Annotated in this window: 55 protein-coding genes, 1 tRNA gene and 1 pseudogene (2 of these 57 cut by a window edge); 24 read left to right on the plus strand and 33 right to left on the minus strand. The window is 60.1% G+C overall.

The window, feature by feature from the left end:
• The 4 genes from FFS64_RS09545 to FFS64_RS09560 all read left to right on the plus strand — a co-directional run.
• On the plus strand, positions 1-2,220 hold the 3' portion of the coding sequence (locus tag FFS64_RS09545; protein ID WP_137805161.1) for a bifunctional nitrate reductase/sulfite reductase flavoprotein subunit alpha. It extends 1,878 nt beyond the left edge of the window; 2,220 of the gene's 4,098 nt are visible here — the last part of the coding sequence; its start codon lies off the left edge, out of view; the stop codon is at positions 2,218-2,220.
• Between the two features lie 234 nt (positions 2,221-2,454).
• Entirely contained in the window at positions 2,455-3,084 is a 630-nt protein-coding gene (locus tag FFS64_RS09550; protein ID WP_137805162.1) for a hypothetical protein, read from the plus strand.
• A 19-nt stretch (positions 3,085-3,103) separates the two neighbouring features.
• Entirely contained in the window at positions 3,104-3,748 is a 645-nt protein-coding gene (locus FFS64_RS09555) for a metalloregulator ArsR/SmtB family transcription factor (RefSeq protein ID WP_137805163.1), read from the plus strand.
• Between the two features lie 155 nt (positions 3,749-3,903).
• A complete protein-coding gene (locus tag FFS64_RS09560; RefSeq protein WP_137805164.1) occupies positions 3,904-4,764 on the plus strand; it encodes a CAP domain-containing protein in 861 nt (286 codons plus the stop codon).
• A gap of 136 nt (positions 4,765-4,900) precedes the next feature.
• Here the strand turns inward: FFS64_RS09560 and FFS64_RS09565 are convergent, their stop codons facing one another.
• The 11 genes from FFS64_RS09565 to FFS64_RS09615 all read right to left on the minus strand — a co-directional run bounded on the left by FFS64_RS09565 (position 4,901) and on the right by FFS64_RS09615 (position 17,063).
• On the minus strand, positions 4,901-6,397 hold the full coding sequence (locus FFS64_RS09565) for an aldehyde dehydrogenase (RefSeq protein ID WP_137805165.1): 1,497 nt from the start codon (positions 6,395-6,397) through the stop codon (positions 4,901-4,903).
• The gene (locus FFS64_RS09570) at positions 6,390-7,301 is read right to left on the minus strand and encodes a dihydrodipicolinate synthase family protein (protein ID WP_137805166.1); all 912 of its coding nucleotides are present in this window, start codon (positions 7,299-7,301) and stop codon (positions 6,390-6,392) included. Before FFS64_RS09570 ends, FFS64_RS09565 begins: the two co-directional genes overlap by 8 nt.
• 29 nt (positions 7,302-7,330) lie before the next feature.
• Positions 7,331-8,659 carry an MFS transporter gene (locus FFS64_RS09575; protein ID WP_137805167.1) on the minus strand — a complete coding sequence of 443 codons (1,329 nt, stop codon included), beginning with the start codon at positions 8,657-8,659 and terminating at the stop codon, positions 7,331-7,333.
• A gap of 170 nt (positions 8,660-8,829) precedes the next feature.
• Positions 8,830-10,149 carry an FAD-binding oxidoreductase gene (locus FFS64_RS09580; RefSeq protein WP_137805168.1) on the minus strand — a complete coding sequence of 440 codons (1,320 nt, stop codon included), beginning with the start codon at positions 10,147-10,149 and terminating at the stop codon, positions 8,830-8,832.
• Between the two features lie 107 nt (positions 10,150-10,256).
• Positions 10,257-10,979 (minus strand): GntR family transcriptional regulator, encoded by a 723-nt coding sequence (locus tag FFS64_RS09585; RefSeq protein WP_095195229.1) that lies wholly within the window; start codon positions 10,977-10,979, stop codon positions 10,257-10,259.
• A gap of 300 nt (positions 10,980-11,279) precedes the next feature.
• A complete protein-coding gene (locus FFS64_RS09590; RefSeq protein WP_171017073.1) occupies positions 11,280-12,290 on the minus strand; it encodes a GlxA family transcriptional regulator in 1,011 nt (336 codons plus the stop codon).
• A gap of 165 nt (positions 12,291-12,455) precedes the next feature.
• The gene (locus FFS64_RS09595; protein WP_095195227.1) at positions 12,456-13,307 is read right to left on the minus strand and encodes a proline/glycine betaine ABC transporter permease; all 852 of its coding nucleotides are present in this window, start codon (positions 13,305-13,307) and stop codon (positions 12,456-12,458) included.
• Positions 13,304-14,152, minus strand: a complete 849-nt coding sequence (locus FFS64_RS09600) for a proline/glycine betaine ABC transporter permease (protein ID WP_137805169.1) — start codon at positions 14,150-14,152, stop codon at positions 13,304-13,306. The genes FFS64_RS09595 and FFS64_RS09600 overlap by 4 nt, the downstream gene beginning before the upstream one ends.
• A complete protein-coding gene (locus FFS64_RS09605) occupies positions 14,149-15,267 on the minus strand; it encodes a glycine betaine/L-proline ABC transporter ATP-binding protein (protein WP_137805170.1) in 1,119 nt (372 codons plus the stop codon). The genes FFS64_RS09600 and FFS64_RS09605 overlap by 4 nt, the downstream gene beginning before the upstream one ends.
• 73 nt (positions 15,268-15,340) lie before the next feature.
• The gene (locus FFS64_RS09610) at positions 15,341-16,192 is read right to left on the minus strand and encodes a glycine betaine ABC transporter substrate-binding protein (protein WP_095195224.1); all 852 of its coding nucleotides are present in this window, start codon (positions 16,190-16,192) and stop codon (positions 15,341-15,343) included.
• Positions 16,193-16,376: 184 nt separating this feature from the next.
• Positions 16,377-17,063 (minus strand): GntR family transcriptional regulator, encoded by a 687-nt coding sequence (locus FFS64_RS09615; RefSeq protein ID WP_137805171.1) that lies wholly within the window; start codon positions 17,061-17,063, stop codon positions 16,377-16,379.
• 448 nt (positions 17,064-17,511) lie between these two features.
• Between FFS64_RS09615 and leuC the strand changes: the two genes are divergently transcribed.
• Positions 17,512-18,933, plus strand: a complete 1,422-nt coding sequence (gene leuC, locus FFS64_RS09620; protein WP_137805172.1) for a 3-isopropylmalate dehydratase large subunit — start codon at positions 17,512-17,514, stop codon at positions 18,931-18,933.
• A 3-nt stretch (positions 18,934-18,936) separates the two neighbouring features.
• Positions 18,937-19,545, plus strand: a complete 609-nt coding sequence (gene leuD, locus FFS64_RS09625) for a 3-isopropylmalate dehydratase small subunit (protein WP_137805173.1) — start codon at positions 18,937-18,939, stop codon at positions 19,543-19,545.
• A 116-nt stretch (positions 19,546-19,661) separates the two neighbouring features.
• On the opposite strand, the gene FFS64_RS09635 is transcribed toward leuD, so the two are convergent.
• A complete protein-coding gene (locus tag FFS64_RS09635) occupies positions 19,662-20,579 on the minus strand; it encodes a LysR substrate-binding domain-containing protein (protein ID WP_137805175.1) in 918 nt (305 codons plus the stop codon).
• A 121-nt stretch (positions 20,580-20,700) separates the two neighbouring features.
• Here FFS64_RS09635 and FFS64_RS09640 point away from each other — a divergent pair, with 121 nt between their 5' ends.
• Positions 20,701-22,047 carry a 2-hydroxycarboxylate transporter family protein gene (locus FFS64_RS09640; protein ID WP_137805176.1) on the plus strand — a complete coding sequence of 449 codons (1,347 nt, stop codon included), beginning with the start codon at positions 20,701-20,703 and terminating at the stop codon, positions 22,045-22,047.
• An 85-nt stretch (positions 22,048-22,132) separates the two neighbouring features.
• Here the strand turns inward: FFS64_RS09640 and FFS64_RS09645 are convergent, their stop codons facing one another.
• The 3 genes from FFS64_RS09645 to FFS64_RS09655 form a co-directional block, all read right to left on the minus strand.
• The gene (locus tag FFS64_RS09645) at positions 22,133-22,765 is read right to left on the minus strand and encodes a PQQ-binding-like beta-propeller repeat protein (RefSeq protein WP_137805177.1); all 633 of its coding nucleotides are present in this window, start codon (positions 22,763-22,765) and stop codon (positions 22,133-22,135) included.
• 36 nt (positions 22,766-22,801) lie between these two features.
• Positions 22,802-24,022, minus strand: coding sequence for a helix-turn-helix domain-containing protein (locus FFS64_RS09650; RefSeq protein WP_137805178.1), 1,221 nt, complete (start codon positions 24,020-24,022; stop codon positions 22,802-22,804).
• A 118-nt stretch (positions 24,023-24,140) separates the two neighbouring features.
• On the minus strand, positions 24,141-24,695 hold the full coding sequence (locus FFS64_RS09655; RefSeq protein ID WP_137805179.1) for a MarR family winged helix-turn-helix transcriptional regulator: 555 nt from the start codon (positions 24,693-24,695) through the stop codon (positions 24,141-24,143).
• A gap of 134 nt (positions 24,696-24,829) precedes the next feature.
• On the opposite strand from FFS64_RS09655, the gene FFS64_RS09660 reads away from it, so the two are divergent.
• The 3 genes from FFS64_RS09660 to FFS64_RS09670 are packed head-to-tail and all read left to right on the plus strand — an operon-like array spanning position 24,830 to position 26,113.
• Positions 24,830-25,570: a hypothetical protein gene (locus FFS64_RS09660; protein WP_137805180.1), complete on the plus strand. Its 741-nt coding sequence runs from the start codon at positions 24,830-24,832 to the stop codon at positions 25,568-25,570.
• Positions 25,570-25,830: a DUF2024 family protein gene (locus FFS64_RS09665; protein ID WP_137805294.1), complete on the plus strand. Its 261-nt coding sequence runs from the start codon at positions 25,570-25,572 to the stop codon at positions 25,828-25,830. Before FFS64_RS09660 ends, FFS64_RS09665 begins: the two co-directional genes overlap by 1 nt.
• Before the next feature lie 4 nt (positions 25,831-25,834).
• Positions 25,835-26,113 (plus strand): Rho-binding antiterminator, encoded by a 279-nt coding sequence (locus FFS64_RS09670; protein ID WP_137805181.1) that lies wholly within the window; start codon positions 25,835-25,837, stop codon positions 26,111-26,113.
• Positions 26,114-26,121: 8 nt separating this feature from the next.
• On the opposite strand, the gene FFS64_RS09675 is transcribed toward FFS64_RS09670, so the two are convergent.
• Entirely contained in the window at positions 26,122-26,871 is a 750-nt protein-coding gene (locus tag FFS64_RS09675) for an SDR family oxidoreductase (protein ID WP_137805182.1), read from the minus strand.
• A gap of 99 nt (positions 26,872-26,970) precedes the next feature.
• Here FFS64_RS09675 and FFS64_RS09680 point away from each other — a divergent pair, with 99 nt between their 5' ends.
• From FFS64_RS09680 to FFS64_RS09700, 4 genes are all read left to right on the plus strand, one after another.
• A complete protein-coding gene (locus FFS64_RS09680; RefSeq protein WP_137805183.1) occupies positions 26,971-27,867 on the plus strand; it encodes a LysR family transcriptional regulator in 897 nt (298 codons plus the stop codon).
• Positions 27,868-28,155: 288 nt separating this feature from the next.
• Entirely contained in the window at positions 28,156-28,608 is a 453-nt protein-coding gene (locus tag FFS64_RS09690) for an Ohr family peroxiredoxin (RefSeq protein WP_095195211.1), read from the plus strand.
• A 79-nt stretch (positions 28,609-28,687) separates the two neighbouring features.
• A complete protein-coding gene (locus tag FFS64_RS09695) occupies positions 28,688-29,140 on the plus strand; it encodes an Ohr family peroxiredoxin (RefSeq protein WP_137805185.1) in 453 nt (150 codons plus the stop codon).
• 152 nt (positions 29,141-29,292) lie between these two features.
• Entirely contained in the window at positions 29,293-29,751 is a 459-nt protein-coding gene (locus FFS64_RS09700) for a MarR family winged helix-turn-helix transcriptional regulator (RefSeq protein ID WP_137805186.1), read from the plus strand.
• A gap of 125 nt (positions 29,752-29,876) precedes the next feature.
• Here the strand turns inward: FFS64_RS09700 and FFS64_RS09705 are convergent, their stop codons facing one another.
• Positions 29,877-30,977, minus strand: coding sequence for a polyamine ABC transporter substrate-binding protein (locus FFS64_RS09705; RefSeq protein ID WP_137805187.1), 1,101 nt, complete (start codon positions 30,975-30,977; stop codon positions 29,877-29,879).
• A 296-nt stretch (positions 30,978-31,273) separates the two neighbouring features.
• A tRNA-Gln gene (locus FFS64_RS09710) sits at positions 31,274-31,348 on the minus strand.
• A gap of 333 nt (positions 31,349-31,681) precedes the next feature.
• Between FFS64_RS09710 and FFS64_RS09715 the strand changes: the two genes are divergently transcribed.
• The gene (locus tag FFS64_RS09715; protein WP_137805188.1) at positions 31,682-33,394 is read left to right on the plus strand and encodes an amidase; all 1,713 of its coding nucleotides are present in this window, start codon (positions 31,682-31,684) and stop codon (positions 33,392-33,394) included.
• A gap of 71 nt (positions 33,395-33,465) precedes the next feature.
• On the opposite strand, the gene FFS64_RS09720 is transcribed toward FFS64_RS09715, so the two are convergent.
• From FFS64_RS09720 to FFS64_RS09750, 7 genes are all read right to left on the minus strand, one after another.
• The gene (locus FFS64_RS09720; protein WP_137805189.1) at positions 33,466-34,356 is read right to left on the minus strand and encodes a transporter; all 891 of its coding nucleotides are present in this window, start codon (positions 34,354-34,356) and stop codon (positions 33,466-33,468) included.
• Positions 34,357-34,549: 193 nt separating this feature from the next.
• Complete coding sequence (locus tag FFS64_RS09725) at positions 34,550-35,611, minus strand: NADH:ubiquinone reductase (Na(+)-transporting) subunit F (RefSeq protein WP_137805190.1); 1,062 nt, start codon at positions 35,609-35,611, stop codon at positions 34,550-34,552.
• A gap of 10 nt (positions 35,612-35,621) precedes the next feature.
• On the minus strand, positions 35,622-35,981 hold the full coding sequence (locus tag FFS64_RS09730) for a phenol hydroxylase subunit P4 (protein ID WP_137805191.1): 360 nt from the start codon (positions 35,979-35,981) through the stop codon (positions 35,622-35,624).
• A 129-nt stretch (positions 35,982-36,110) separates the two neighbouring features.
• On the minus strand, positions 36,111-37,643 hold the full coding sequence (locus FFS64_RS09735) for an aromatic/alkene/methane monooxygenase hydroxylase/oxygenase subunit alpha (RefSeq protein ID WP_137805192.1): 1,533 nt from the start codon (positions 37,641-37,643) through the stop codon (positions 36,111-36,113).
• 47 nt (positions 37,644-37,690) lie between these two features.
• Positions 37,691-37,963, minus strand: a complete 273-nt coding sequence (locus tag FFS64_RS09740) for an MmoB/DmpM family protein (protein ID WP_130210668.1) — start codon at positions 37,961-37,963, stop codon at positions 37,691-37,693.
• On the minus strand, positions 37,960-38,955 hold the full coding sequence (locus FFS64_RS09745) for an aromatic/alkene monooxygenase hydroxylase subunit beta (RefSeq protein ID WP_137805193.1): 996 nt from the start codon (positions 38,953-38,955) through the stop codon (positions 37,960-37,962). Before FFS64_RS09745 ends, FFS64_RS09740 begins: the two co-directional genes overlap by 4 nt.
• Before the next feature lie 42 nt (positions 38,956-38,997).
• On the minus strand, positions 38,998-39,252 hold the full coding sequence (locus FFS64_RS09750; RefSeq protein WP_095195197.1) for a phenol hydroxylase subunit: 255 nt from the start codon (positions 39,250-39,252) through the stop codon (positions 38,998-39,000).
• A gap of 383 nt (positions 39,253-39,635) precedes the next feature.
• On the opposite strand from FFS64_RS09750, the gene FFS64_RS09755 reads away from it, so the two are divergent.
• On the plus strand, positions 39,636-41,318 hold the full coding sequence (locus tag FFS64_RS09755; protein ID WP_137805194.1) for a sigma-54-dependent Fis family transcriptional regulator: 1,683 nt from the start codon (positions 39,636-39,638) through the stop codon (positions 41,316-41,318).
• A gap of 42 nt (positions 41,319-41,360) precedes the next feature.
• On the opposite strand, the gene FFS64_RS09760 is transcribed toward FFS64_RS09755, so the two are convergent.
• Positions 41,361-42,686: an OprD family porin gene (locus FFS64_RS09760; protein ID WP_137805195.1), complete on the minus strand. Its 1,326-nt coding sequence runs from the start codon at positions 42,684-42,686 to the stop codon at positions 41,361-41,363.
• A gap of 601 nt (positions 42,687-43,287) precedes the next feature.
• Between FFS64_RS09760 and FFS64_RS09765 the strand changes: the two genes are divergently transcribed.
• From FFS64_RS09765 to FFS64_RS09780, 4 genes are all read left to right on the plus strand, one after another.
• Positions 43,288-43,950 (plus strand): glutathione S-transferase family protein, encoded by a 663-nt coding sequence (locus tag FFS64_RS09765; RefSeq protein ID WP_137805196.1) that lies wholly within the window; start codon positions 43,288-43,290, stop codon positions 43,948-43,950.
• Between the two features lie 115 nt (positions 43,951-44,065).
• Complete coding sequence (locus tag FFS64_RS09770) at positions 44,066-44,350, plus strand: hypothetical protein (protein WP_137805197.1); 285 nt, start codon at positions 44,066-44,068, stop codon at positions 44,348-44,350.
• Positions 44,351-44,554: 204 nt separating this feature from the next.
• On the plus strand, positions 44,555-45,931 hold the full coding sequence (locus FFS64_RS09775) for a pyridoxal-phosphate dependent enzyme (RefSeq protein ID WP_137805198.1): 1,377 nt from the start codon (positions 44,555-44,557) through the stop codon (positions 45,929-45,931).
• Complete coding sequence (locus FFS64_RS09780) at positions 45,928-47,106, plus strand: PLP-dependent aspartate aminotransferase family protein (RefSeq protein WP_137805199.1); 1,179 nt, start codon at positions 45,928-45,930, stop codon at positions 47,104-47,106. Before FFS64_RS09775 ends, FFS64_RS09780 begins: the two co-directional genes overlap by 4 nt.
• 57 nt (positions 47,107-47,163) lie before the next feature.
• Here the strand turns inward: FFS64_RS09780 and FFS64_RS09785 are convergent, their stop codons facing one another.
• Positions 47,164-47,556, minus strand: a complete 393-nt coding sequence (locus FFS64_RS09785; RefSeq protein ID WP_137805200.1) for a GFA family protein — start codon at positions 47,554-47,556, stop codon at positions 47,164-47,166.
• Positions 47,557-47,814: 258 nt separating this feature from the next.
• Positions 47,815-48,558: an SDR family oxidoreductase gene (locus tag FFS64_RS09790; RefSeq protein ID WP_137805201.1), complete on the minus strand. Its 744-nt coding sequence runs from the start codon at positions 48,556-48,558 to the stop codon at positions 47,815-47,817.
• A 121-nt stretch (positions 48,559-48,679) separates the two neighbouring features.
• Here FFS64_RS09790 and FFS64_RS09795 point away from each other — a divergent pair, with 121 nt between their 5' ends.
• Complete coding sequence (locus tag FFS64_RS09795) at positions 48,680-49,597, plus strand: LysR family transcriptional regulator (protein ID WP_137805202.1); 918 nt, start codon at positions 48,680-48,682, stop codon at positions 49,595-49,597.
• Between the two features lie 7 nt (positions 49,598-49,604).
• Here the strand turns inward: FFS64_RS09795 and FFS64_RS09800 are convergent, their stop codons facing one another.
• A complete protein-coding gene (locus FFS64_RS09800) occupies positions 49,605-50,264 on the minus strand; it encodes a TetR/AcrR family transcriptional regulator (RefSeq protein WP_137805203.1) in 660 nt (219 codons plus the stop codon).
• A gap of 165 nt (positions 50,265-50,429) precedes the next feature.
• On the opposite strand from FFS64_RS09800, the gene FFS64_RS09805 reads away from it, so the two are divergent.
• Both FFS64_RS09805 and FFS64_RS09810 read left to right on the plus strand, forming a co-directional pair.
• Positions 50,430-50,855 carry a DUF2871 family protein gene (locus tag FFS64_RS09805; protein ID WP_137805204.1) on the plus strand — a complete coding sequence of 142 codons (426 nt, stop codon included), beginning with the start codon at positions 50,430-50,432 and terminating at the stop codon, positions 50,853-50,855.
• Positions 50,856-50,987: 132 nt separating this feature from the next.
• Positions 50,988-51,206: a DUF4287 domain-containing protein gene (locus FFS64_RS09810; RefSeq protein WP_137805205.1), complete on the plus strand. Its 219-nt coding sequence runs from the start codon at positions 50,988-50,990 to the stop codon at positions 51,204-51,206.
• Positions 51,207-51,329: 123 nt separating this feature from the next.
• On the opposite strand, the gene FFS64_RS09815 is transcribed toward FFS64_RS09810, so the two are convergent.
• Genes FFS64_RS09815 through FFS64_RS09825 form a run of 3 tightly spaced genes read right to left on the minus strand, consistent with a single transcriptional unit; the run spans position 51,330 to position 54,871 of the window.
• Positions 51,330-52,565 (minus strand): nucleoside permease, encoded by a 1,236-nt coding sequence (locus FFS64_RS09815; RefSeq protein WP_137805206.1) that lies wholly within the window; start codon positions 52,563-52,565, stop codon positions 51,330-51,332.
• Positions 52,566-52,613: 48 nt separating this feature from the next.
• Positions 52,614-53,708 (minus strand): sugar phosphate isomerase/epimerase family protein, encoded by a 1,095-nt coding sequence (locus FFS64_RS09820; protein ID WP_137805207.1) that lies wholly within the window; start codon positions 53,706-53,708, stop codon positions 52,614-52,616.
• On the minus strand, positions 53,705-54,871 hold the full coding sequence (locus FFS64_RS09825) for a Gfo/Idh/MocA family protein (protein WP_137805208.1): 1,167 nt from the start codon (positions 54,869-54,871) through the stop codon (positions 53,705-53,707). The genes FFS64_RS09820 and FFS64_RS09825 overlap by 4 nt, the downstream gene beginning before the upstream one ends.
• A 175-nt stretch (positions 54,872-55,046) precedes the next feature.
• Here FFS64_RS09825 and FFS64_RS09830 point away from each other — a divergent pair, with 175 nt between their 5' ends.
• Positions 55,047-56,054 (plus strand): LacI family DNA-binding transcriptional regulator, encoded by a 1,008-nt coding sequence (locus FFS64_RS09830; RefSeq protein WP_137805209.1) that lies wholly within the window; start codon positions 55,047-55,049, stop codon positions 56,052-56,054.
• A gap of 66 nt (positions 56,055-56,120) precedes the next feature.
• Here FFS64_RS09830 and FFS64_RS32175 read toward each other — a convergent pair.
• A pseudogene (locus FFS64_RS32175) lies at positions 56,121-56,167 on the minus strand (methyl-accepting chemotaxis protein) (its annotated part continues 517 nt past the right edge of the window); the annotation flags it as partial.

Raw genomic sequence — 56,167 nt, forward strand, 5'->3', positions numbered from 1 at the left:
CCCGGCCCCTTCGTCGAGATCCATCCGCAAGATGCCGCCAGCTTCGGCATTCGCGACAAGGATCATGTCGAAGTGCGCTCCGTGCGTGGCCGCGCCGTACTGCCGGCGGTGGTGACCGACCGGGTGCGTCAGGGCAATTGTTTTGCGCCGTTTCACTGGAACGATGTGTTCGGTGAAAACCTGGCGATCAATGCCGTCACCCATGATGCGGTCGACCCGATTTCGCTACAGCCCGGATTCAAATTCTGCGCAGTCGCCCTGCAACGGGTCGAACTGATCGAGCACCAGTTCCTCGAAGTGCCTGCACCTGCCGACGAACTTCTCCCCGTTTGCCCCTTGCCAGAGGAACTCGCCATGTCGAGCATCGAGGCATTTGCCGATATCGCCGGCGTCAGTCGCCTGCCCTCACCGAAGCTCAATGAACATGAACGCCTTTACCTGGCCGGATTCGTCAGTGGCCTGCAATCGACTGAGGGCCGCCAGACCGGTGGCGTACCTGTCCTGCCAGCCAACGCCCCCCTGGCCACCGACACCCGATTATGGCTGGATGGCGTGTTGGGCGGCTTGTTCAGCCGGGCCGATACAGCCGTTCAAGCACTGAGCGATAGCACTGAGTTGCTATCCGCGAGCATGCCCGCAGTGACGCTGCTATGGGCTTCGCAAACGGGCAATGCCGAAGCCTTGGCCGAGCGCTTCGCCAGCCGTTTGCGCGACGCGGGCATTGCCGTCGAACTGAGCGCGATGGCCGACTTTCCCGCCAGCAAACTGGCCAGCACTCAGAACCTGGCCGTGATCAGCAGCACCTTCGGCGACGGCGACCCGCCGGACAATGGCGAAGGTTTCTGGCACAGCTTGAGCCGTGCCGAGACACGTCTGGAGTCCCTGCGCTTCGCGGTACTGGCCCTGGGCGATCCCAACTATGACCAGTTCTGCCAGCACGGTAAAAAACTCGATCAGCGTCTCCACGAATTGGGCGCCACACGGTTGCTGGAACGGGTCGATTGCGACACCGAATTCGAGGCCCGCGCGGACCAGTGGCTGGCCGAACTACTGAAAACCCTGCAACCGGTAACGATCAATCCAGCACCGGCGGCTGTCGCCCACCCTGTCACCGCACCGTGCAAGGCCAAACCCTATGCCTCACGCTTGCTGAGTAACCTGCACCTGAACCAGCAAAGCGCCAACAAGGAAACCCGCATGTTTTCCCTGGCGCTGGCCGATTCCGGACTGCACTACGAAGCGGGCGATGCCTTGGGCGTCTTGCCGCGCAACTGCCCGGAACTGGTCGGCGAGATGCTGGAACTGACGCGGCTGGGCGCCGACACCACCGTTCACGTCGACAAGGTCGGTGAACTGCCGCTGCATCAGGCGCTGACCGAACACTTCGAAATCGCCCGGCCCAACAGCGACACCCTGGCGTTCATCGCCGAACGCAGCCGCAATCCGGCGTTGAAACAGCTGCTGGGCAGCGAGCGCAAGGCTGAATTGAAAGACTGGCTGTGGGGCCGGCAACTGGCGGACGTGTTGCAGGCGTTTCCGGTCGACTGCTCCGCCAGTGAGTTGCTGGGCACACTCAAGCGTCTGCAACCGCGACTGTATTCCATTTCCTCCAGCCCCAAGGCGCACCCGCAGGAAGTCCATCTCACGGTGGCCGCCGTGCGCTACGGCAAGCGCAAAGGCGTGTCTTCGACCTTTCTTGCCGATCGAGCCGCAGACAGCACCGTCCCTGTCTTCGTACAGCAATCGAAACACTTCCGCGCCCCCGCCGATGGCGACGTGCCAATGATCATGATCGGCCCCGGCACCGGCGTCGCGCCGTTTCGCGCCTTCCTGCAAGAACGTCGCGCCCGGGGCGACCAAGGCAAGAACTGGCTGTTTTTCGGCGAGCAGCACGCCGCCAGCGATTTTTACTACCGCGATGAACTGCTAGCCATGCAGCACGATGGCCTGCTGACTGAACTCAGCCTGGCCTTTTCCCGTGATCAGGCACAGAAGATCTACGTGCAGGACCGCATCCGCGAACAGGGTGCCGAACTGTGGCGCTGGTTGCAGGAAGGCGCGCAGCTGTACATCTGCGGGGATGCCAGTTGCATGGCCAGGGATGTCGACCAGGCCTTGCGCCGGATCGCCCAGGACCATGGCGGATTGTGCACCGAAGGCGCCGCGGATTACTGGCGCCAGTTGAGTGAACAGAAGCGTTATCTGCGGGATGTTTATTGACTGAGTGGCGGACCATCGTCTGCCGCCCTTTGTAGGAGCGAGGCTTGCTCGCGAAAGCGTTCTATCTGACAGATTGAGGTTGAGAGTGCTAATGCCTTCGCGAGCAAGCTTTGTTCCTAATGTCAGAGCGCCTTCAGCGACCGTTGATCCGAGACGTCGCCCTTGCCCGATAAAAACATATTTTTATGCCTATATTGATATTGTCGAACATTCCCACTACACGAGGGTGCCGTCATGAATATCAAGATCCTGGCTCTGATCCTCCTGGCTTTCTGCGCACAACCGGTCTGGAGCCAGACCCCTGCTGCCTCCCCTGCCTCTGCCGACAGCGCTGCGCTGACCACGCGCCTGGCGTTGCGGGACCTTTGGGTCGAGCATATTTTCTGGATCAGAACCTACGCGCTCGCCAATCAGTCCGCCGATCAGAAGCAAGCCAAAATCGCGGCGGATCAGGTGGTCGACAACGCGACCAAAATCGCCAACAGCATCGCCCCGCTCTACGGCCAATCAGCGGCGGATCAACTGCTCAAGTTGCTTGCAGGCCATTGGGGCGCGGTGAAACACTACAGCGACGCGACGGTGGCCAAGGACGCCAAAGGCAAGCAAGCCGCCGTTACGGAGTTGACCAGCAATGCCAAGGCGATTGCGGCTTTTCTGGCCGGGGCCAACCCCAACCTGCCCGAAGCCACGTTGGTGAACTTGCTGTCGGCACACGGCGGCCACCACATTGCGCAGATCGATGAGTTCGCCGCCCACGACTACGCAGGCGAAGCGAAGACCTGGCAGATGATGCGCACGCACATCCTGACGCTGGCGGACGCGTTGACCGCGGCACTGGTCAAGCAGTTCCCGGACAAGTTCTGACACCGCGCGAGGGCACACCATGCTGGAAGGACTGGGCCGGACACAGCAAGACTTGCTCAATGCGTTGCTGCACCACGCGGGCGGCATGAGCATCGACGAATTGGCCGAGCATCTGGCGGTCACGCGCACGGCGATTCGCCAACACCTGGCGGCGCTGGAGCGCGACGGCCTGGTGCTGCGCGGCGAAACCCGTCCGACGGGGCGGCGGCCGGAGCAGTTGTATCGGCTCACCGACCACGCCAGGGAGCAATTCCCTCGCCAGTATCAGTTGCTGGCCAGCGCACTGATCGATGAAGTGGCCGAGATCATCGGTCCCGAGGCCCTGGCGACACTGATGCGCAGCCTGGGTCGCAAACTGGCCCGGGACCGCGAACAGCAGGTCGTCGATGAAGTAAAGATCGTGGAGCACATGAATCAGGCGGGGTATGAAGCGGAAGTGTTCTTTCGCTCATCCGGTGACGCGCAAATCGTTGCACACAACTGCGTGTTCCATCGCCTGGCCGCGGCCCATCCGGTGGTCTGCGAACTCGATCTGGCCCTGATCGGTACGTTGGGCGGCGGTGAAGTCGAGCACACCGAATGCATGGTCCGTGGCGGTCATGTCTGCCGTTTCAAACTGCGGCCGGCCAAGTCTGTGCAGGAGGTTGAAACCAATTCCCGCTGACAGGAAAAAACGTCCTCGTGTGCTACGTCCGTCGGACATTGGAGCGCCCCCGTAAATATCCCCTCCTGCGCCTTGAACTTGTTTCGCGGCGCCAGTCTAAACCGGCGATTGATCCTCCTCCCAACCGTCGTCATCTCATCAGAGCTGTCCGCCCCATGCGCCAAACCGCCCTCGCCTTGCGCTTCACTTCGCTGTGCCTGTTGACCTCTCTTCCGTTGATCGCCAGCCCCACCCACGCCGGTGCGGAGCGAGAATTGGTGGAAGCCATCAATGACTACCGTGCCCATCCCCAGGGCTGCGAACGCCGCCCCACTCAACGCTTGTCGCCACTGGCGCTGAAATCCAGCCTGGCGTTGCCGATGGGTTACGGCGGCGGTTTGCGGGAAAGATTGAAAGATTCCGGGTATCAGGCGGTGTCGGTACGCAGCATCCGGGTGGTGGGTGCGCGAGATGCCGAAGAGGCTTTCGATCTGATGCAGAGTGACCACTGCTCCGCCTTGCTCGACAGCCAATACACGGATGTCGGGGTCAGCCGCAGCCGCGGTGAATGGCAAGTGGTGCTGGCGCGGCCGGTGCTGGACAGCCAGATGGGCGATACGCGTAGCGTTGGCAAAACCTTGCTGGCACAGGTCAACGCCGCCCGGGCCAAACCACGCCTGTGCGGTCGCCAACGTTTCGCCGCTGCCCGGCCATTAGCCTGGAACGCCAGCCTCGGCGCTGCCGCCCAGGGGCATAGCAAAGCGATGGCTTACGGCAATTATTTCTCCCACCGCGATCCTGATGGTGACACCGCCACTGACCGGGCGCGGGCCGCCGGTTTTCGTGGTCGGCAGATCGGGGAAAATATCGCGGCGGGTCAAGGCTCACCGAGCAAGGCGATGGCCGGTTGGCTGGCCAGCCCGGGCCATTGCGCCAATTTGATGAATCCGATGTTTACCCAGGTGGGTGCAGGCGTCGCAACGCAAGCGCGCAGTGATCAGGGGGTTTATTGGACGATGATGTTTGGGGCGCCTTGATGGAGCTAGCTTGATTTTGTGTTGACTGTAATGCCGTCTTCGCGGGCAAGCCCGCTCCCACAGTGGACTTTGGCGGACATAACATCTGTGTGCGCATTGGTCCATTGTGGGAGCGAGCCTGCTCGCGAAGAGTCGGTCAACGCTCGGACACGTCGATCCAGATCGTCTTGATCTCGGTGTACTGATCATGCGCCCAGATCGACTTGTCACGCCCGCCAAAGCCGGATTCCTTGTAACCACCGAATGGCGTTGATGCGTCACCCTCACCGAAGCAGTTGACCGTCACGATCCCTGCGCGGATCTCCCGCGACAGCTTGATCGCATTGCGCAGGTTATCGGTGTAAACCGATGCCGCCAAGCCATACACCGAGTCATTGGCCAGGGCGATGGCCTGGTCAATTGTGGTGAAGGTGGTCACGGCGAGTACCGGGCCGAATATCTCTTCCTGGAACAGGCGGCTTTCAGTGCCCACACCGTCGACCACAGTGGGCTCGACGAAAATGTCGCTCTCGGTGTTGCCACCGAACACCACGTTGAGCTTCTCGACGGCAGCGTGTTCGAGGTAGGAGCGGACCTTCTCGAAGTGCGCCTTGCTGACCATCGACCCGACGCGGTTTTCCGGGTCCAGCGGGCTGCCCATTTTCCACTCGCGCATTTGCACGCCGATGCGTTTGAGCAACTCGTCCTTGATGTCGGCATGGACAATCAGCCGCGACGACGCCGAGCAGTTTTCCCCCATGTTCCAGAACGCGCCGTTGACCACATGGCTCGCCACCAGATCCAGGTCTTCGACATCATTCATCACCACCGCCGGGTTCTTGCCCCCGCACTCCAGCACGATGCGCTTGAGGTTCGAATCGGCTGCATAGTTGAGGAAACGACGACCGGTCGCGGTCGAGCCAGTGAAGCTGACCATGGAGACGTCCATGTGCCGGCCCAGCGGCTCCCCTACTTCACCGCCACCGCCCGATAGCACGTTGAACACACCAGCAGGCACACCCGCCTCAAAGGCCAGTTCGGCGACACGCAGTGCGGTCAGAGTGGTTTCCTTGGCCGGTTTGACGATGATCGAGCAGCCTGCGGCCAGGGATGGGCCAATTTTCCATGCCAGCATCAGCAGCGGGAAGTTCCATGGCAACACCAGACCGACGACACCAATGGCTTCACGCACCACCAGGGTCATCGCACCGGAACCGACCGGGGCGGTGTTGTCGTAGATCTTGTCGATCAGCTCGGCATGCCACCGCAGGGTGTGAATGGTTTCGGGAATGTCGGTCAGTTGGCACTCGCGAATCGGCTTGCCGCTGTCCAGGCTTTCCATGACCGACAGTTCGTGGGCGTTCTGCTCCAGCAAATCGGCAAAGCGCAACAGCACTTTCTTGCGTTCGCCGGGGCTCTGCTTGTGCCAACGACCATCTTCGAAAGCCTCTTTGGCTTTGGTCACTGCGAAGTCGACGTCATTGGCGTCGCATGCCGTGATCTCGGCCAGTACTTCGTTGGTCGCTGGGTTCGTTGTGGTAAACGTTTTGCCCGAACCAGAAGTGTAAGACTCACCATTCACAAAGGATTGCGTTGGGAACTTCAGTTTCCGGGCGATAGCGGCATATTCAGCCGCACTCAGTAGATCAGCCATTGTTCGAACTCCCGATTACTTGAGCGACTTCGTGCTTGAGGGTAGCGATGACGTCCTTCAGGGCCTGTTTTTCGTGCTCGTACAGCGGTTGCAGCGGCGAACGCACACTGCCGGTGCGCAGCCCGTTGAGTTCGCAGCCGTATTTGATCGACTGCACGAATTTGCCGCTTTCCAGGAAGTCCATCAGCGGCATGAATGCGCTCATGATCTTGCGCCCTTTTTCGAAATCCTTCTCGACCACGCAGGCTTCATAGAGCGCAACGTGTTCGCGGGGGATGAAGTTGGAACCGGCACACACCCAACTGCGCGCACCCCAGGCAAAGAACTCCAGAGCCTGGTCGTCCCAACCGCAGGACAAGGCAATGTTCGGGTGGTTGCGCGCCAGGCGATGGACTTGTGCCATGTCCCCGGAGCTTTCCTTGATGGCGACGATGTTTTTCGATTCGGCCACCGCCGCGAAATACTCTTCGCCCATGCTGACGCCCATGCGCGCCGGGTAGTTGTAGAGCATGATCGGCAGGTCGGCGGCGCGGTCGACGGTCAACGCGTGGATGGCGTTTTCCTTCTCGGTCGGCAGTGCATAGGGTGGCGAGCCGACCAGAATCGCATCGGCCTTGATGGCGCGGGCAGCCGTGGCGTATTCCACCGAATCTTCGGTGCGGATGGCGCCGGTGCCAATGACCAGCGGCAAGCGCCCGCCGATCACGTCCTTGGCCTGGGTCGCCAGGGCGATGCGCTCTTGAGCGGTGTGGGCGTAGTACTCACCGGTCGAACCGCCAATGATGATGCCGTGCACTTTGGATTCGATCAGGTACTCGAGTACGTCGGCGAAGGCCGATTTGTCGATCTCGCCATTGGCCGTCAAGGGAGTGATTGCCGGGGTATAGATGCCTTCGAACTTCATGATTGCCTCTCCATCAGTAAGGGATGTTTTCAACTCAGTGCCGCCGCATCGCGCAAGTTCAGCGAACGTGTTTCAGGTGCCATGGCCCAGGCCGCCGTCAACCCGATAAAGGTGACGCCTGCTGCCACGTACATGGTGTTGCCGATACCCAGTGTTTGCAGTGAAACCGGCACCAGGTAAGTACCGACCGCCGCCCCGACACGGGACAGCGAAGTGCCGATGCCGACGGCAAAGGCGCGGATTTCCGTAGGGAATAGTTCGTTCGGATAAACCAGTTGCAGCACCTGCGCGCCACCGATAAACACCGCGTAGGCACCGAACAGAAAGAGCACGAGTAATTCGTTGCCGTTGGAAAACATTGCCAACAGCAACAACGAAACACCCGACCAGAGAAAACTATGGATCAACATGCTGCGCCGACCGATGGTATTGATCAGCCTGGTTGCAAGTACACAACCGACGACAAACAACAACGTAATGGCCATGGAGCCATAGGAAGCCCACTCGCCTTTCAGATTGAGTGCCAACAAAACTTTGGGCGCGAAGGCATAAACAGCGAATACCGGAATAATCGAACACGACCAGAATACAGAGACAAAGAACAAGCGCTTGCCATAACCGGAATGCAGCAAGTCACTGAAAGTCATCTTCTTTTCATCGGGCTGTTCGGGCAGGTCCCGCAGTGAATAATGCGAGCCATACACCTGCTTGATCACCCGCTCGGCCTCGCTATCACGCCCCTTGCTCAACAACCAGCGCGCGGATTCCGGTGTGCCAACGCGCAGCAACAGCAACACCGCGCCGATGACCGATGCACTCGCCAGTGCATAACGCCAGGCATCGTCGCCCCCCGCATTGAGGATGGCGTTACCCACTGCGTAAGCAAATGCCGCACCGGCAAACCACAGAATGGTCAATGCCGCGAGTCGCGGGCCACGTTGTTTCTTGGGCAGGAACTCCACCAGCAACGACGTGGCCACTGGATATTCGATGCCCACGGCCAAACCGATGATGAACCTTAAGGCAAACAACGCCGCTGCCGACTCCACCCAGAATTGCGCCAGCGAACAAATGATGAACAGTGAAGGGCCGATAAAATAAACGGTCTTGCGGCCCAGCTTGTCCGTCAGCCAACCCCCGATAAAACCGCCAAAAAATACCCCCATCAAGGCCGATGCCGCGATCATGCCCTGCCAGAATTCACTCAGGTTCAGCGCCGACGTCACTTGCAACATGGCGATGCCGATAATGCTCAACACATAACCGTCGACAAACGACCCGCCTCCCGAACGGGCCGTTAACAATCGGTGGAAGTTATTGAGAGGAACATCCTCAATGGATGTATTAGGACTTGTCATTATTATCTCCTACTACGCCTCGGTCATTCGAAGGGCTGAAAGACCTGAAATCCAGGTGAACGAACGCCGTCTCGATCAGAAACAGTCAGCCGCCATGGACGCGCCAATAGCACTAACAACTTCCAATCAATCGTTTAAATTCGAACTTTTCTAACTAACGTGTTACTTGATCAGCTTTCCTTTCCTGCGCGGCACTGACCCCATAGAAGGTTCATGTTCACTCCTGCGGACAGTATCGGTTCAGGTGGATTTCTGTTCGGTCCCGGGGAGGACAACAGAAAGTCGATCAGGTGATTGCTTTTGCCCGCCAACCAATCGGCCAACAGTGTGCCTGTCACCGTGCCCCGCGTGACGCCGAGTCCGTTGCAGCACAGTGCGCCGTAGACGTTGTTGCTCAACTGGCCGAAGTGCGCCATGTGATTCCTCGACATGGCCAGCGAGCCACCCCAGGTGTACTCGAAATCAACCTCCGGGAGCATGGGGAATCGGCGCTCGAACGATTCCTTGTGTCGCTGATGGAACCGCTGCAGGTACTTGGGATGGCTGCGCCCATCGGCATTGAAGCTGAAGCTGTTGCGCACCAACAGGCGATCATCCATGGTCCGGCGCAGCGTGGTGCCGAAAGGGTCGGCGGGTATCACGCCCCAATAAGGCCGACCACCCAGACGTGCCTGCTCTTGCTCCGTCAACGGCCGGGTCAGGCTCGCGTAGGTGAAGATGGGCAACATGCGCCCTTTCAAGAAGCCGAAACTCATGGCGAACGCGTTGTTGGTCAGCAGTAATTTGTCAGCAACGATACGGCCGAACTGATGGGTGAGGATGGTCTTGTCGCCATACTCCACTTCGGTAATCGGGGTGTTTTCGTAAAGCGTCACGTTGCTCGGCAGACTGTCGGCCAGGCCTTTTACCAGGGCAGCCGGCTGTACCAGTGCAGTGCCAGGGGTAAACAACGCCTTTCGATAGAAGCCGGTGCCGATGTGCTTGGGCAAGTCCTTCTCTTCGATCATCTCGTAAGGTTGACCGAGCTTGTCCAAACCACGGCGATAGGCATCCAGTACCGCAATGCCCCGGTCTTCAATGGCCGCCTGGTACTTGCCGCACAGGCTGAACTGACACTGGATGCCGTGCTTCTCCACCAGACTCTTCAAGATCGATTGCCCGGTCAGGTTCAACTCCATGCTGATCCTGGCGGTCTTGATGTCGCCGATATAGTCATCGGCGCCAATATCGTGTGGCAGGTCAATGGCAAATCCGGCGTTTCTACCGGAAGCGCCATACCCGACCTCCTGTGCCTCGATCAATACGATCTCGTCATCCGGAAAGTTCAGCGCCAGTTGCCGGGCCGCTGCCAGCCCGGTGAACCCGGCACCCACCACCACCCAGCGGGCCGAGCGGATGCCTGAGTGAGACGGACGCGCCACTCTGGGTTGACTCAGGTGGAACCAGCCACAAGTGGAGTCGTCTGCCGGTGTGTATCTGATCTTTGCCATTTTCGCGACCTGGGTTCTTTTATAGTTGTGAGTACTAAAAGCTTCCCTTCTGCACGATCTCATCACGGTGTAAGTGGTGGTTATGCCAGTGCAACCGGTACTGCTTGTTAGAAGGTAAGTGCCACTTCCAGCCCTTCGGGCGCGGCGTATTCGGACATCCGTCGACGGGACAGCTCCAGATGCGCGCGCACGATATCCCCGGCCAGAACCGGGTCATGGTTTTCAATGGCACTGATCATTTCGTCATGCTGCCCCGCCGCCACTTCCAGGTCTTCCTGCATGTCGGCGGTGGTCGGGTGGCGATAGAAAATCTTGCCCAGCCGCGCATGGTCGATCAGCAGGCGCTGCAGGCTCGGCATCAGGTAGGCGTTGTGCGCCATCTTGCCGATCTGCAGGTGGAATTCGTCGTTGTAGAGCACGCGCTTCTCGACATCTTTTTCTTCGATGGCTGTGCGGAACAGTGCCTGGATGCGTTTGAGCTCGACAAGCTCGGCAGCCGTGGCGTGGGTCGCGGCCAGTTGAGTGGTGGCGATGTAGATCAGCGGTGCGGCAAGGAAAAAGCTGCGCAGCGATTGATAGTTCATCGACGAAACCCGCGCGGCGCGGTTCGCTTCCAGATCGATGTAACCCTCGGCTGCCATCTGCCGCATGAGCTCACGCACCGGTGGCCGAGACAGCCCGAACTCATCGCACAAGGCCAGTTCATCCACCACTGCGCCAGGTGCCAGTTCCATGCTCAGGATCCGCCGCCGCAGCGCTTCACCCAACACAGCTTTACGGTCAACAGGCAGATCGGTGGAAGCCTGCAGATCGAGTTCTTTTATGGCCATCTTCAGAAACCTTCGTACGGGTGAGTGAGCATTGTCTACTACCTGTATTCTCACTATAAAACAACGTTATTCTTTGTGTCTACAATTAAAATACACAAAAGAAACAGGAGCCAATGGCAGGTGATGGGTGGTAGCTAGGGAGTGGTTTTCCAGGTGAGTCGTGAGGCGAGCCGGGGCTGTAAACGTGTACATTTGTAATGGGTATGGCTTGCCCGCGAAGGCGCCCTCAAGATCGCCTAGGCGGGCAACTCGGATCGCCGCCCGCTCGCTCCTACGCGATGTCCCAACCAGGTCGGAAGGTCATTTGACCAACCGCGTTTCCTTCGACGGCCGATAACCGAAATACGAGCTGTAGCACTTGCTGAAGTGGCTGGGCGAAACGAAACCACAAGCCACCGATACTTCGACGATGGTCAACGAGGTGTGCTGCAGCAAACGACGCGCCTCGGTGATGCGCAAGTCCATGTAATAGCGCTGTGGCGTGGTGCCCAGTTGTTCCTTGAACAGCCGCTCGATCTGTCGCCGGGAGCGGCCCGCGTATTCACAGAGCGCTTCCATCTCCAGCGGTTCTTCGAGGTTGGCGTCCATCAGGTTGACCACCTCGCGCAACGGGCCGCAGACCGAAGCGTTCAACGAGGGTTTGATGCGCCGGTAACGGGAAGCCTCGAACGCGAGTATGTCTTCGATGCCGTCGGTCAACGCTTTGTCATGCAGGCCCCTGATCCACTCCAGCGCCATATAGAAGGTGCCGTTTGGACTCGAGGCGGTCAGACGGTCACGGTCCACCACGTAGGCTTCGCTGGTGACTTGCGTCAGCTTGGCGATTTCCGCCAGTGCCGGGCGATGTTCGGGGTGAATCGCGCAGCGATAACCGTCCAGCAATCCCGCGCGCCCGAGAAACCAGGCGCCGTTCCAGATTCCCGCCAGGGTCACACCCAGTTCGGCCGCTCCGTGCAAGAGGTTGATCAACGCCTCGTCAGCCTTGAGCGCGGTGCGATAACCGCCACACACCACCAGCAAATCCAGGGCCTGGATTTCGGCGTGACTGAGACAGGCATCGGGGCGAATCACCAACCCCAGATCGCTGATCACTTCCCCCTCGGTCAAGCCGAAGGTTTTCGTTGAAAACAACTCAGGTCGCAGCAAATTGGCGGTGATGACTGTATCGAGCGCCTGGGTGAACGCCGGCAACGAAAAATGCTCCAGCAACAGGAATCCTGCCCGCGCCCGGACCGACTGCCCTTCATGCTCATTGAGGTAGCGCAGGTTCTTGCCCTTCATGCCACCGCTGAACTGACGTCGCTCTACCAACGCACGCCTCGCTTCGTCGTGTTGACGAACATGTGAATTAACGCCTTGATACCTGATACTCCTGAGCAGGCTCGGTGAGAGGCCTGTTTACGCAAATTGAACGCCGCAGGCAATAGGCATACATCCTGTGGGAGCGAGCCTGCTCGCTCCCACAGGGATTGGGTCTTAAACCATCTGGCGTGGGGAGTGACGCTGCAAGGCGCCGCGTGACAAGCGATCGAGCAGCAAGGCAACCGCAACGATCGCCAGACCGGCGCGTAGTCCCAGGCCCATTTCCATTCGGGTCAGGCCACGGGTGACTTCCGCGCCCAGACCGCCGGCACCCACCAGCCCCGCCAACACCACCATCGCCAGCGACAGCAAGATGCATTGGTTCAGTCCGACCAGCAGCGTCGGTGCTGCGGTGGGCAATTCGATCTTGAACAGAATCGACCGCGGAGAAGCACCCAGCGCCTGGCCGAGTTCCAGCAGATCCTTGGGCAATTGTTTGAACGCCAGGGTCGTCAGCCGCAGCATCGGCGGGATGCCATACACGATGGTTGCGATGATGGCCGGTACGCGACCGAGGCTGAACAGCATCACTGCCGGGATCAGGTAGACCCATGGTGGCACGGTTTGCATCACGTTGAGAATCGGCAGAAACGCCGCATCGACGCGCTTGACCCGTGCCGCCAGCACGCCAAGGGGGAAGGCAATTGATACCGAGATCAGCACCGACACCGAGACCAGGGCAATGGTCTGCATCGACGCCACCCACAGCCCCGAGAACAGACAGAAGGCCAACATCAGCCCGGCAAAAATCGCCACCCGCAGATTGGCGAAAATGAACGCCAGAACCACCACCACTGCGATCGACACATAAGGCGACGGCGCCAGCAATGCGCTTTCAATACCGCCCAGGCTGGTTTCGATCACTTTACTGATCAGCACGAACAGACCGTGCAGATTGGCATTCATCCAATCGATGGCCGGGGCGAGAAACGCACCGGGCGAGAAACGCAGATCGAGGAGGCTCATTGGCTGTCTCCCATCCGCGACCGCGCCGCACTCTGTGCGAGCCGATCGAGGATCATGGTCAGAATCACGATGGCAATCGCCGCGTTGATCGACTTGGCAATATCCAGCGTTCGCACGGCACCGTAGATCGATTCACCGAGACCGCCGGAGCCGACAATCCCGGCGATCACCACCATGCCGAAGGCCATCATCAGGCTCTGGTTGACCCCGGCCATGATGCTGGGCATGGCGAACGGCAGGCGAATCTTGAAGAACATCTGCAACCCGGTGACCCCGCTGGCCTCGCCCAACTCGATGAACTCCTTGGGCGTCATGCGAATACCCAGGGAGGTCAGGCGCAGCGCGGGTGGCACCGCCACAATAAAGGTCGCGAGCAATGCCGTGGCCGGGCCGTAGCCGAGCAATGCAATGGCCGGCAGCAAGTAGATGTAGGGCGGCATGGTCTGGACCAGGTCGAGACAGGGATCGACCACGCGATCGAATACCGGTGCCAGGCCCGCCAACACGCCCAAAGGCACCGCGACCATCAAGGCCAGCACCGTGGCCGTGAGTACCAATGCCAGCGTACTCACCGTCTCCGGCCACAGGCCGATCATGGCGCAGGCGAGCAAGGCCAGGGCCGACAGTACGGCAAAGCGAAGCCCCACCATGCGCCAGCCGATCAGGCCGAAGAGAATCGCGATCACGTAATACGGTGGGTAGGCCAGGCACCACAACACGCCTTTGAAAATACCTTCCAATACCGTATTGAAGGTCTCGAATACGAACTCGCCGTTCTCGGAAAGCCACTCCAGGCTGGAGTCGACAGCCGAGTCGAATTGCGAGGAAAAATCGGGCGTACTCATGTCGACGCCTCCAGGACGGTGGCCGCGTGTTCCGCCGCGACTTCATTCGGCAGACCCTGCACGCCTCGCAGCAGATCGCGGGGGGTGATCACACCCACCACCACACCGTTTTTCACGACGGTGATGGCTTCAAGGTTGGATTGCGTGGTCAGGCCGATCAGTTCGTCGATATCGGCTTCCGCCGAGGCTTTTGGCAAGCGTGTGAGATCACAGGATGGATTGGCCGCCTGGAACGCCGCCACCGGGGTCATGACCGAATGGGCCTTGACCAGGTGCAAGCGGGAAATGCCGGCCACAAACTCGGCCACATAGTCATCCGCCGGATTGAGGACAATCTCTTCGGCGGTGCCGACCTGGATGATCACCCCATCTTTCATGATCGCGATGCGATCGCCGATGCGGATTGCCTCCTCCAGATCGTGGGTAATGAACACCGCGGACTTGCCAAGGTCCTTGGTCAACTGGCGGAATTCATCCTGCAACTGCCGACGAATCAGCGGATCCAGCGCACTGAAGGGTTCGTCCATCAGAATGACTTCAGGGTCTGCGGTAATGGCCCGCGCCAGACCGACCCGTTGCTGCATCCCGCCGGACAGTTCACTGGGGTAGCGCGAAGACCAGTCGGTCAAGCCGACCTTGGCCAATGCCCGCTCCGCCACCTGGTAGCGCTCGGCTTTGCCGACGCCCTGCACTTCCAGGCCAAACGCGGTGTTTTCCAGCACCGTGCGATTGGGCAGCAAGGCGACACTCTGGAACACCATGCCGATGTTGCGTGCCCTGACTTCCCGCAGTTTCGCGGGAGACAGTGCGGCAAGGTCATTGCCTTTGACCAGAACCTTGCCGGAACTGGGGGTGATCAGCTTGTTGAGTAGCCTGATGAGGGTGGACTTGCCACTGCCGGACAGTCCCATGATGCAAAAGATCTCGCCACGACGGACCTGGAGACTGACATCAGAGACCCCGACCACGCAGCCATAATCCTGCAGGATCTGGGTTTTACTGAGTCCCTTTTGCACCACAGCATCCATCGCCGCCTTGGCGTTCTGACCGAAGATTTTCCAGACTGACTGACAATCCACGAGCACTTCGTTAGTGTCTATTTTGACCGTATTCATTTTTTTGCCTATTGAACCAGTTTTGCTGGTTTTTCTAATTGATCAAAACTCGGCAGTGGCATAAAAGTGTAGCTTATGGCTTTTTAATATTTTCCCAACGCTTCAACAGGTCAGCATTTTTGGTGGTCCAGTCGTTTACCGCCTGTTCCATGCTTTTCCCGTCTTTAACCTGGCCATTTATGTTGGTGATATCGCCCAGCGGAACATAAACACTGGCAATGACTTCACGGGCATGCGGGTATTCCTGGGTAAAACCCTTATGTCCGATCCAGTAGTAGCCTTGTGGCGGCGGAAATACGCCTTTGGGATCTTTGAGGAACTTCAGATCGAACTTTTGTGCCATCCAGGACGGCTCCCAGACAGTTACCGCCACCCACTCTTTACGATCGACCGCCGACTTCAATGCTGCGGTCATGGCCGCGGTACTGCCTTCAAGCAGTTGCAGCTTGATGCCGTAGTCTTTGACCGCCTTGGTGGCATCACTCATCAGGCCGGAGCCCGGTTCGATACCGATGATTTTCCCGCCGAACTTGTCGGCATTGTCATTGAGCTGTTCCAGGGAGTCGATGTCGACATACTTCGGCACCGCGATCGCTTGGTAGAGGCCGTAGGACACCGGCGACAGTTTTTCCAGGCGGTTTTTGTTCTTGTTCCAGTAATCGTGTGCCGCATAGTCGGTCTGCGACGCCAGTACCTGGATATCGCCTTTGGTCAGCGCCGCGTAGGCGATGCCCCACTCGGAAAACTCGATGACCTTTACGGTATAACCGGAGTCTTCAAGTACTTTTTTGGTAATACCGGTAATGGGCGTCAAATCCTCCCATGACAAAGTACCCACCGTAATGGTCTTTTCTTCCGCGTGAACAGGCAGTATTGCCATGCCCATAAGCGCGACCGCGCAGACTGCCTTAAAAAACTTGTTCATGGCGTTCCTCGATCTTCGATGAAATCTGTTTTTATCAGCCTCTAAACAATAGAAGCCCGTGGTGTGAAACGTTAAGTCCACCATCCGGTTCAGCGTTTATTGCCTGTTAACTCACACTTGAATTGACACTCAATGCAGTCTGCCGCTGGGGCAGAAACTTATATTGATCGGGCCGGGATCAATATTATTTAAATGCAAACGGAAGGTCCGCTTTCATCCCTTGAGGCGCTATAAACATTTCCATGTTTTCGCGAGACAGCTCCCAATGTTCAAACACCAGGTCCACCACCGCGCTCTCGTCACGATTTTCGATAGCGACAATAAATGAATCGTGATGCTCGGCTGAAAGTTCAAGGCGTCGTTCCGTGTCCTCGTCGCGAGGACGGAAAAACGTATGGCCGATACGCGCGTGATCAATCAGCAATCGCTCCAGGCTGGGCTCCAGATACTGGTTGTCGGCCATTTCACCCATGATCGCGTGAAAGCGATTGTTCTCCACCACCATCATCAGCGCATCGCGGGACACCGTCGCAGCGCGGAAACGGCGCTGGGTTTCCTTGAGGTCGACCAGTTGGTGGGCCTTGAAGTTTTGCACCGCCAATCGACCAATCGCCGCGTATACCATCGGCGCGACCAAGAAGAAGTTGCGCAACGTCGAGTGGTTCATCGGAATCACCCGCGCGCCCCGGTTTTCCCGGATATCGATGTAGCCCTCACCGGCCAGGCGCCGGAACACCTCGCGCACCGGGGTCCGTGACAGGCCGTAGCGCTCGCTGATCGCCACCTCGTCCAGCGCCTCGTCAGGGTCCAGCTCCATGGTGAGGATCTGACGCTTGAGGTCGTCGTAAAGAGTGCTCTTGCCGTTTTTCACAAAAGACCTCCAGGGCAGGCAAATCAGCGCTTATGTCATCTTGTTGAAATCAGATTCGCATGGGTTTCGGGTACCGTCAATGCTTTGTATTTTTTATGTATACACAGAAAATACTGTAAGAACACACATGCAAAATCGCTCAAACCTTTGAAAAACAAGAGGTTGTTTTTTGAAGTGGAATTCAGGTGGTCGCTAACAGGAATGTTTTCTGTCGCAAATTGAATGGCCTGTGCGACCGCTATTGGGCCACGCCATAGCAAGGGTTGCCCCAGCGCGACATGTGCAGGAGTGCCAACGCCATATTCACTATCAGATCGAGGCGCTGATTATTCACAAATCGTGCGCAACGCCATTACTTATTGCGTCTTGATGCAAGATCCGCGACGAATACTCTATCCATACCTTAGAACCCCGTGATCTCGCACAAGACCGATAAAGAGCCCATTCCATGACCCGCCCAAGAACGCTCTACCAGAAGCACATCGACAGTCATACCGTTTGCGAACTCGACGACCAGGGCCATGTGCTGTTGTACATCGATCGCCAGGTCGCCAACGAATACACCAGCCCGCAGGCCTTCAGCGGTCTGCGCGAGTCGGGGCGCAGCGTCTGGCGTCCGGGCGCGACGCTGGCCGTGGTCGACCATGTCAACCCCACGTCGCCGACACGCATTGCCACGATGGCGGATGCCGGGGGTGCACGTCAGGTTTCGTACTTCGAAGAGAACTGCCGTGATTTCGGCATCGAGTTGTTCGACGTGCTGGATAAACGCCAAGGGATCGAACATGTGGTGGCCCCGGAACAAGGTTTTATCCTGCCAGGCATGGTCGTCGCTGCCGGCGACAGCCACACCACCACCTACGGCGCCCTGGGTGCGTTCGGGTTTGGTATCGGCACCTCTGAAATCGAACACCTGCTGGCCGCGCAAACCCTGGTCTACAAACGCCTGAAGACGATGCGCGTGACAGTCAACGGCTTGCTCGGCAGCGGGCTGACGTCCAAGGACATCATCATGGCCCTCATCGAAAAAATCGGAGCCTCGGGGGCCACGGGTTATGCGATTGAATTCGCAGGTCCGGCCATCACTGACCTCAGCGTGGAAGCACGCATGACCATTTGCAACATGGCCGTCGAGGCTGGCGCCCGGGGTGCGTTCATGGCGCCGGATGACAAGGTGTTTGCCTATCTGCGAAACAAACCACGCGCGCCCCGGGGCGAATGGTGGGAACAGGCTGTCGCCACATGGAGAGGTCTTCACAGTGATGAAGGCGCCCTGTTCGATCGCGAGGTGACCCTTGATGTCAGTGCCTTGGAGCCCATGGTCACTTGGGGCACCAGCCCCGATCAGGCCGCACCGGTCGGCAGCCATGTCCCGGACCCCGCCCGCCAGCCGGACCTGATCCTGCGCCAGGGCATGCAGCGCGCCCTCGACTACATGGGCCTGAAGCCCGGCATGCCGCTCAGCGATGTGGTGATCAGCCATGCCTTCATCGGTTCCTGCACCAACGCGCGCATCGAGGACCTGCGTGACGTCGCCCGTGTTGTGCGCGGCAAACGCGTGGCCGCTCATGTACGGGCGATGATCGTTCCCGGCTCGACACTGGTTCGCAATCAGGCTGAAAGCGAGGGACTGGCGCAGATCTTCCTCGATGCCGGTTTCGAGTGGCGGCAATCCGGCTGCTCGATGTGCCTGGCCATGAATGACGATGTACTCGCGCCGGGCGACCGCTGCGCATCCAGTACCAATCGCAACTTTGAAGGCCGTCAGGGCGCCGGTGCGCGCACCCACCTGATGAGCCCGGCGATGGTCGCGGCCGCCGCGATCACCGGGCATTTGACCGACGTCCGCTCATTCGCTCTGGAGGCTTGAACCATGCAACCTTTCACTACGGTCAGCGGCAGCGCCGCCCCCCTGCTGGCAGCCAACATCGACACCGATGTGATCATGCCCAAGCAGTTTCTCAAGGGCATCGATCGCCAGGGGCTGGACCGGGGATTGTTCTTCGATCTGCGCTTCCTGCAATCGGGCGAGCCCAATCCTGAGTTCATCCTCAACCAACCCGCCTGGAACGATGCAGCCTTTCTGGTGGTCGGTCCCAACTTTGGCTGCGGCTCCAGTCGCGAGCACGCAGTCTGGGGCCTGAAGCAAGTGGGCATCCGGGCCTTGATCGGCACGAGTTTCGCCGGGATTTTCTATGACAATTGCCAACGCAACGGGGTGTTGGCGATCCAGCTTTCCGAGGCTCAACTGAAGCATATTGCCGAGGTGACCAGCGTCGCAGCGACGGCGCGGATCAGCGTCAATCTGCCGGAGCAAACCATCGCGCTGGCTGACGGCGGCATGATCCCGTTCGAGATTGATCAGCTGCGCAAACAATCACTGCTATCGGGGTTGGATGCCATCGGCTCGACGCTGCAGCGTGCCGAGCAGATTCGCCGTTTTGAGGTGCTACATCTGGCGGACAATCCCTGGTTAGCCTGATGGAAGTACGCTGTACCTGTGGGAGCGAGCCTGCTCGCGAATAGGCTGTATCAGTCGACGTTAATGCCGCCTGATACACCGCTTTCACGAGCAGGTACGCTCCCACGGAGGGCTCTTCATTCAACTGATAAATCACGAAAATACGCTTCCAGAAACTCCACACACACCCGCAACTTCGCCGACTGGCTGAGCCGGGTCGGATAAACCGCCCAGACATTGACGCTCTGGGTGTAATCGTGCAGCACTTGCACCAGCCGCCCCTGCTCCAGCATCGGTTTGACGTCCCACATCGAACGCAGCAGGATCCCGCCGCCGCTCAAGGCCCACTCCAGAACGATCTCACCGCTGTTGGAGGACAGCGGTCCGCTGACACGCACCGATTCCTCTTGCCCATTCCGGGTCAGGTTCCACACGCCAAAAGCATAGTTGCGCTCTTTCAACACCAGGCAATCATGGTCTTTCAAGTCCGCCAGCGAATGTGGCATTCCACGCCGCGCCAGATACTCCGGCGTCGCACACAGCACGCGCCGATTGCTCACCAGCTTGCGACCCAGGTGCTGACCCGGCAGGTCATCGCCGACACGAATCTCCAGGTCGAAGCCCTCTCCAACGATATCCACCACGCGATCGAACACATCGAGGCGAATCTCCAGTTTCGGATAAGTCTGCGACAACTTGCAGATCGCCGGCGCCACATGATTACGGCCAAAACCAAAGCTGCTGCAGATGTGCAACGAGCCCATGGGCTGCTGCCGGGCCTCGGAAATTTCACCGACAAAATCGTCGAAATCACCCAGCAACTTATCGGCCCATACCCGCACCCGCTCGCCGTCGTCGGTCAACGCAATCCGCCGTGTGGTGCGGTGCAACAGCCGGGTCGAGAGCGTCGTTTCCAGCACCGAAATGCGTTTGCTGATGTAGGCCGGCGAGTAGCCCAGCTCTTCAGCGGCGCTGGCGAAGCCATTTTTACGCACCACGGTGAGGAAAACCTTGAGGTCTTCAGGCAAGGGAAATTGATCACGATTCGTGTTCATACGCCTCATACTTACACTGTTTATCACGCTATTTGCGAAGAATACCATCGATCTCAACCCCACACGCGGTTAGCCGTAGTTCCTGAATCCTCGATAAAAACAAACATGAGGAAATAGCGACATGAACAAGTCCTATGAGCAGTCCCTGAAAATCGAAGACGTCCGCGCCGGCGGTTTTCTACAACGCCTGCGCAACCTGTGCGCCTATGAAATAGGCGTCATCCCGCTGCCGGTGTTTCTCGGCATCGCCCTGATCGTTTACCTCTCGGCCCACCTGGGTTACCTGCCCAAGAACATGATCGGCGGCCTCGCGGTGATCATGACCATGGGCGTGTTCTTCGGCCAACTGGGTTCGCGTCTGCCGATCCTCAAGGAAATTGGCGGTGGTGCCATCCTGTGCCTGATGCTGCCATCGATCCTGGTGTTCTATGGCTTCTTCGGGCCGGCGACGATTGACGCGACCAAGATGCTGATGAAGGAAGCCAACTTCCTGTACTTCGTGATCGCCAGCCTGGTGGTCGGCAGCATTCTGGGCATGAGCCGCTTCATCCTGGTCCAGGGCATGCTGCGCATGTTCATCCCGCTGCTGGTGGGCACCCTCGCCGCTGTTGCCAGCGGGCTGATTGTCGGCAAACTGGTGGGCTACAGCTTGCACCACACCTTCTTCTTCATCATCGTGCCGATCATTGGCGGCGGGATTGGCGAAGGGATCCTGCCGTTGTCGTTGGCCTACTCGGCGATCCTCGGCGGCACACCGGACATCTACGTCGCCCAACTGGCCCCCGCCGCCGTGGTCGGTAACATCGCCGCGATCATCTGCGCCGGCTACCTGGCTCGCCTGGCGTTGAAACGCCCCGGCATCAACGGCGAAGGCTCACTGATTCGCGCCAAGGCCGAGAACGACAAATTTCAGGTCAAGGAAGACGCCGGCTCCCCGGTCGACTTCCGAGTAATGGGTGCCGGCGTGCTGGTCATCTGCGCCTTCTTCGTCCTCGGCGGCTTGCTGGAAAAAGTCGTCGGCATCCCCGGCCCGGTCATGATGATCCTCGCCGCCGTGCTGTTTAAGTACGTTCGCGTCCTGCCGGAAAAACTCGAAAAAGGCGCCAACACCTTCTACAAACTGGTGTCCTCGGCCTTCATCTGGCCGGTGATGATTGGCCTGGGCATGCTCTACGTGCCGCTGGACAGCGTGGTGAAAGTGTTCTCGGTGGGGTATGTGCTGGTCTGCGTGTCGGTGGTGGTGTCGATGACAGTGGCGGGCTTCTTCATCGGCAACCTGATGAAGATGTACTCGATCGAATCGGCCATTGTGACCTGCTGCCACAGTGGCCTGGGCGGGACCGGGGATGTGGCGATTCTGTCGGCTTCAAACCGGATGTCGCTGATGCCGTTTGCGCAGATATCAACGCGGATTGGTGGGGCTTCGACGGTGATTCTGGCGACGGTGTTGTTGAAGGCTTTCGCTTGAATCTGTACGGGTAAAAACTGTTTCGACCCATGGTGCTCGCCTTCACGCAGAGCACCATTTTCCATTTGGGTTCAAGGCCGGCGCATTATGTCGGACGACGCACCACCCTCACCCGCCCACTGCTGCCACCGCCACAGAAAAACCGTTCGCCACCGTCGGACTCAAGCCCCGACACACCGATACCGGCCGGCATCTTCAGGCTTTCCAGCACCTCGCCGGTGTTCGAATCGATCCGGCGCAATTCGCTTTCATCCCCTTCCCACGTGCCATGCCACAGCGCGCCCTCGACCCAGGTCACGCCGGTGACAAAGCGGTTGGATTCGAGGGTGCGCAGGATCGCTCCACTCTCGGGGTCGATCTGGTGGATTTTGCGTTCGCGGTACTGCCCGACCCACAACGAGCCTTCAGCCCAGGTCAGGCCCGAATCGTTGCCACCACCGGGAGCCGGAATGGTGGAGAGTACGTGTCCGGTCTGGGGGTCGATTTTCTGGATGCGGTCCTCGGCAATCTGGAACAGATGCTTGCCATCGAAAGCGGTGCCGGCGTGGGCGGCGACGTCGATCGAGCGCAATGTGCGGCCGCTGTCGGGGTCCAGGGCCTGGAGCTTGTCGGTGGCGGCGAACCATACCTGTTGCCCGTCCCAGGTAAGGCCGTGCACGGTTTCGACGCCTTCAAAGGGGCCATACTCGCGGAGAATTTCGGCTGCTGACTGTTTCATTTCACGGTTCCTCGAAAGGGGTGGGTGGCGTTCATCCTAGCCACCGGGCAGCGGAACCGGGAGTAACAAGGTCGTCGCGAAACCGGGTATCGGCGGGGTCAGCCAGCGTCGTGCCCGTCCCTGCCCGAACGACTGCACCTTACCCGCCTCTGCCAAGGTATCGAGCATGCGCTGCGCAGTGCGCTGACTGATACCCAACGCCAGCGACAGCGCCGAGCTCGACCATGCTTCACCGTCGTTGAGCAAGGCGAACAGCGCTGCATGTTTTTCCTCAACCGGTGGTGTGAGCAGCACAACGTCGGCTGAAACCTGTGGGACCAGTGCAAAGCCGCGTTTGGTGGCAATCACACCGGCCAGGGGTTTGAGCGCTGCACGCAGTCGACCGATTTCGACCCGCAACCGGGCGCGATGGGATTCATCGCTGAGCTTCAGGTGAAAGGCCCGGGTGATCAGGATTTCCCGCGGCACTTCGCCCGGCCAGGCTTCGGCCAGTGTTCGCGCGAGGATGAACAGGATCGGCCGCGTCGATAACGACACCGACATGCCCGCGCCACGCACGACGTATCGACAGGCGTCCACCACCAGCGATGTCGAGGCGAGAAGCGCTTCTACTTCGTCGAGCAACAACGTCCGTTCTTCACCCTGGGCCAGCAAGCGTGCGGCGGGGCTGTCGAGCTGTCGAACGGCACTGGCGACTTCCGCCTCCAGCGCGGGGATGGCGGATTGCCGGGCGGCGAGTTCAGCCCTGACGAGGGCGGCACGCGCCGTGTGTGAGTGCAGGTGGCGCATGGCGATCCCCGCCGTCACCAGTTCATGGGTGGCTCGCAGGGGTGGCGGCAGGGTCGCGGGGTCAAGTCGGGTGAGTTTTTCCTGCGCCTCATCAAGCTGCCCGATGAGCACCAGGCGGCGGATGTCCAGATAACGCGCATGGGCAGCGTTGACCCAATCGCCATGAGCCTCCAGCGTGAGTCGTGCAACATCGAGTGCTTTCACGGGCCAGCCAAGGTCCCGGGAAGCCAATGCGATTTCAGCCTCGGCGACAACGCATCGCGCCTGAGCTAACGCCTCTTTCGGCCCGAACGCCCGCACGGCCCGGCGCACCAGCACCTTGGCCCGCACCAGATCCCCCAGTTGCGCCATGGCGATCCCGCGCAGCGCCAGCGCGGGAGCGTCTTCGCGCAAGGCAATGCGGTCAAGCGCGCCGAGGGGATCACCGGCGGCCAGCGCCTGGGCGGCTGCGGTGATCAGCGAGTCCATTGCAGGCTTGCCATGGCGACGCTCCAGGGTCGAATAGTCGTTGTGAGTCTATCTCAGACTTTATGCGCCAGTGCTTGCCCGCGAAGAGGCCATTGAAAACAGCGGAAATCCTTCCTGCTTATGCGGGATCGGGAATCTGATGCTCCCGGCAAATCAACCGGGTTTCCCGTGGCTCCAACGGCTCCTGGGTCAATCCACAAAACGCCCCGCCCGCCACGGTCTGATGGAAACGGCAGGTTCGGCATAAGCCGAAGCCCGGCACGTCTTCACCTTGTTGAATATTCCGGAGCAGCTCCAGCAACAACCCTTCCAGCACCACCGCATCAGCCCCCATGCGCCCGGCGGCGGCCACCAGAAAATCCGGTGGCGTCACGGCGTCCAGCAGCGCCTGGGCGGGTTCGGTCAGCACCAAGTGCACGCTGCGCTTGTCCCGGGCATCCGGCCGCTTGACCAGCAGGCCTTTGCTTTCCAGCGCCTTGAGCGATTGCGACACCGTGCCTTTGGTCAGCCCCAGATATTCGGTCACCGCCAACGGCGTATCGGAGTAGCGATTGCAGCGGCCCAGGTACATCAACGCACTCAGCTGAATCGGCTGCAGGTCCGTCAGTAGCGGGTGCTCGCGAAACCAGACGCGCGTCAGGCTCGACAACCTTTCCAGCAGATCAAACAACACGGGGGCAATTCCTGATTAAAAATGTTGATAGATAGTATCGGATAAAAACCACATTGACAAAAGCGTGCCTTACCGTAGGCTTTGTGGTGTCGACTCGAAACAGTTATTCAACCCATTTTGAAAGGGAGACACCCATGAAAACCGCACTGGCATTGAGCCTTGGCGCCCTGCTGGCTTCACAAGCCTGGGCCCATGACTCGCAAGGCATCCAAAGCGACAAAGGCAAAGCCGACGCAGCGTTCGACCTGGTCAATACCCGCGTCTCCAAGGAAGGCAACGACCTGGTGTTCGAGCAACTGGTCGACGGCAAGGCCGGCAGTCGCGTGCCGACCGCCAAAGGTTCGTTCGCCGGCGCCGAGGTGTACAGCTATGTCTGGCCGACCAGCCTCGACAGTTCTGCCGTCGGCTTTGAAGCCAAGTCCGGCATCCTCGCCCTGGCGCTGACGTCGCACCCGGACTTCGATGACACCCCGCAACTGGATGAAAACAAGGACGGCAAGAAAGACAACGATGGCGGTCTCTGGCACGCCCACTGGGTGGTGCTGACCAAGGATGAAAGCTGCGGGCCTGGCGGTTTGAAAGTCCGCGATATTCCCAAGGATGCCAAGCCCAAATTGCCGGCGACCTGGCCGGGTGCGCCCATCTACATCGACTCCCCCGGCTACGATCTGAGCATCGAGAAAAACGCGGCGAAAATCCGGGTGCCGCTGGCGGCGGTCGGGTTCCCGGAAAGCTTCAATTACGACGGCGTCACCGCTGCACTAAAGGTCAATGCCGACCTGCACAACCCGTTGCTGTGCGTCAGCAGCGTCTATGACATTGCCTCGGGCGATCTGTCGCTGCCGGGCACCTGGAAACTGAAGGAGAGCAAATGATGAGCATCAAGGTCTTCGATACCCACGTACGCACCAAAGACGGCCGCTACCTGCACTTCGATGTGTTGATCGAGGATAACAATCCCGAACTGGCGAAAACCTATGCGCGTCGTTTCCTTGATGAACAAGGCGTTCAGGATCAGGATATTGCCCAGGACCGCTGCCAGTTCTGCCACGTCGAACCGTCCAATCCAGAAGTGGCCGCGGCGATCGCCGAGCAGGGTTACTTCATTCTCAAACTGCAAGGTTGCCGGGAGTAAAGCCATGAACACCTATCAGCCCTTGAACTGCGACCTGCATGACTATCTGGAAATCGCCTGTCTGCGCGGTTACCGACTGGATGTGGAACTGAAGGACGGCGCGCGCTTGCAAGCCAAGGCGCTGACCACCCGAACCGCCAGCAGCAAGGAAGAATTTCTCTGCCTGGAAACGGCTGACGGCCAGCAGGAGGTCCGCCTGGACCAACTGTTGGCCATCACACCGCTGGACGCCAATGCGCAGTTCGGGCGGGTGGTTTTTTCGGATGCTGTCTGCACCTTCTAGCTACGATCTCAGACCAGCGACATGCCACCGTCCACGTGCAACTCGATGCCGTTGACGTATGAGCTGTCGCTGGACGCCAAGTAGAGCGCCGCTTGCGCCAACTCATTGGCCTCACCCACGCGACCGGCGGGAATCATGTCCGCCAGCATCTGCATGAAGCCTGGACGCTGTTCTTCTGAAACCCCCAGTTTGCCGATGATCGCCGTGTCGACCGGGCCCGGGCTCAGCACATTGACGCGTATCCGCCGCGCTCGCAGCTCCAGCGCCCAATTGCGTGCAAACGCCGCGATGGCCGCTTTGGACCCCGCATACACAGCATGCCCCTCGAACACTTTTGTTGCGGCCAGGGAGCTGGTCAAAATGATACTGCCACCGTCACGCAACAACGGCACGATCGACTGCACACCAAAAAACACACCACGGGTATTGATGTTGAATTGCGCGTCGAACTGTTCTGGCGTGACCTGCTGCGAAGGCGTCGAGGTGACGACCCCGGCGTTGGCCATGTAGATATCCAGCGCACCGAATCGCTCGTGTACTTGCGCGGCCACCTCGGCATGATGCTCAAGACTGGCGACATCGCCCTTAATGCCGATGGCGCCATGACCGATCTGGCGAACGGCGTCGTCCAGTACCGCTTGCCGACGGGCCGTGACAATCACTTGCGCGCCCTCTTTGGCAAACAGGCACGCCGAGGCCAAACCAATACCGCTGTTGCCGCCGGTGATCACCGCGACCTTACCTTGAAGACGTTGCATCTGCTGACTCCGCTTGTTGAAGAAGCGCAGTATCATGGCGCGCGCATCCAGCCAACCAGTCCAGCAAAAGGCACATCTGTTGTGCTGCGGAGTCACAAGATGTCGAGTCTGTTGAATCAATCCGCCAGCCTGATAGCCTTCGTCCGCGCCGTCGAAGCCGGCTCGTTCAGCGCCGCCGCGCGCAACGCCGGGACCACACCTTCGGCCATCTCCAAAAGCATTGCCCGGCTGGAGACGGAGCTCAATGCCAAGCTGTTCCGCCGCTCCACGCGAATGCTCAGCCTGACGCCCGAGGGCAAGGCCTTTTTCGAGCGCGTCGCACCGCTGCTGCAAGCCATCGATGACTCCGCCGACGCCCTGCGGGACAGCGGCGATGCGCGCGGTCACCTGCGGGTCAGCATGCCCAGCGAACTCGGGCGATTGCTGATGCCGCGGATCAGCTCGGTGTTCCTCGCCGATCACCCCGACCTGGAGCTGGACCTGACCTTGCTCGATCACCGTGTAGAGCTGATTCGCGAAGGTTACGACGTGATTTTCCGCGTCGGCACCCTCGCCGACAGCGACTTGAAAAGCCGCACCCTCGCCCAACTTGATATGGCGTTGGTGGCATCCCCGGCGTTCCTTGATGAATGGGGTAACCCGACCTCTATCGAAACACTGCGTGCCCTGCCCTTCGTGCGCTATCAGTTGAACGGTCAGACCCTGCCCATCGTTTTTGCCAACGGTGAAACCCTGGTCCCGCGTGGCCGCATTGGCCTGGACTCGGGGTTCGGCCTGCGCGCCGCCGTACTCGGCGGCATGGGGGTGGCCTACCTGATGAAATGCACGGTGCAGCAAGACCTGGATTCAGGTGCCTTGATACAGGTACTGGCCGATCACCCGCTGCCAACCCGGGCGATTCATTCGCTGCACGCCTTTGGCACGCTGACGCCGATCCGGATCAAGCTGTTTGCGGATTTTGTGCAGCGGGAGTTGCAGTGGTTGGGTTCTGCGTAAGACGTTCAAAATTACACGCAGCCTGTAGGAGCGAGCTCTGCTCGCGATGGTCGTCAACGATAACGCGCCCAACCTGACACCCCGTGGTGCTCTCCGGTTTATCGCGAGCAAGCTCGCTCCTACAAGAGGCGCGAATGCCTCTGGACGAGCCATGCAACCATTCGTCGCCCAGGTACAAAAATACCCCTTGACGTCAATTGGGTTCTGCGGGATTATCACTTCAATCGGATGCGATTTTAACGCACACGACACTAAATCAAACCTGATTGCAGCAACGAGGATTCAACCATGAGCAAGATCGAAAAAGTCCTGGCCACCGGCAAGACCCACACCACACTCAGCAGCGCTGACAACACCTTGCGTGGCCATAACGGCAACCTCGACATCGAGCTGTCGTCGCCCGGTTCCGCCAAGCCGGATCACGTGTTCGCCGCCACCCAGCCACACCCGAAAGCCGAGCAACTGTTCGCCGGCGCCTGGTCGGCCTGCTATACCGCCGCGGTCGGTCTGGTGGCCCAGGAACGCAACATCGTCTTGCCAGCTGATCTGGCCGTCGACATCGAAGTCGACCTGGGCCAGACTGGTCCGGCCTACTTCCTTCAGGCCCGACTGACCCTGCGTGTGCCGGGGCTGGCACAGGATGTCGCGACCGAGTTGGCGCACATCGCCGATTCCATCTGCCCTTACTCCAAAGCAACACGCGGCAATATCGACGTTGCCCTGAACGTAATCACGGCGTAAATGTTTTGTTGCGATATTAATATCGCACACGATGCAAGCGCACACGAATTATTAAGGCTGTTAACCCGAGGGAATCATCATGAGCAAGATCGAAAAAGTACTGGCCAGCGGCAAAACCCACACCACCCACAGCAGCGCCGGTACCACCTCGCGCGGCCATAACGGCAGTCTCGACATCGAACTTTCGTCGCCCGGCAGGACCACTCCGGCACACGTGTTCAACGGCGTCCAGCCGCACCCGAAAGCCGAGCAACTGTTCGCCGGCGCATGGTCGGCCTGCTACATCGCCGCCGTGGGTCTGGCCGCCCAGCAAGCGAAGGTGACACTGCCGGCGGATCTGGCGGTCGATATCGAAGTCGATCTGGGCCAGACCGGTGCGGAATACTTCCTCCAGGCTCGCCTGACCTTACGTGCACCTGGCCTTGACCATGGCGTCGCCACCGAACTGGCGCATAAGGCGGACACCATCTGCCCGTACTCCAAGGCAACCCGCGGCAACATCGACGTCACCCTGAATGTCGTCACCGCGTAACGCACCCTGCGGTCGGTTTGCCAGGCATTTCCCTGGTGAACCGGCCGTCGGCCTTTACACGGCTTGAGGCGACCGACGGGTTCGAGCACTTCCGACACCATCGCATCCGACGTATAGTTTCAGCCTGTCAAGATCGGCCAAAGAGATCACCCATGAAAACCACCGACAAGCCATCCGCCCTGGATCTCAAGCTCTCCGACTTCCTGTGTTTTGCGGTCTATTCCACCAACCTCGCCTTCGGCAAGGCCTACAAGCCGATGCTCGAACGGCTCGGTCTGACCTACACGCAATACATCACCCTGGTTGCGCTGTGGGAGGAAGACAACCAGACCGTTGGCAGCCTCGGTGAAAAGCTGTTTCTCGAATCCAACACCCTGACGCCGATCCTGAAAAAGCTTGAGGCAATGGGGTATCTGCTACGCCAGCGCGACCCGGAAGATGAACGTCAGGTGCGCATCAGCCTGACCAAAGAAGGCCGAAAACTACGCGAAGGCCTGACCGAAGATGGCTTCCCGCAGACTGGCCTTGATCCCGATGATTTCGTGAACATGCAAAAAGCGGTGGTGGCGTTGCGCAATAACCTGATCCGCACCACCCACTCGGATAAATGAATGTGACGGTTTAACACCGCACCTGTGGAGCGAGCCTGCTCGCGAAGCGATGTGCCAGACGACATCAACGTTGAATGTGCCGCCGTCTTCGCGAGCAGGCTCCCACAGGCTTTTTGGCTCAAAAACTATTTGTCTGACTTGATCGCCGTCCAGACCCGCGTACGCACCCGCTCCAGCTTCTGCGGCAACGGCTGCACGACATACAGGGTTTTCAGCGCCTCGGGGGTCGGCGTCAGGTTCGGATTGCCGGTGATCTCCTTGTTGATCAGCGCCAGCGAATCCTTGTTGGCATTCGGGTAACCGAGGAAGTCGCTGATTGGGGCAATGACTTTGGGGTCGAGCAAAGTGTTGAGAAACTCGTGGGCTTCTTCAACGTTTTTCGCGCTTTTGGGAATGGCGAAGGTGTCAAACCAGATCGGTGCGCCCTCCTTCGGCAAGCGCCAGTCGACCACCACGCCGTTGCCCGCTTCTTTGGCGCGGTTGCCGAACTGGTAGAAGCTGCCGGAGTAACCGATGGCCACGCAAATATCGCCGTTGGCGATGTCGGTCATGTACTTGGCGGAGTTGAAGTAGGTGACGTAGGGGCGAACCTTCAGCATCAGCGCCTTGGCTTTTTCGTAGTCGTCCGGTTTCTGGCTGTTCGGGTCCAGTCCCAGGTAATGCAGGGCCAACGGCAGGATTTCCGAAGGCGAGTCGAGCATCGCCACGCCACAGGCCTTGAGCTTCTGCATGTTTTCCGGCTTGAACACCAGATCCCAGCTATCCACCGGCGCATTCTCGCCCAGCGCCGCCTTGACCTTGGCCGGGTTGAAGCCAATCAGCACGGTGCCGTACATGTAAGGCACGCCGTACTGGTTGCCGGGGTCGTTGGCGTCGAGCAGCTTGAGCAGTGCCGGGTCCTGATGCTGCCAGTTGGGCAGCTTCGACTTGTCGAGTTTCTGGAACACGCCGGCCTTGATCTGGGTTTCGATGAACTGGTTCGATGGCACCACCAGGTCGTATCCGGAGTTGCCGGTCAGCAGCTTGGCTTCCAGTGACTCGTTGGTGTCGAAAGTGTCCCAGGTCACTTTGATGCCGGTCTTCTCGGCGAAATCCTTGGGTACGGACGGCAGGATGTAATCTGCCCAGTTATAAACCCTCAACTCGCGCTGTTCGGCGTGCACCGCGCTGGCCAGCAGCGTCAGCCCACAAACCGTGGCGCTCAGGATGCGTTTCATGGTTTCCATGGATCAGTTCCCCAATGTCAGCTCGTTGGTTTTTGTTTTTCGTAAACGGCAGCGGCCTAAAGAATAGCCAAGGGCAAAGATGATCAAGACTCTGGTTGTGGATTCAGGTGGTGCTGCTGAGTCAGCGGCCCGTTTCGATTCTTGCTGACAGCCTGGACGGTTCACAGCGTGAGGCAGGCCAAAAGGAGATCGAAATGGCCAATATCCGTGTCCGGATGGATCAGGTCCGCACCTGGGGGATAATCTGCGGGCATAAAAAAACGCCAGTCCCTATCGGAACTGGCGTTTCTTGAAGATGGCAGGGGCGGCTGGATTCGAACCAACGCATGGCAGGATCAAAACCTGCTGCCTTACCGCTTGGCGACGCCCCTGCAGATACTGCGATGAGTGCCTGGCACTCGATTCCTGATTCACCGCCTGTTTAACGGGCTGTGCTGGAATGCGCGGAAATTTACCAACTTTTACTTCAACTGGGAAGCCCCATCGTTCACAATTTTTCTTTTAAAACAGCTACTTGTTAATCGAGTCCGCCACGGCTTGGTGCAAAATAGAACGCCAAGGGTTGAAATCCCGATGCCGCCGCGTAAGGCTGTGCAACCAGTACCGACTTGAAAACCCTTTTAGAGAAGTGATGTCCCTGTGCTCAAGTTTCCCCGTGAGGCAAACACTCACCGCATTCCACATCAGCAGCCGGTGGTAACCGCATGATCGAAGTCACCGAAGTTTCCATTGCCCAATTGCGCGCTGCGCTCGAATCCGGCCAGACCACGGCGGTTGAACTGGTTGAGGCTTACCTCGCCCGCATCGACGCCTATGACGGCCCCGACACCCCGATCGCGCTCAATGCAGTGGTAGTCCGCAACCCGGATGCACTCCAGGAAGCGCAGGCGTCCGATGCCCGTCGGGCCAAGGGCCAGACGCTGGGTCCGCTCGACGGCATTCCTTACACGGCCAAGGACAGTTACCTGGTCAAAGGCTTGACCGCCGCTTCAGGCAGCCCCGCCTTCAAGGACCTGATTGCCTACCGCGATGCATTCACCATCGAACGGCTGCGCGGCGCCGGGGCGATCTGCCTGGGCAAGACCAACATGCCACCGATGGCCAATGGCGGTATGCAGCGTGGGGTCTACGGTCGTGCCGAAAGCCCGTACAACGCTGCCTACCTCACCGCCCCGTTCGCTTCAGGTTCGTCGAACGGAGCCGGCACTGCCACCGCCGCCAGTTTCGCTGCCTTCGGCCTGGCCGAAGAAACCTGGTCGAGCGGACGCGGCCCGGCGTCGAACAACGGTTTGTGCGCCTACACGCCTTCGCGCGGGGTGATTTCGGTGCGTGGCAACTGGCCGCTGACGCCGACCATGGACGTGGTCGTGCCGTTCGCCAGGACCATGGCCGACCTGCTCGAAATCCTCGACGTGGTGGTGGCCGAGGACCCGGATACCCGTGGCGACCTGTGGCGCCTGCAACCCTGGGTGCCGATTCCGAGCGTTACTTCGGTGCGCCCCGCCTCCTATCAGGAACTGGCCGTGAAGTCCGATTCCCTCGCTGGCAAGCGCTTCGGTGTGCCAAAGATGTACATCAACGCCGACCCTGAAGCGGGCACCAGCGAAGCACCGGGTATCGGTGGCCCGACCGGTCAGCGCATCAACACCCGTGATTCGGTGATCGGCCTTTGGCAAGCCGCACGCCAGGCCCTGGAAGCCGCCGGTGCCGAAGTGCTCGAAGTGGATTTCCCGCTGGTATCCAACTGCGAGGGCGATCGTCCTGGCGCGCCGACCGTGTTCAACCGCGGGATCGTGTCCAAGGAGTTCCTGCACCATGAATTGTGGGACCTGACGGCATGGGCCTTCGATGATTTCCTGCAAGCCAACGGCGATCCGAAGTTGAATCGCCTGGTAAACGTCGACGGCCCGCTGATTTTCCCCCACGACCCGGGAACCCTACCCAACCGCGAGGGCGACCTGGCGGCCGGTATGGACGAGTACGTGAAGATGGCCGAACGCGGTATTACCCCGTGGGACCGGATCAGCACAGTGCCTGACGGACTGCGCGGGCTTGAAAAGACCCGCAAGATCGATCTCGAGGAATGGATGGATCGCCTGGGCCTGGATGCGGTGCTGTTCCCGACGGTGGCCGACGTCGGCCCGGCGGATGCCGATGTCAATCCGGCGTCCGCGGATATCGCCTGGAGCAACGGTATCTGGGTGGCCAACGGCAACCTCGCGATCCGCCACCTGGGTGTGCCCACGGTGACCGTGCCCATGGGCGTCATGCCGGATATCGGCATGCCGGTGGGGCTGACCTTTGCCGGCCGGGCCTATGACGACTCGGCACTGCTGCGCTTTGCGGCGGCATTCGAATCGACCGGCAGCAAACGCCAGATTCCGCCGCGCACTCCGCCGCTGTCTGCCGGCAAATAAATAACATGTGGGAGCGAATCTGCTCGCTCCCACAGGGTTCTGCAGTGATCACACAGTCGTGGACTGCATTCTCAAAACGGTACGGTCAGCTTCATCCAGTACGCATTGCCCTGCGCCCGGTTACGCACGCCGGTTTCCTGCTCCCATTTCCCCGTGACAATCCACCCCGCCTTGCTGGTGTATTTGATCGACGGCCCGATGGCCAGCGAGCGCCCCTTGTTATTGTCAATCGTCTCGCCGTTCTGGCGGTCGTCGGTGACCTGTCGATAGTAGTAGCCGCCGACGCCCAGTACCCAACCATTGCCCAGCCCCCAGCCAACGGCATAGTCGACATGAAATTCCTGCCCCGAGCGGTAGTCGGTCGCCGGGTTTTCGCGGTTGAAGTCATACATGATCTTGGCATCGAGGTTGAGCCCGTTCGGGTCGATGTACGACATGGCGTAGACCGGTTCGATGACCCAGTAATTGCGCCCGGTGTTGGCCAGGTCGCCACGGTCGTAGCGACCGGTCGGGGCGATCATGTCCAGAGCGAGGATGCTGTGGAATTTTTCGCTGTGGTGAAAACCCAGCGCCGGGCCGAAGATCACATCGCCCAAGCCTTGCTTGCTTTGCGAATGGCCGTTGAGTTCAACCTTGAGATCCACCAGCGGCACGATCGCGTGAAGCGCCACGCTGGCACCGAACAAGGTGTAGTCGCTGACCCAGATCAGCCGCGGGGTGATGGCGTTGGCGCGTACGCGAAAATCCACCGGCAGTTTGCGGCCGTCGTTGCCCCGCAGGTTGTCGGCCTCATAGTGGGTGACGAACAATTGCCCGTAGAAACCCGGTGGCGGCATCGCCCCGGACAGGTAGTTTTCCGCACCCAACGGGTAGGAAGTGCCGCCACCTTCAGTGGCGTGGGTAGCAAGAGGCAATGCGGCCAGTGCAGCGGTCACGATCAGTTTTGTTGTTGTGCGAGTCATGCAGTTCAACCTTTATTGTTGTTATTGGTCGGGCACGCCCTGCCCTCTCACTGGCGGCGAGAAGACAGGAATGAGATCGGTAACCTCTGTGGGAGCGGGCTTGCTCGCGAAGACGGTGTGTCAGGCACTGAGATGTCGAATGCGCTGCCGCTTTCGCGAGCAAGCCCGCTCCCACATGGGGTTGGGAGTCACTTCAGATACGTTTGAACAGTGCGGAACGCTGGGTTGGTTCGCCTCCGTCGGCGGCGCTGTAGAAGCGCTCCATGAAGATGTCGCGTTCGAACAGCCGGCCCTGCATCAGGCAGGTAATGGCTGAATCGATCATCACCGGCGGCCCGCACAGGTAAGCCTTGCGGTTGCTGAAGCGACCGTCGAAATGATGCCGGGCGGCGTCGTGCACATAGCCCTTGAACCCCGTCCATTCAGGATCCTCGACCGCCTGGCTGAGCGCCGGCACATAGGTGAAGTTGGCGTGATCCCGGGCCAGTGCCTCGAACAGTTCGCAGTTGTACAGTTCGGCGCGGTTGCGCGCGCCCTGGAACAACGCGATCTGGCGGGTATCGCCGGCTTCCAGCAGGTCGAGGATCATCGACTGCGGGCTGGATAATCCGGACCCACCGGCGATGAAAATCAAGTCGCCACCTTGCGAAGAGCGGACGAAAAACTGCCCGTACGGTCCGGACAGGTCCACCGCATCGCCGACCCTCAACTCATCGTGAATCTTGCCGGTGGCCAGCCCGCCTTCGACCCGTCGCACATGCAGCTCGACTTCATCGGCACGACTCGGTGGATTGGCCAGCGAGAACGCCCGGGTGCCTTCGATCCCCGGCAGTTGCAGGTTGATGTACTGACCGGCCTGAAAGGCCATGGGCCGGTCGAGCTTGAGGTGCACGCCCTTGATGGTCGGCGACAGATCCACCAGCGCGCTGACTACCGCGCGATAGTCCTCGACCGGATGCCCGAGGAAATCCGGGTCCGCATCGATATCGGCCTCGATCACCATGTCGCTTTGCGGGATCGCACAGCACGCCAACACTTTGCCCTCATCGCGCTCCATGTCCATCAACGCAAAGGACGACGCCGCGCCCAGGTCCGCTTCGCCTTCCAGTACCTGGACCTTGCAGGTGGCGCAAGTGCCATGGCCGCAGGCAAACGGCAGCCACACGCCTTGGCGCAATGCGGCCTGGAGGATGGTCTGCCCCTCTTCCACTTCAATCTGTTCGCCAGTGGGTTCGATCGTAACTTGGTAACTCATGGCCGTGTCCTCAGTTGAAGCTGCCGGCTATGCCGTGCAAGCCAGGGGTGTCGAGGTGCAGCAGGCTCTTGTGGTCGATGCCGTTGGCGATCAGGCTCGCCGCGTTATCCGGGGTGAACGGCCGGTCGTTGAGGCGCCACAGCGCCTGGCTGAAATCGACCCGTGCCGCGTCCGGGTGCCGGGCAATCGAGGGCTTGACCACCTGTTCGATGAAGTCGCTGAACGGCATTGCCGGTGGCAGCGGAAAGGTAAACGGGGAGCAGAACATCAGGTGTTTTTCCCAGCACAGGTACACCAGTTGCAGGCCGTTGAAATTCTCCTGGCGGTCCAGGGGTTGGGCGTTGTAGGCGCCGATGGCTGTCACGGGCATGATCTTTTCCTTATTTTTGTGTAGGTGCGAGCTTGCTCGCGATGGCGGTGCGACAGTCCCTGAATAAGGTGAATGTTCCGCCCTCATCGCGGGCAAGCCCGCTCCCACAGGGGGTTGTAGGGGCAGTGGTCAGCCGGCCTTGGCCGGCGCGCTGTTGCGATCGTTGGGGTGCCAGTCCTGCCAGCGTCGATGCTCGGTCGAGCCCAGGTATTCGAAGTTGTCCTGGCCGGGGTTGATGTTGTAGTAGTCGCGCACCACCGACTCCACGTCGCCGCCACCGCAGTTGCCCTGCAGGATCTGGTGCACCGGCAACCAGGCCTGGATGTACTTGGTCGGTTCGTATTCGAAGATGTCGCAGCAGCCCTGGGAGCAGAAGTGATAGCGCTCGCCTTCGTGTTCGGCGCTGCGATGGCTGAGGGTGGTAGGGTCATCCGGTTCGCCAAACGCCAGCGGGATCTGGCAGATCTGGCAAAGCATCGGCAGGGTCGGGTTGTAGAAACGCTCGCCCTTCTCTTGCAGCGCCCGCCAGTGCTCGAAGCGTGGGCGGTAGATCTTGTCGAAGGTGTCTGGATATTTGGAGGACAGCCAATCCAGTTCTTCGTCAGTCGGCATCCAGGTGTGGAAGTTGGTCGCCTGGCTGTACTGGTAAAAGATCGACCAGGCCTGGTGGCTGACGTGGTCCTTGCCGATATTCGCTTCTTCGACATGCTTGGGCGGACGGATGCCGTAGCGCTCCAGGTCCTTGAACAGCGCACCGCCGGCCTCTTCGAAATACACGCCCCAGGCTTCGGACCAGGACATGACTTTGTTGGGCAGCATGTAGTCCATCATCATCCCCACCAGCGTCAGCAGGCGGTAACCGCGCCAGAACCACTTGTCGATCCAGCGCTGGATGATCGGCACGTTGTCTTCGTGCTGCTCCAGCAGGAATTTGATCACCTCCAGGCCCAGGGTCATGTGCCGGGCTTCATCGGACTGCGCGGAAAAACCGAAGGTGACCGTGGCCATGTCGCCGTTGAATGCCGCGCCGGACATGAAGGGCACGAACAACAGGTTGGTCAGCACGTACTCGAACGAAAACGAAATCGCCGTGAGGAATTCGAACGGGCCAGCGGTGCGCGCATCTTCGAAGAACGACTTGGGCACCGAGAGAAACCACACCCGGTCGTGCATGTGGGCAAAATCATGCAGGCCGTTGAAGTGTTTGTTGTAGTGACTCATGGCGTGGATCTGGGTCTGCACATGGCGCAGTTCGTCGATGGCCTGCATCTGGCAGGCGATCCGCGCACCGGCACCGCTGAATTGCCGGCCGACCCGGGCGAAGCCTTGGTAGGCCTGGTATTCCAGCGGCGTGACACCGGACAAAAACAGCTTCAGCGCGTTGACATAACGGGCGTCCGAGAGCGTGGTATGGCCGTTGTTCTGCGAGAACGCATCGAAGATCGCGTAGAGCTTTTTCTCTTTCTCGGCCTGGTATTTCCAATAGGTGTCCATGGTCAGGCGGAACGGGTCTTCCCACTTGTCCCAATCGGTGATCTTGATCCCCTCGAAACGCTCGTGAGGGTAGATATCCTCGTGGGTCTGGTAGCTCGGCTCCCAGTCCAGGTCACGGGTCATGCAGCGGTATTTTTCTTTGGCATTGAGGCGTTTTTTCACGGCCATGATGGCGCTCCCGAATTCTTGTTATGGATCAGTGGCTACAGGCGTGATCAGCTGTTCCAGTACAGGGAAAAGCTGTCGTCCTCTTCCACGACGTTGCCGCCGAGGGTGATCACGTACATCAGCATTTCCTGGATATCCCAGGGGCTGCCGGTGAGCTGTTCCACCGTGTCGCGCCGAATGTCCAGGCGGCCCTCGGCCTCGATGCGGATCATCGAAGGCTGGTGCTGGATCTCGGCATGGGGGTTGTCCTGCACGATGGCGTCGACGATCGAGCGTGCGTAGTCGGTGTCCTGCAGGTTCATGTAAACCAGGGAAGTCATGGGCGGGCTCCTGTGAGGCCGAGTTTTTTCAGGCGAGCGCTGAACTCGGTGCAGACGCCATCCAGCGCCGACTCATCGAGGCCGAGCCCGGCCAGCGGTTGCAGTGCATTCACCGAACGCTGGCTCCAGTGATCGACCCAGCCCTGGACCAGGTCCTTGTTGGCCGGGCTTTCGTTGATCACCGTCTTGAGCAGCGCATCGACCCAGCGTTGGCTTTCGGCGAACCACAGGCGCATGAACTCGGTGAGCATGCCGACTTGCCCGGCGCCATTGGCCGTGAGTTGTTCGTCGAGTTTGTGGAACAGCAGCGGGGACACCAGGCCGTCGCTGACCAGGTTCTGCGCCACGGTCAATTCGAACCAGTCACGCACCACCAGGGTGTCTTCGACGTAGCGGCGCATGCCCTGCCACGCCGGATCGTTGAGCCACTGCTGCTTGGCCTGGGCCAGCAGCAGGACGTCGCCGTCATCGAGCATCAGGCCAATCCGCGACAGGTACTGGGCGATGCCCAGGCGATCCATGGCCTGGAACATGTGCATCTGCGTCACGCTGGTACCGAAGCCATCGGCGGCGATGTTGCTGTTATTCATGTTCGCGCCCATTTCGGCGTGACGCAGGGGCAACAGCAGCTTGCTGATCAGCTGGATGTTGGCGCTGGACAGGCCGGCGAGCATGTCGCGTTTTTCGCAGAAGGCGTAATCGTGCTCGGCGTTTTCCTGCATCTTGGCCCGGGCCTGGACGTAGGCGCCGTAGTAGTACTGGCGCGGGTCACTGACGGCATACCAGTCGGCCATGACCACCGCGGTGCGGGTGGCATCGTTGAGCAGTTTGTCCGGCTGCCACAGCGGCCGGTAATGGAAATTGGTCGCCGACTCCAGGTCGAAACTGGCTTCCTGATAACGGCTGGCTACCTTGTCGCCAAACCGGCGACGGGTGTGGCTGAAGGTATTGCGGATCGTCTCGACGGTGGTCGTTTTGATCTCGACACTCATGGAGTGGACTCCTGTGGTTATTGTTTTTTTAGCAATGGGTGGTTAGTCAGCGTCGCGGGTTTCGCCGTAGCGCCACTTGCGCGCATCGGCGTCGAGAGCCTCGGACATCTGCGCATCCATGTGCTGCACGCGGTTGTTTTCGCAGAACTGGCGGAACGCCTGACGCGGCAGCACCAGCTCGACAAACAGGTCGGGAAAACCGATGGCGAAATCAAATTCGACGAAGGTGTCATCAGGCCCGCTGCGTACGCGGATGTAGCGCGGCATCTGATCGAAAGTGCTGCCAGGTTGGCTCATGCTCGAGTACTCCCTTGTTATGTTCGGGGTACGGAGCAACAAGGGTGCCAGTGCGGGAAAATCGTCTGAAAATGATTTTTTATTCGTTATAAAACAAATAGATATGAATACAGTTCGACGCACACGAACAATCACTCCCCGGTGAAGAACCCCTCCCGTGAACCGGCAATTTGATCATTTGCTCAATCGTCTCCAGCGCTTTCGAGCAAATGAATCAATCACGCGACGATTGACTTTTCACTCGCTTTCAGGCCGCTTAGAAAAAGAAAAAGCGACCTTGCCTTGCCTGAAAAAAAACGGTCGCTATTGATGCGTAAAAAAACCGCCATGGCCTGAGCGGAACGCGTCACCCCCCAATAACTACAAGCCCAGGGGCGCACTGAATGATCACCACGTACAAGGCTTCCCAACATCCGCCGTCACTCAAGGACCTGAGCGACCAGGTTCGCTTTCACGGGAGCGAGGGCAAGATCTGGCTGAACGAGCAACGCATGCTGCTGATCCAGGTTTCGATGATGGCGTCGTGCAGACGCGAGTTGATCGAAATGCTCGGCGTCGAGCGTGCCAAGGGATTTTTCCTGCGCCTGGGCTATCAATCCGGGCTCAAGGACGCCGAACTGGCGCGCAAGTTGCGGCCCCAGGGCAGCGACCTGGAAATGTTCTTCACCGGTCCGCAACTGCATTCGCTCAAGGGCATGGTCAATGTCATCCCGCAGACCATCGACATCGATCTGGCCAACGGTCAGTTCTACGCCGAGATCGAGTGGCAGGATTCCTTCGAAGTGGAAAATTGCCGGACCGAAAACCTTCACTCCGACCAGCCGGTGTGCTGGATGCTGCTCGGTTATGCCATCAGCTACAGCTCGTTTTTCGTCGGCCGGCAAATCATCTACAAGGAGGTCACCTGCCGCGGTTGCGGCGATGCTCATTGCCGGATCATCGGCAAGCCGGCCGAGCAATGGGACGATGCCGAAGAGATCATGCGTTACTTCCAGAGCGACCCGATCATCGATGAACTGCAAGCGCTGCAGGTGCAAGTGGCGAACATGCGCCAGCGCTTGCAGATCGAGGCCGGCAAGTTCTACGGCATCGGCCAGTCGGCGATCTACCGCCGCACCTGCGCGCTGATCGACAAGGTGGCCCTGGGCAAGGCGTCGGTGTTGCTGCTGGGCGAGACCGGTGTCGGCAAGGAAGTCATCGCCCGCAGCCTGCATTTGCGCAGTGAACGCGCCGGCGGGCCGTTCATCGCACTGAACTGCGCCGCCATCCCGCCGGACCTGATCGAGGCTGAATTGTTCGGCGTGGAAAAAGGCGCCTACACCGGCGCCCAACAGTCGCGCATGGGCCGTTTCGAGCGGGCCAATGGCGGCACGCTGTTTCTCGATGAAATCGTCGAATTGACCCCACGCGCGCAGGCTACGTTGCTGCGCGTGTTGCAGGAACAGGAATTGGAACGGGTCGGTGACTCACAGACCCGCAAGGTCGATGTGCGAGTCATCACCGCGACCCACGAGGACTTGGAAGAAGCCGTCAGGCAGGGGCGTTTCCGTGCCGACCTGTTCTATCGCCTGAACGTATTCCCGGTGCGTATCCCGGCCTTGCGCGATCGTCGCGAAGACATCCCGCTGTTGATCGAGCACTTCCTGGAAAAACTCCACGCCAGCTACAAGAAAAAGACCCTGGGCCTGTCTGACCGCGCCCTTCAGGTGTGCCTGAACCATGACTGGCCCGGCAACATCCGCGAGCTGGAGAACCTGATGGAACGGGGCGTGATCATCACCGACGAGAACCAGAGCATCACCGTCGACGCCCTCTTCCCGCATTCGCCGCAACTGGCCGAAAGCATTGGCCTGGCCAGTGACGGGCGGCTGGTCAAGACGCCTCCGTCGTGCAGCCAGGACTGGGTCGACAGGATCATCGACAGCGGTATCGCGCTGGATTCGGTGGAAGACGCACTGATTCACGCGGCCATGGAGCGCAGCCAGCAAAACGTCTCGGAAGCGGCACGTTTGCTGGGCATGACGCGTCCGGCGCTGGCCTATCGACTGAAGAAATCACCCGGTTGATGAAACTGAGCGGACGATGATGACCTGTGGCGATCAGGGGGGTTACAACAACGGGATCGCGTAGTTGACGATGAAGCGGCTCTGATCAACATCACGACCGGCATCGGTGTTCGACTGGCCATTGCGCAACGAGAAGCCGACGTTCTTGAACGTGCCCGACTGAATCACGTAGTCCAGGGTCATGTCGCGCTCCCACTCGGATTGGTCCCCGGCGTCCTGCGTCTTGATGCCGGTGCCCTTCAGATACACGATCGACGCTTTCAGCCCCGGCACGCCCAGCGCCGCGAAGTCGTAGGTGTACTGACCGAAACGGGTCTGTTCGCCCGCGCGGGTGAAGCTCTGGATCATGCGGTCGGTGGGCAGGTAGACGCTGCCGCCACCGGCGCCTTTGTCCGGCAGGCTGCCCTGGTTGGGCTGGACGAAGTTGCTGCCATCGCCTACCTGTTGATACCCCAGCGCCACCGCGTGGCCGCCATTGGCATAAGTGATCATCGCGGCCCAGGTGTTGTTGTCGATCTCACCGTCGTTGTTTTCGGTGTAACCCGACACCCGATAGCCTTGTGCCCGGCCTGCGGCCGAACTGTTGGCACCGCTCGAGGTGGTGCGGAAGTAGCGCAGGTCGGTGGTGATCGAACTGGCGCTATCGATCGGCAGCAGGTGAGTCAGGCCGAAGAAGTTCTGGTTGTAGAAATCCTCCAGCTGCGCGAAGTAATACTGGGCCTTGAGGGTTTTGGTGACCTCATAGTCCCCACCGGCGAAATAGAACTTGTTGCTGTCCCGGGTGGCGCCGGCGACCGACAGCCCGGTGCGATCCGTCGAGGCACGCCCCACGGCCTGCTCCAGCAAGCCGCTGGTCAGGGTCAGGCCATCGATGTCTTTGGAGGTGATCTGGGTACCGGTGAACGATTGCGGCAACACACGGGCATCGTTGGAGATCAGGATCGGCAGTTTTGGCAGCAGCGTGCCGTAGCGCAACTCGGTTTTGCCGAGGCGCATTTTCGCGGTCGGGCCGAAACTGCTCCAGGTGTCGGCAGCGTCGTCGCCATCGGACGGGATCATGCCGCTGCCGACGTGGCGCCCTTTGCCGCTGTCGAGCGTCACGCCCAACAGCGCCTGGGCATCGAGGCCGAAACCGACCGTGCCCTGGGTGAAACCGGATTCATAGCGCAGCACAAAACCCTGGGCGGTTTCTTCGGTTTTCGAGGGGGCTGCCGCGCCGTCGCGGTTGTCGCTGTTGAAGTACAAAGTGCGCAACGACAGTGTGGCTTTGCTGTCTTCGAGAAAGCCGTGAGCGTTGTTGTCGGCGGCCTGGGCGCACAGGGAGCCTGTGGCCAGCAGGATGGCGGTGGGGATTGCTCGGTTGAACATACGGGGCTCCTGGGTTGTTTCTTATCGTTATTGGGTGTTTCGTTGCTAATTCGGGCGCGCAAGATCCCGCGCCCGATGGGTGAACATGGGTGTTATGGTTTTATTGTTTTCTAACGGCTGGAAAAGCCAAAACGAGGCGGCCTGACAACCGACCTGATTACAGGTTTGTCCGCGATCCCCTGTGGGAGCGAGCCTGCTCGCGAAGACGGAGTTTCAACCGAAGACTACTTGAGTGTCACACCGCCTTCGCGAGCAGGCTCGCTCCCACAATGGGCCGGCGTACACCCACTGCTTTTCAGCACTCATCAGGCCAAGCGTTAGCTCGCCTTCCGCTTTTGATCTTGATCCACCCACCCCCATCCCCTGAAAGCATCACGCTAAAATTCGTGAAACTCTTAAAACATTTCAAGCCACGATAATCAAACAAGATGAAAGTAGTTTTCGTGCAGGGACAAGGCTTGTCGCGCAGAGGTACGGATGGCCGAATCAAATGAAAATTCACCCCACAGGCTTTCATCGATTTGCCCCTCCTGAATCGAACATCGCACCACGCCCGACAATGGCCGATACTGCATCCCACCCCGTACCGAGGAGAAGCAAGATGCCCCTGACTCTGTACTACCACCCCCTCTCATCGTTCTGCCACAAGGTTCTGATCGCGCTCTACGAACACGGTATCGAATTCGAAAAACGCATCATCGACCTGTCCAGCGCAACCGACCGCGCGGAACTCGAAGCCCTCTGGCCGATCGGCAAATTCCCGGTGATCCGCGACCACGACCGCCAGCGCAACGTGCCGGAATCGAGTGTCATCATCGAGTATCTGGACCAGTTGTATGCCGGCCTGCATCAGCTGATTCCCGACGATTGGGACACTGCCTTGCAGGTACGGCTGTGGGATCGTTTGTTCGACCACTACGTCCAGGAGCCGCTGCAACAGATCGTCGCCGATCGTTTGTATGCCACCCATGGCGACCTGACGAAACAACGCGCCACCCTGTTGACCGCCTACGGCATGCTCGAGCGCCAGTTGCACGCCCGAACCTGGGTGGCCAGCCCGGACTTCAGCCTGGCCGATTGCTCCGCCGCCCCGGCCCTGTTCTATGCCATCACCCTCGTGCCCTTCCCCCATGACTGCCGGCACCTGAGCGAGTATTTCGAGCGGTTGACACAACGACCCTCGATCCAGCGAGTCATCGACGAAGCCAAACCGTGGTTTTCTTTCTATCCGTTTGCCGAGGCCATACCGGAGCGATTCCGCTAGCCGTTGCACAAAGCCAACGAAGTTTCCTGACTGTTGGCCCGCGCCTTGCTTTGGCTGATTTCGCCGGGGAATGTGGGTGTGCATCCCCGCGGCGCAATCGACTGTGGAGGTGCGCATGGCGGGGCAAGCAACGCTGGCGGTACTGACGGCTGCACTGGCAGCCATCGTGATCGTCATGGTCGCGGTATGCGCGGCCGCTGCGGCGGCACTGGTTACGTCGGCTACCTTCACCGCCATCGGCCTGGCGGAACGGGTCATGCCGGATATCCAGCCCCTGGCGGCCCTGGCCCTCACGCCGAACCAGGCAATGATCATGGCCACCCTGCAAGCCGGGAGCCTGACCACCGTCACCGAGCTGATGCAACAGGTTAATCTGGCCATGATCATGGCGACGCTCTAGGCGCTTCATTGACCCGCAACACTCCCCATAAAGCCAACCCATCACAGGGAAATTACCCAATATCGGGGGTAGTTTCGCCGGGCCGGTTGCGCGCGTGACGATCCCGGCCTATGGTCCAGACGAAGCGTTATTGCCGTAACCCGTGCGATGACTCGCCGACGGTTGATGGCAACCCACCGAGGATCCAAGCAGCGAGGTGACGACATGCCGAACGACTCCCGCCCTGCCGTGCTCGAACTGATCGGCAACACGCCGCTGGTGCGTGTCAGCCGTTTCGATACCGGTCCCTGTACCCTGTTTCTCAAGCTCGAATCACAAAACCCCGGCGGTTCGATCAAAGACCGCATCGGCCTGGCGATGATCGACGCCGCCGAGCGCGACGGCCGCCTCAAGCCCGGCGGCACCATCGTCGAAGCCACCGCCGGCAACACCGGGCTGGGCCTGGCGCTGGTCGGCCGGGCCAAAGGCTACCGGGTGGTGCTGGTGGTACCGGACAAGATGTCCACCGAGAAAGTCTTGCACCTGAAGGCGATGGGCGCCGAGGTGCACATCACCCGCTCCGATGTGGGCAAGGGCCACCCCGATTACTACCAGGACGTTGCCGGACGGTTGGCCGCGGAAATTCCCGACGCCTTCTTCGCCGATCAGTTCAACAACCCGGCCAACCCGCTGGCCCACGAATGCAGCACCGCACCGGAGATCTGGGCGCAAACCCAGCATGATGTCGACGCGATTGTCGTCGGCGTCGGCTCGGCCGGCACCTTGACCGGCCTGACCCGGTTCTTCAACCGCGTGCAGCCGAACCTGGAGATGGTGCTGGCCGACCCGGTCGGATCGGTGATGGCCGAATACAGTCGCAGCGGCACCCTCGGTACGCCCGGCTCCTGGGCCGTGGAAGGCATTGGCGAAGACTTCATTCCGTCGATTGCCGACCTGTCCAGCGTGCGCCACGCCTACTCCATCAGCGACGAGGAAAGCTTCGATCACGCCCGCCAATTGCTGCGCGCCGAGGGCATTCTCGGCGGTTCGTCGACCGGCACCTTGCTGGCGGCGGCGCTGCGTTATTGCCGCGAGCAAACCGAACCGAAACGGGTGGTCAGCTTCGTCTGCGACACCGGCACCCGTTACCTGTCGAAGGTCTACAACGATCAGTGGATGTCCGATCAGGGCCTGCTGCAAGGCAAACTCTACGGCGACCTGCGCGACCTGATCGCTCGGCGTTTCGAGGATGGCCGGGTGATCAGCGTCGGGCCGGACGACACCCTGCTCACCGCGTTCCAGCGCATGCGCCTGGCGGATGTCTCGCAACTGCCGGTGCTTGTCGGCGGCAAGCAACTGGTCGGGGTGATCGATGAGTCCGACATTCTGCTGAATGTGCAAAGTGGCGATGCGCACTTCCGCATGACCGTGACCAGCGCCATGACCGACAAACTGCAAACCCTGCCTCCCGAGGCCAGCCGGGCACAACTGCAAGAAGTCCTCGACCGCGGGCTGGTGGCGATCATCGCCGACGCTTCGGGCTTTCATGGCCTGATTACCCGGGTCGACATGCTCAATCACTTACGGAGAACCCTTGCATGAGTCAGCACGATAAAAACGCCGCACCCCGCGGCTTCGCCACCCGGGTGATCCACGCTGGACAGACGCCAGACCCGACCACGGGGGCGCTGATGCCGCCGATCTATGCCAACTCCACCTATCTGCAAGAAAGTCCCGGCGTACACAAGGGCTTCGACTACGGACGCTCGCACAACCCGACACGCTTTGCGCTGGAACGCTGTGTGGCCGATCTCGAAGGCGGCACCCGGGGTTTCGCTTTCGCCTCGGGACTGGCGACGATCTCCGCCGTGCTCGAACTGCTCGATGCCGGCTCGCACATTGTCTCCGGCAATGACCTGTACGGCGGCACGTTCCGCCTGTTCGACAAGGTGCGCCAGCGCAGCGCCGGACACCGTTTCAGCTACGTCGACCTGACCGAACCGGGCGCCTTCGAAGCGGCGTTGCAGGACGACACGCGCATGGTGATGGTCGAGACGCCGAGCAACCCCCTGCTGCGCCTCACCGACCTGGCCGCCATCGCCCGCACCTGCCGTGACCGCGGCATCATCTGCGTGGCCGACAACACCTTTGCCAGCCCCTTTATTCAGCGCCCGCTGGAGCTGGGTTTCGACATCGTGCTGCACTCGACGACCAAGTACCTCAACGGCCACTCCGACGTGATCGGCGGTATCGCCGTGGTCGGCCAGAACGCCGAACTGGCCGAGCGCCTGGGCTTCCTGCAAAACGCGGTAGGCGCCATCGCCGGGCCGTTCGACGCCTTCCTCACCCTGCGCGGCGTGAAAACCCTGGCACTGCGCATGGAACGCCACTGCAGCAATGCGCTGGAGCTGGCGCAATGGCTGGAGCGTCAGCCGCAAGTGGCGCGCGTCTACTACCCGGGCCTGCCCTCGCACCCCCAACACGAACTGGCGCGCAGGCAAATGCGCGGCTTCGGCGGGATGATCTCCCTGGACCTGAACACCGACCTTGCCGGCTCAAAACGTTTCCTGGAAAACGTGCAGATCTTCGCCCTCGCCGAGAGCCTGGGTGGCGTCGAAAGTTTGATCGAACACCCGGCCATCATGACCCACGCCACCATTCCCGCCGACACCCGTGCGCAGCTGGGTATCGGCGATGCGCTGGTACGGCTGTCCGTGGGGGTCGAGGATGTCGAAGACCTGCGGGCGGATCTGGCTCAGGCGCTGGCGCGGATCTGACGGTTCAAGGACAGACTGCGAACGTCCGCCGCCGTGCCGATGGGGCACGGCGGCGGGTTATTCCTCAAGGCGCCCCGTGGACTCGCGATCGCGCTCGTAATGTCTATCGAAGGGAAACGCCGGCAACCACGCTTCGCGGCGTACGGTCCAGCTTTCGTAAGTGGGCGTCAGTTGATCGGGCACATCGAGGGCCCCCAGGTTCACTTCGATTTCATCGTCGGTGCGATTGAAAACCGATGAGCCGCAGCGCGGACAGAAAAACCGCCCGGCGTAGCCCCGGGTTTCACCGTCGATGGTCACCGCTTCCTCAGGGAAAATCGCGGAGGCATGAAACAGTGCCCCATGGTGCTTGCGGCAGTCGAGACAGTGACAAAGACCGACCCGGTACGGACGGCCCGACGCCACGATCCGCACATTGCCGCACAGGCAACCGCCGGTGAATCGTTCCATGGTGCATCTCCTCTTCGAACGACGGGTCGCAAGGTTTGACAACGAAGTCCGTCAGTTGGCCGCGAGCTATGGCTCGACCGTTTTGCGATCGGCCAATTATCGATAGTAAAAATAGCAGTTTGATATTTTCCAAGGCCTCGCTGGCGGTGAGCCGCATGAAAACGGCAAGTCGAGGTCGGAGGAAAACGCCGCGTGCGTCATTGCATAACAAAAGCGCCCTTGCCTTTCGGCAAGGGCGCAAACGGCGCAAGGCGACAATCAGAAATCTTGCGAGGCAGGACGCAGGACGATCTCGTTGATGTCGACATCAGCCGGCTGTTCGATCGCGTAGGCAATGGCCCGTGCAACCGAAGCTGCTGGAATGGCCTTCTTGTAGAACTCGCCCACCACCTCGGCGCTCGGCTGGTGGCCGCTACCGAATTTGAGTTCGGAATCGACCGCGCCCGGCTCGATAGTGGTCGTGCGGATATTGCCGCCCACTTCGTGACGCAGGCCCTCGGAAATGGCGCGCACAGCGAATTTGGTGCCGCTGTAGACCGATCCACCGGGGCTGAACACCTTGATGCCGGCGACCGAGGAAATGTTGATGAAGTGCCCACTGGCCTGTTTCTCGAACAGCGGTAACGCTGCCGCGATGCCATACAGTACGCCCTTGATGTTGATGTCGATCATGCGATCCCACTCATCGACACGCCGCTCGGCGATTGGCGAGATCGCCATCAGACCCGCGTTATTGATCATGACATCGATGCGACCGAACGCCTCGACAGCCTTGGCGACCAGCGCGGACAAGTCCTCTTGGCGGGTGACATCGATGGGATGGGCAATCGCCTGTCCGCCAGCGGCGGTGATCTCCCGGACAATCGCGTCCAGACGATCCTGGCGACGAGCGCCAAGCACCACCTGTGCGCCGAGTGCTGCCAGATGACGAGCCGTTGCCTCGCCCAGACCGCTGCTTGCACCGGTGATGACGACCACTTTGCCCTGGATGTTTTTACTCATGTTCGCGCTCCTGTTGAGGCTTGCCTGGGTTGATGGATTCAGTCTGCGCTGGTTTTATCTATCAGAAAATGGAAGAGTTCGGATTTGAGAATTCCACTTTCTGGAACAGGAGTTGACGGCAATGCTCAACCGCATGGAGCTGATCCGCATCTTTTCGGTGGCGACGCAGTCGGCGACCTTTCGCGATGCCGCCATTCGCCTCGGCACCTCTCCACAGACCGTGACCCGGGCAATCAAGGAGCTGGAACGCACGTTCGGGGAGCCGTTGTTCCATCGCAGCACCCGACAGGTCCACGTGACTGCGTTTGGCGCCGAACTGGCCCTCCAGGCGCGGGAAACCCTGGAGCGTGTCGATCAGTTGTTTCTCGCCAACAGCAAACACGAGGAAAAAGGCATTGTCGGCCGCGTCGGCATCACGGCTCCCCACGCCATCGGCAAGCTGTATGTGATCGAATACCTGAAACCGCTGATACGGGATAACCCTGGTCTGAGCATCGACTTGAGCCTTGATGATCAACTCACCGACGCGGTGGCCAGCAAGATAGACATCGGCATTCGTATCGGTGCCGTACGGGATCGGCGCTACATCGCCAGAACGGTTGCCCGTGTCGACCTGAAAATCGTGGCAACCCCATCACTCCTCGACGCCGTTCAACACCCCGGCAGCATCGAGGAATTGAAACGCTTGCCCCTGTCGATGCTGATGGATCGCAGCAACGGCCGCCCCTGGCCGTGGGTGCTGGCCGAGGGACAGGCGTTCCTGCCTGTGTCCCCGGCCTTTACTTGCGACGATCCCGAAACCGAGCGTGAGATTGTTCTGGCGGGGCTCGCCTTCGGGCAAATGCCCAGCTACCTGGCGCAGCCGTATTTGTCTGAAGGCCGGCTGGTCGAGGTCATGCAACAGGATGCTCCGGCACCGACCGAATTGATCATGTATCGCCCGCAGTCAGGGCCGGTGGCGCCCCGAGTCAGGCTGGTGTACGACCATTTGGTCAATAGCTTCTCCAATCCGGACATCTTCCCGCAGAGCAAACGCTGAACGAGCGCTACGGCTTGCCGCGCTTGCGCCGCGCCTGTTCATCCTCCGCCAGCGCCTGACGAACCAGCGCCCGGGCCGCCCAGGCCGCGGCATCGAGTGACTCTTCGACACTCGCGCCACTGATATCGCGCACGGCGATCAGCGCCTCGGTGCCCATGACGATCGACAGCGCCTGCTTCAGGCGTTTGCGCGCCCGAGGTGTGAGCTCATCCTTCAGCGAATCGACAATCGGCTCAATGTAGCTCATGCGTCGCCCGGGCCGCAGGGGCGCCTCGTGGGACTCGTTTTCGAGCCACACCGTCATGAACGAACGCTCCATCACATGCAGGCCGATCTCGTCGTCGATCAACAGTTTGTTCAAGGCGTTCGCCGCCAGGCCAATGCCCTTTACCGGATCGTCTCCCGGCCGCCAGAAGCGCTCCAACGGCTGCATGTCACGATCGGCCGCCGTTTCGCTGATCAACGCCTCAGGCGAGGGAAAGTAGCGATACGCCGTGGCGCGCGACACCCTCGCACGTTCGGCCACTTGGGCAACGGTAGGGTTAAGGCCCTCGTCGCGCAGTTCGACGGCGGCCTCGATAAGCGCCTGGCGCGTTCGGTTGCGTTGGTTGGCGCGACCTTGGGAATCGCCGTTCGGGTCCGACGGGCTTGACTTCTGACTGGACATGGAATAAATGATACTCCGTCTTGTAATGAGACTTGAGTCTCACAATGGAACTTAAGTCTCATGATAGACATGTGGCAAGCACGGCACAACCACCGCGCCGGGCTTGACGACTTCACATCATTTTTCAGCAACTGAGCGCGCCTCAGGGCGCATGAGGTGAATGCCATGAATCACAATCCCCGTTCGCGGACCTGGTTTCGGCTCGCTGCCCTCTACTTTGCCATTGGCGTGCTGCTGGGTGTGGCGATGGGCGCTTCCGGCGACCACTCGCTCTTCGCGGTACATGCCCATATCAATCTGTTGGGATGGGTGTCGATGGCCCTGTTCGGACTCATCTGCGCAGTGCACCCGTCCATCACCGAAGGGCGAGCTGCTGCCGCACAATTCTGGATGTACAACGTCGGTGTCCCGGTGATGCTCGGCGCACTGACGCTGCGCCTCAAGGGCTTCCCGTCAGTCGAGCCCTTGATTGCCATCGCCTCGATTCTCATTGGCTGCAGTGTGCTGCTTTTTGTATGGCTGGTGTTCTCGCGCATCGGTGCAACGGCCGGATACCTGGGCAGTGCGACGGGGGAATCACGCCTGTCATGATGCGTCCTGCATTTGCTCGGCACTGAGCAAAATGTTGCCAATCCTGGGCCCTTAAGCTGTGAAGTGGTCCCAGGAATGGCAAATGGCTAACCTTGCCTATACTGCTTTCGAAACAAAAATGGAGATTGCAGCATGACCGAAGAGCAGAAAGTAAAAGGACCAGCGTCGTACTTTCCCTCGATTGAGAAAAAGTATGGGCAGCCCATTTCCCACTGGCTGAATGTACTCAAAACCGTCAGTGGCAAGAAGCATATGGAAATGGTGGCCTTGCTCAAAACCGAACACGGCATGGGCCATGGCCATGCCAACGCTTTGGTTGCGTACCATTTAGCCAGCGCTAAAGACGATTGACGACGCACCAGCCCGCGTCTGCATCCAGTTCCTGCGGGTTGCCAAGGCGCAGTATGGGGATGCGTTTGATCAGCGCCGCTCCCCGCGGCTGATACCGGGGGGAGCGGCGACGATCCCGTGGGCTCAGACCGTCGCTTGCGCCACCGCCGCTTGCCGTTCCTTGAACGCCAGGAAAAAACAGAAAAAGATCGCCAGGGCAAACCCGGCCGGGAACAGCCAGATGTGCTTCCAGTCGTGACCGCCCGCCGTCGCGGCGTAGTGATCCGTCACCTGCCCCGCCACCCAGAAGCCGATCAGCATGCCCAGGCCGTAGGTCGCCAGGGTAATCAACCCCTGGGCGGAGCTGCGAAAACGTTCCGAAGCCTTGGCGTCGGTGTAGATCTGCCCGGACACGAAGAAGAAGTCATAACAGATGCCGTGCAAGGCGATACCGGTGAAGAGCATGAAAGCCAGGTCGCCATTGTTGCCGTAGGCGAACAACAGGTAGCGCAACGCCCACGCCAGCATGCCCACCAGCAACGCAATCTTGATCCCGAAGCGGTGGATGAACAGTGGCAGCAGCAGCATGAACAGCACTTCGGAGACCTGCCCGATGGCCATTTTCGCCGTGGGGTTGGTCACGCCGATTTCCGCCAGGAACGGGTTGGCATTCTGGTAATAAAACGCCAGGGGAATGCAGATCAGGATAGAGGCGATGAAGAACACCAGATAGCTGCGATCCTTGAGCAACCCCAGGGCGTCCAGTCCGAGCATCTGCTTGAGGCCGCCATTGCCGGTCTCGTCTTTCAGTGGCGCGGTGCGTGGCAAGGTGAAGCTGTAGAGGCCCAGCAGCAAGGAGGCAATGGCCGACATCAGGAAGGTGTTGCGCAACCCGCCCGTCGCAATCGCGGCCTGGGAGTCCCAGGCAAACACAAAGCTGATCACCAGACCGGCGACGATCCAGCCGAGGGTGCCCCACACGCGGATCCGCGAAAACTCCAGCGCCGGGTCGCTCATCTGCCGGAACGCCACGGAATTGACCAGGGCCAAGGTGGGCATGTAGATCATCATGTACGCCAGCACATAGGGATAAAACGTGCTGAAGTCCGGCGCCCGATACAGTTGATAGAGCAACACCGCGCCCACCAGGTGCAGCACCGCGAGGATGCGTTCGGCATTGAAAAAGCGGTCGGCGATCAGACCGATCACGAACGGCGCGATGATCGCCCCCCAGGACTGGGTCGAGAACGCCATGCCGATCTGTCCGCCACTGGCGCCCAGGGTGCTGGCGAGAAAGGTGCCGAGGGTGACGAACCACCCCCCCCAGATAAAGAACTGCAAGAACATCATTGCGCTTAATCGCGCGGTCATCGTCGTCATAACAGTCACCGTCTTATTGTTGTTTTGTTCTGCGAGAGAGGATCGGTTTCAGGCGTCCGGCAGCCCCAACAGTCGTCGATTGAACGCCGCGTCGGCGGACACGCTGGCGAAATCATCGAACGCCTTGCCGGTCTTGCGGATCATGTGCCGCTCGATGAATGCCGCACCTTCTGCGGCGCCTTGCGCGGAGTCCTTCAGGCAGCATTCCCACTCCAGCACGGCCCAGCCGCTGTAGTTGTATTGAGTCAGCTTGCTGAAGATTGATTTGAAATCGATCTGGCCATCGCCCAGGGATCGGAAGCGCCCCGGGCGTTCGACCCAACCTTGATACCCGCCGTACACACCGGAACGGGCATCCGGGCGAAACTCGGCGTCCTTGACGTGGAACATGCGGATGCGCGCGTGGTAGCGATCGATGAAGCCGAGGTAGTCCATTTGCTGCAGCAGCAGGTGGCTGGGGTCATACAGAATTGCAGCGCGGGGATGGTGATCGACCGCCTCCAGAAACTGCTCGAACGAGGCGCCGTCGTGCAGGTCTTCGCCGGGGTGGATCTCGTAGCACAGGTCGACACCGGCCTCTTCGAAACAATCGAGAATCGGCAACCAGCGCCGGGCCAGTTCGGCAAAACCTTGCTCGACCAACCCGCTCGGCCGCTGCGGCCAAGGGTAGATATAGGGCCAGAGCAAGGCGCCGGAAAAGGTCGCATGGGCTTTCAAACCCAGGCGCTGACTGGCGCGGGCGGCCAGTTTCAATTGGTCGATGGCCCAGGCGGTGCGCGCCTCGGGCTGGCCGCGCAAATGAGCGGGTGCGAAGTCATCGAACAGCGTGTCGAACGCCGGGTGCACCGCCACCAATTGGCCTTGCAGATGCGTCGACAATTCACTGATCTCGACACCGGCCTGGGCACAGACGGCTTTCAATTCGTCGCAGTAGCTCTGGCTTTCGGCCGCCCGTGCAAGATCGATGAATTGCGTGCCCAGGGTCGGCAACTGAATGGCTTTGTAGCCTTGGGATGCCGCCCACCGGGCGATGTTGGCCAGGGTGTCGAAAGGCGCTTGGGCGGACATGAACTGCGCGAGAAAAATCCCCGGACCACGCAGGCCGGTTGAGGTTTGAGAGGTCACGGTCGTCTCCGGATTCATGGGTGGCACCCCAGTTCGGTCCACTTGGCGTCGCCGCGATGGTTGGCGATGGCCGTCTCGATGAACGCCATGCCGCGCAGGCCGACGTCAATTCCGGGCACGCCCGGAGCATCGTGCCCGGCGACCTCGCCACGGATGGCATTGGCGAGGTCGCCGTAGAGGTTGGCCATGGCTTCGAGATAGCCCTCGGGATGCCCGGCGGGCAGGCGCATGCGCTGGCTGGCGGCCTCGCACAACCACGGCTGGCCGACGCCGGAGCGCAAGATGCGCAAGGGTTGATCGAGGGTGCGATGGATCAGGCTGGCGGGTTCTTCCTGACGCCACTCCAGCCCACCCTTGTCACCGTATACACGGATTTTCAGCGGGTTCTCTTCGCCGGCGCAGACTTGACTGGCGATCAGCACCCCACTGGCACCGTCGGCCATCTTGAACAACATCGAGGCGTCATCGTCCAGCTGCCGACCCTCGATGTGTACGCCCAACATCGCGCTCAAATGCTGGATAGGCCGGTCCGCGACAAACTCGGCCAGGGAAAAGGCATGGGTACCGATGTCCCCGATGCAGCCGCCCAACCCGGACTGTTCGGGCAGGTCGCGCCACGCTGCCTGCTTGTTGCCCTGCCCGGCCACATCCTGGCTGAGCCAGCCCTGAGGGTATTCGACGATCACCTTGCGCACGGCGCCGATCACGCCGCTGCGCACCATGTCGCGCGCCTGCCAGACCATCGGATAACCCAGATAGGTATGGGCCAGGCCGTATAGGCGGTTGCTGCGTTCGACCACGGTTTTGAGTGCGATTAACTCGGCCAGATTCAGCGCCGCCGGTTTTTCGCTGAACACATGGAATCCGGCGCTCAAAGCCTGGCTGGCCACCGGCGCGTGCAGGTGATTGGGGGTGACGATCACCACCAACTCCAGGCGTTGCTCGGCGGGCAATGCACGTTCGGCCTCGAGCATCTGCCGCCAGTCGCTGTAGCAGCGTGATGCCGGCAAGCCCAGCGCCACGCCGGTGTTCTGATTGTTTACGGCATCGCGGCTGAACGCACCGCACACCAGTTCAAAACGGCCATCGAGCCCGGCGGCCTGACGGTGGGCCTTTGCGATGAAGGCACCTTCGCCGCCTCCGACAAAGCCCATTCTTATTTTTGGCACGGCAGCGTTCATCGCAAAAGCTCTCTGTTTGCTGGAAACCGGTCATGATGTAACCGGTTACATCGTGCCCGAAATTTAGGCGCAGTCGGGCGAAGTGTCAAACTGCGGATTAACATCCACGGACATTTCAGTGCACCGGCGACCTGCGGTAAGCTCGCCGGCCGTGTGATCCGCTAACGAGGTGGTCTTGTCCAATATCCGTGAAGTAGCCCGGCTGGCCGGCGTCTCGGTGGCCACGGTGTCAAGGACACTGAAGTCACCCGAGCGTGTGCTCCCCGAAACCCGGGACAAGGTCAACGCCGCCGTGGAACAGGCCGGTTACCGACCGAACCTGATGGCGGTGCAGTTTCGTTCGCGTCGCACGGGCAACCTGGTGATTCTGGTGCCGGCCATCGCCAACACTTTTTTCGCCCGGGTTATCAGCGGCGCGCAACAGGCTGCACAGGCCGCCCATTATCGTTTGCTGCTGTGCGACACCCAGGGCCGCGAGGACATCGAAAGAGAATTCGCCGAACTGGTGTACAACCATCAGGCCGACGGCGTGATCCAGTTGCGCGCCTTCGATCCGTTTACAGAGCCCTTCCCCAACGCCGAATTCGCGCCCATCGTCAACGCCTGCGAAGTGATTCAGGGCGGGCGGCACCCGACGATCAGCCTCGACAACCGTGCCGCTGCCAAGGCCATGACCGATCACCTGATCGAACTCGGTCACCGGCGGATCGGCCTGATCAAAGGCCCGAAAAGCAGCCCGCTGACCCGCGATCGCGTGGCCGGTTATCAGGATGCATTGCTCGAGGCTGGAATCGATTGCGACCCGACACTGATCTGTCACGGTGACTTCAGCCTGAAGGCCGGTCATGACGGTGCCGCCGCGATGCTGGCATTGCCCGAACGCCCCACCGCGCTGTTCTGTGAAAACGATGAAATGGCCATCGGTGCGTTGAAACGCATCAAGCAACAGGGCTTGCGTGTACCCGAGGATATTTCCCTGGTGGGGTTCGACGACATTCCTTTTGCGGCCTATTGCGACCCGCCGCTGACCACTATCGCCCAGCCTGCTGAAGTGTTCGGCCAGAAAGCCGTCGAAATGCTGATCGCATTGATCGAGAAAAAACCGTTGGCGCAGCGGCATGTGGTCCTGCCGTTCGAGTTGACGTTGCGCGGCAGCACGGCGGCGGTGCCACCGGCAAACTAGTGTCGCCTGACACACCGCTTCGCCGACTTGCTGAACGTTGGCCACGGTGTTGCGTACGTCCGAACCGATGGCACCGATCATCTCGCCGATTTCACCGGTCGAACGACTGGTGC

The sequence above is a fragment of the Pseudomonas sp. G(2018) genome (assembly GCF_005502415.1).
Lineage (GTDB): Bacteria > Pseudomonadota > Gammaproteobacteria > Pseudomonadales > Pseudomonadaceae > Aquipseudomonas.

Excerpts from the sequence above, each read along its gene's own strand:
- FFS64_RS09550 (WP_137805162.1), top strand. The coding sequence starts at position 2,455 with ATGAATATCAAGATCCTGGCTCTGATCCTCCTGGCTTTCTGCGCACAA.
- FFS64_RS09555 (WP_137805163.1), top strand. The coding sequence starts at position 3,104 with ATGCTGGAAGGACTGGGCCGGACACAGCAAGACTTGCTCAATGCGTTG.
- FFS64_RS09560 (WP_137805164.1), top strand. The coding sequence starts at position 3,904 with ATGCGCCAAACCGCCCTCGCCTTGCGCTTCACTTCGCTGTGCCTGTTG.
- FFS64_RS09565 (WP_137805165.1), bottom strand. The coding sequence starts at position 6,397 with ATGGCTGATCTACTGAGTGCGGCTGAATATGCCGCTATCGCCCGGAAA.
- FFS64_RS09570 (WP_137805166.1), bottom strand. The coding sequence starts at position 7,301 with ATGAAGTTCGAAGGCATCTATACCCCGGCAATCACTCCCTTGACGGCC.
- FFS64_RS09575 (WP_137805167.1), bottom strand. The coding sequence starts at position 8,659 with ATGACAAGTCCTAATACATCCATTGAGGATGTTCCTCTCAATAACTTC.
- FFS64_RS09580 (WP_137805168.1), bottom strand. The coding sequence starts at position 10,149 with ATGGCAAAGATCAGATACACACCGGCAGACGACTCCACTTGTGGCTGG.
- FFS64_RS09585 (WP_095195229.1), bottom strand. The coding sequence starts at position 10,979 with ATGGCCATAAAAGAACTCGATCTGCAGGCTTCCACCGATCTGCCTGTT.
- FFS64_RS09595 (WP_095195227.1), bottom strand. The coding sequence starts at position 13,307 with ATGAGCCTCCTCGATCTGCGTTTCTCGCCCGGTGCGTTTCTCGCCCCG.
- FFS64_RS09600 (WP_137805169.1), bottom strand. The coding sequence starts at position 14,152 with ATGAGTACGCCCGATTTTTCCTCGCAATTCGACTCGGCTGTCGACTCC.
- FFS64_RS09605 (WP_137805170.1), bottom strand. The coding sequence starts at position 15,267 with ATGAATACGGTCAAAATAGACACTAACGAAGTGCTCGTGGATTGTCAG.
- FFS64_RS09610 (WP_095195224.1), bottom strand. The coding sequence starts at position 16,192 with ATGAACAAGTTTTTTAAGGCAGTCTGCGCGGTCGCGCTTATGGGCATG.
- leuC (WP_137805172.1), top strand. The coding sequence starts at position 17,512 with ATGACCCGCCCAAGAACGCTCTACCAGAAGCACATCGACAGTCATACC.
- leuD (WP_137805173.1), top strand. The coding sequence starts at position 18,937 with ATGCAACCTTTCACTACGGTCAGCGGCAGCGCCGCCCCCCTGCTGGCA.
- FFS64_RS09635 (WP_137805175.1), bottom strand. The coding sequence starts at position 20,579 with ATGAACACGAATCGTGATCAATTTCCCTTGCCTGAAGACCTCAAGGTT.
- FFS64_RS09640 (WP_137805176.1), top strand. The coding sequence starts at position 20,701 with ATGAACAAGTCCTATGAGCAGTCCCTGAAAATCGAAGACGTCCGCGCC.
- FFS64_RS09645 (WP_137805177.1), bottom strand. The coding sequence starts at position 22,765 with ATGAAACAGTCAGCAGCCGAAATTCTCCGCGAGTATGGCCCCTTTGAA.
- FFS64_RS09650 (WP_137805178.1), bottom strand. The coding sequence starts at position 24,022 with ATGGACTCGCTGATCACCGCAGCCGCCCAGGCGCTGGCCGCCGGTGAT.
- FFS64_RS09660 (WP_137805180.1), top strand. The coding sequence starts at position 24,830 with ATGAAAACCGCACTGGCATTGAGCCTTGGCGCCCTGCTGGCTTCACAA.
- FFS64_RS09665 (WP_137805294.1), top strand. The coding sequence starts at position 25,570 with ATGAGCATCAAGGTCTTCGATACCCACGTACGCACCAAAGACGGCCGC.
- FFS64_RS09670 (WP_137805181.1), top strand. The coding sequence starts at position 25,835 with ATGAACACCTATCAGCCCTTGAACTGCGACCTGCATGACTATCTGGAA.
- FFS64_RS09675 (WP_137805182.1), bottom strand. The coding sequence starts at position 26,871 with ATGCAACGTCTTCAAGGTAAGGTCGCGGTGATCACCGGCGGCAACAGC.
- FFS64_RS09680 (WP_137805183.1), top strand. The coding sequence starts at position 26,971 with ATGTCGAGTCTGTTGAATCAATCCGCCAGCCTGATAGCCTTCGTCCGC.
- FFS64_RS09690 (WP_095195211.1), top strand. The coding sequence starts at position 28,156 with ATGAGCAAGATCGAAAAAGTCCTGGCCACCGGCAAGACCCACACCACA.
- FFS64_RS09695 (WP_137805185.1), top strand. The coding sequence starts at position 28,688 with ATGAGCAAGATCGAAAAAGTACTGGCCAGCGGCAAAACCCACACCACC.
- FFS64_RS09700 (WP_137805186.1), top strand. The coding sequence starts at position 29,293 with ATGAAAACCACCGACAAGCCATCCGCCCTGGATCTCAAGCTCTCCGAC.
- FFS64_RS09705 (WP_137805187.1), bottom strand. The coding sequence starts at position 30,977 with ATGGAAACCATGAAACGCATCCTGAGCGCCACGGTTTGTGGGCTGACG.
- FFS64_RS09715 (WP_137805188.1), top strand. The coding sequence starts at position 31,682 with ATGATCGAAGTCACCGAAGTTTCCATTGCCCAATTGCGCGCTGCGCTC.
- FFS64_RS09720 (WP_137805189.1), bottom strand. The coding sequence starts at position 34,356 with ATGACTCGCACAACAACAAAACTGATCGTGACCGCTGCACTGGCCGCA.
- FFS64_RS09725 (WP_137805190.1), bottom strand. The coding sequence starts at position 35,611 with ATGAGTTACCAAGTTACGATCGAACCCACTGGCGAACAGATTGAAGTG.
- FFS64_RS09730 (WP_137805191.1), bottom strand. The coding sequence starts at position 35,981 with ATGCCCGTGACAGCCATCGGCGCCTACAACGCCCAACCCCTGGACCGC.
- FFS64_RS09735 (WP_137805192.1), bottom strand. The coding sequence starts at position 37,643 with ATGGCCGTGAAAAAACGCCTCAATGCCAAAGAAAAATACCGCTGCATG.
- FFS64_RS09740 (WP_130210668.1), bottom strand. The coding sequence starts at position 37,963 with ATGACTTCCCTGGTTTACATGAACCTGCAGGACACCGACTACGCACGC.
- FFS64_RS09745 (WP_137805193.1), bottom strand. The coding sequence starts at position 38,955 with ATGAGTGTCGAGATCAAAACGACCACCGTCGAGACGATCCGCAATACC.
- FFS64_RS09750 (WP_095195197.1), bottom strand. The coding sequence starts at position 39,252 with ATGAGCCAACCTGGCAGCACTTTCGATCAGATGCCGCGCTACATCCGC.
- FFS64_RS09755 (WP_137805194.1), top strand. The coding sequence starts at position 39,636 with ATGATCACCACGTACAAGGCTTCCCAACATCCGCCGTCACTCAAGGAC.
- FFS64_RS09760 (WP_137805195.1), bottom strand. The coding sequence starts at position 42,686 with ATGTTCAACCGAGCAATCCCCACCGCCATCCTGCTGGCCACAGGCTCC.
- FFS64_RS09765 (WP_137805196.1), top strand. The coding sequence starts at position 43,288 with ATGCCCCTGACTCTGTACTACCACCCCCTCTCATCGTTCTGCCACAAG.
- FFS64_RS09770 (WP_137805197.1), top strand. The coding sequence starts at position 44,066 with ATGGCGGGGCAAGCAACGCTGGCGGTACTGACGGCTGCACTGGCAGCC.
- FFS64_RS09775 (WP_137805198.1), top strand. The coding sequence starts at position 44,555 with ATGCCGAACGACTCCCGCCCTGCCGTGCTCGAACTGATCGGCAACACG.
- FFS64_RS09780 (WP_137805199.1), top strand. The coding sequence starts at position 45,928 with ATGAGTCAGCACGATAAAAACGCCGCACCCCGCGGCTTCGCCACCCGG.
- FFS64_RS09785 (WP_137805200.1), bottom strand. The coding sequence starts at position 47,556 with ATGGAACGATTCACCGGCGGTTGCCTGTGCGGCAATGTGCGGATCGTG.
- FFS64_RS09790 (WP_137805201.1), bottom strand. The coding sequence starts at position 48,558 with ATGAGTAAAAACATCCAGGGCAAAGTGGTCGTCATCACCGGTGCAAGC.
- FFS64_RS09795 (WP_137805202.1), top strand. The coding sequence starts at position 48,680 with ATGCTCAACCGCATGGAGCTGATCCGCATCTTTTCGGTGGCGACGCAG.
- FFS64_RS09800 (WP_137805203.1), bottom strand. The coding sequence starts at position 50,264 with ATGTCCAGTCAGAAGTCAAGCCCGTCGGACCCGAACGGCGATTCCCAA.
- FFS64_RS09805 (WP_137805204.1), top strand. The coding sequence starts at position 50,430 with ATGAATCACAATCCCCGTTCGCGGACCTGGTTTCGGCTCGCTGCCCTC.
- FFS64_RS09810 (WP_137805205.1), top strand. The coding sequence starts at position 50,988 with ATGACCGAAGAGCAGAAAGTAAAAGGACCAGCGTCGTACTTTCCCTCG.
- FFS64_RS09815 (WP_137805206.1), bottom strand. The coding sequence starts at position 52,565 with ATGACGACGATGACCGCGCGATTAAGCGCAATGATGTTCTTGCAGTTC.
- FFS64_RS09820 (WP_137805207.1), bottom strand. The coding sequence starts at position 53,708 with ATGAATCCGGAGACGACCGTGACCTCTCAAACCTCAACCGGCCTGCGT.
- FFS64_RS09825 (WP_137805208.1), bottom strand. The coding sequence starts at position 54,871 with ATGAACGCTGCCGTGCCAAAAATAAGAATGGGCTTTGTCGGAGGCGGC.